This window comes from Caballeronia sp. LZ029 (assembly GCF_031451275.1).
In the GTDB taxonomy this organism is placed as follows: Bacteria; Pseudomonadota; Gammaproteobacteria; order Burkholderiales; family Burkholderiaceae; genus Caballeronia; species Caballeronia jiangsuensis.
The window spans coordinates 1,279,756-1,337,080 of sequence record NZ_JARUXO010000004.1 but is presented as its reverse complement, the minus strand read 5'-3'; the positions used below and the strand labels follow the sequence as shown (position 1 = coordinate 1,337,080).

At 60.6% G+C, this 57,325-nt stretch carries 52 protein-coding genes and 1 pseudogene (1 of these 53 cut by a window edge); 31 read left to right on the top strand and 22 right to left on the bottom strand.

All coding sequences use genetic code 11. The features are described from left to right. Positions 1-237, top strand: partial view of a DUF6723 family protein gene (locus QCE73_RS32130; protein ID WP_309885058.1) — the 3' portion only. It extends 87 nt beyond the left edge of the window; only the last 237 of its 324 coding nucleotides appear in the window; its start codon lies beyond the left edge, outside the window; the stop codon is at positions 235-237. 1,956 nt (positions 238-2,193) lie between these two features. On the opposite strand, the gene QCE73_RS32125 is transcribed toward QCE73_RS32130, so the two are convergent. The 3 genes from QCE73_RS32125 to QCE73_RS32115 all read right to left on the bottom strand — a co-directional run bounded on the left by QCE73_RS32125 (position 2,194) and on the right by QCE73_RS32115 (position 4,141). Next, a complete protein-coding gene (locus tag QCE73_RS32125; RefSeq protein ID WP_035503939.1) occupies positions 2,194-2,706 on the bottom strand; it encodes a low affinity iron permease family protein in 513 nt (170 codons plus the stop codon). Positions 2,707-2,982: 276 nt separating this feature from the next. Then, positions 2,983-3,396, bottom strand: coding sequence for a hypothetical protein (locus QCE73_RS32120; RefSeq protein ID WP_309885057.1), 414 nt, complete (start codon positions 3,394-3,396; stop codon positions 2,983-2,985). Between the two features lie 364 nt (positions 3,397-3,760). Beyond that, positions 3,761-4,141: a hypothetical protein gene (locus tag QCE73_RS32115; RefSeq protein WP_051626952.1), complete on the bottom strand. Its 381-nt coding sequence runs from the start codon at positions 4,139-4,141 to the stop codon at positions 3,761-3,763. A gap of 951 nt (positions 4,142-5,092) precedes the next feature. Between QCE73_RS32115 and QCE73_RS32110 the strand changes: the two genes are divergently transcribed. Then, positions 5,093-5,569, top strand: coding sequence for a GNAT family N-acetyltransferase (locus QCE73_RS32110; RefSeq protein WP_035503943.1), 477 nt, complete (start codon positions 5,093-5,095; stop codon positions 5,567-5,569). 94 nt (positions 5,570-5,663) lie between these two features. Here the strand turns inward: QCE73_RS32110 and QCE73_RS32105 are convergent, their stop codons facing one another. The 5 genes from QCE73_RS32105 to QCE73_RS32085 all read right to left on the bottom strand — a co-directional run bounded on the left by QCE73_RS32105 (position 5,664) and on the right by QCE73_RS32085 (position 8,493). Continuing rightward, complete coding sequence (locus QCE73_RS32105; protein WP_051626953.1) at positions 5,664-6,116, bottom strand: DUF421 domain-containing protein; 453 nt, start codon at positions 6,114-6,116, stop codon at positions 5,664-5,666. 125 nt (positions 6,117-6,241) lie between these two features. Then, positions 6,242-6,835: a ParB-like protein gene (locus tag QCE73_RS32100; protein WP_035503946.1), complete on the bottom strand. Its 594-nt coding sequence runs from the start codon at positions 6,833-6,835 to the stop codon at positions 6,242-6,244. A gap of 724 nt (positions 6,836-7,559) precedes the next feature. Continuing rightward, on the bottom strand, positions 7,560-7,790 hold the full coding sequence (locus tag QCE73_RS32095; protein WP_035503948.1) for a hypothetical protein: 231 nt from the start codon (positions 7,788-7,790) through the stop codon (positions 7,560-7,562). Continuing rightward, positions 7,787-8,128, bottom strand: a complete 342-nt coding sequence (gene hfq, locus QCE73_RS32090; RefSeq protein ID WP_309885056.1) for an RNA chaperone Hfq — start codon at positions 8,126-8,128, stop codon at positions 7,787-7,789. The genes QCE73_RS32095 and hfq overlap by 4 nt, the downstream gene beginning before the upstream one ends. 89 nt (positions 8,129-8,217) lie before the next feature. Beyond that, entirely contained in the window at positions 8,218-8,493 is a 276-nt protein-coding gene (locus QCE73_RS32085; RefSeq protein WP_309885055.1) for a hypothetical protein, read from the bottom strand. 423 nt (positions 8,494-8,916) lie between these two features. Here QCE73_RS32085 and QCE73_RS39470 point away from each other — a divergent pair, with 423 nt between their 5' ends. Continuing rightward, the gene (locus QCE73_RS39470; protein ID WP_075583878.1) at positions 8,917-9,306 is read left to right on the top strand and encodes a DUF2934 domain-containing protein; all 390 of its coding nucleotides are present in this window, start codon (positions 8,917-8,919) and stop codon (positions 9,304-9,306) included. A gap of 342 nt (positions 9,307-9,648) precedes the next feature. Here QCE73_RS39470 and QCE73_RS39465 read toward each other — a convergent pair whose 3' ends face one another. Further along, a complete protein-coding gene (locus tag QCE73_RS39465; protein ID WP_404978679.1) occupies positions 9,649-9,843 on the bottom strand; it encodes a DUF995 domain-containing protein in 195 nt (64 codons plus the stop codon). Positions 9,844-9,989: 146 nt separating this feature from the next. On the opposite strand from QCE73_RS39465, the gene QCE73_RS32080 reads away from it, so the two are divergent. Continuing rightward, positions 9,990-10,268: a hypothetical protein gene (locus QCE73_RS32080; protein ID WP_035503950.1), complete on the top strand. Its 279-nt coding sequence runs from the start codon at positions 9,990-9,992 to the stop codon at positions 10,266-10,268. Positions 10,269-10,331: 63 nt separating this feature from the next. On the opposite strand, the gene QCE73_RS32075 is transcribed toward QCE73_RS32080, so the two are convergent. From QCE73_RS32075 to QCE73_RS32060, 4 genes are all read right to left on the bottom strand, one after another. Further along, positions 10,332-11,141: an H-NS family nucleoid-associated regulatory protein gene (locus QCE73_RS32075; protein WP_309885054.1), complete on the bottom strand. Its 810-nt coding sequence runs from the start codon at positions 11,139-11,141 to the stop codon at positions 10,332-10,334. A 274-nt stretch (positions 11,142-11,415) separates the two neighbouring features. After that, positions 11,416-11,739: a hypothetical protein gene (locus tag QCE73_RS32070; protein ID WP_035503952.1), complete on the bottom strand. Its 324-nt coding sequence runs from the start codon at positions 11,737-11,739 to the stop codon at positions 11,416-11,418. Positions 11,740-12,489: 750 nt separating this feature from the next. Continuing rightward, complete coding sequence (locus tag QCE73_RS32065; protein ID WP_062255571.1) at positions 12,490-12,861, bottom strand: response regulator; 372 nt, start codon at positions 12,859-12,861, stop codon at positions 12,490-12,492. Positions 12,862-13,601: 740 nt separating this feature from the next. Then, a complete protein-coding gene (locus tag QCE73_RS32060) occupies positions 13,602-13,940 on the bottom strand; it encodes a hypothetical protein (protein ID WP_238295079.1) in 339 nt (112 codons plus the stop codon). Between the two features lie 300 nt (positions 13,941-14,240). Between QCE73_RS32060 and QCE73_RS32055 the strand changes: the two genes are divergently transcribed. Continuing rightward, the gene (locus tag QCE73_RS32055) at positions 14,241-14,570 is read left to right on the top strand and encodes a hypothetical protein (RefSeq protein WP_035503955.1); all 330 of its coding nucleotides are present in this window, start codon (positions 14,241-14,243) and stop codon (positions 14,568-14,570) included. A 178-nt stretch (positions 14,571-14,748) separates the two neighbouring features. Further along, entirely contained in the window at positions 14,749-15,000 is a 252-nt protein-coding gene (locus tag QCE73_RS32050) for a hypothetical protein (protein ID WP_051626955.1), read from the top strand. 224 nt (positions 15,001-15,224) lie between these two features. Here QCE73_RS32050 and QCE73_RS32045 read toward each other — a convergent pair whose 3' ends face one another. Further along, positions 15,225-15,638 carry a hypothetical protein gene (locus QCE73_RS32045; protein ID WP_309885053.1) on the bottom strand — a complete coding sequence of 138 codons (414 nt, stop codon included), beginning with the start codon at positions 15,636-15,638 and terminating at the stop codon, positions 15,225-15,227. Positions 15,639-16,045: 407 nt separating this feature from the next. Between QCE73_RS32045 and QCE73_RS32040 the strand changes: the two genes are divergently transcribed. Next, entirely contained in the window at positions 16,046-17,818 is a 1,773-nt protein-coding gene (locus tag QCE73_RS32040) for a DUF6880 family protein (RefSeq protein ID WP_309885052.1), read from the top strand. A 192-nt stretch (positions 17,819-18,010) separates the two neighbouring features. After that, positions 18,011-19,036: an H-NS family nucleoid-associated regulatory protein gene (locus QCE73_RS32035; protein WP_273591798.1), complete on the top strand. Its 1,026-nt coding sequence runs from the start codon at positions 18,011-18,013 to the stop codon at positions 19,034-19,036. A 153-nt stretch (positions 19,037-19,189) separates the two neighbouring features. On the opposite strand, the gene QCE73_RS32030 is transcribed toward QCE73_RS32035, so the two are convergent. After that, a complete protein-coding gene (locus QCE73_RS32030; protein ID WP_309885051.1) occupies positions 19,190-20,971 on the bottom strand; it encodes a phage integrase family protein in 1,782 nt (593 codons plus the stop codon). Positions 20,972-21,312: 341 nt separating this feature from the next. Between QCE73_RS32030 and QCE73_RS32025 the strand changes: the two genes are divergently transcribed. Beyond that, positions 21,313-22,680 (top strand): DnaJ domain-containing protein, encoded by a 1,368-nt coding sequence (locus QCE73_RS32025; RefSeq protein ID WP_309885050.1) that lies wholly within the window; start codon positions 21,313-21,315, stop codon positions 22,678-22,680. Between the two features lie 398 nt (positions 22,681-23,078). Here QCE73_RS32025 and QCE73_RS32020 read toward each other — a convergent pair whose 3' ends face one another. Next, a complete protein-coding gene (locus QCE73_RS32020; protein ID WP_238295075.1) occupies positions 23,079-23,339 on the bottom strand; it encodes a helix-turn-helix domain-containing protein in 261 nt (86 codons plus the stop codon). A gap of 1,126 nt (positions 23,340-24,465) precedes the next feature. Between QCE73_RS32020 and QCE73_RS32015 the strand changes: the two genes are divergently transcribed. Both QCE73_RS32015 and QCE73_RS32010 read left to right on the top strand, forming a co-directional pair. Next, complete coding sequence (locus QCE73_RS32015) at positions 24,466-26,127, top strand: ATP-binding protein (protein WP_238295074.1); 1,662 nt, start codon at positions 24,466-24,468, stop codon at positions 26,125-26,127. Between the two features lie 647 nt (positions 26,128-26,774). After that, positions 26,775-27,728: a hypothetical protein gene (locus QCE73_RS32010; RefSeq protein WP_309885049.1), complete on the top strand. Its 954-nt coding sequence runs from the start codon at positions 26,775-26,777 to the stop codon at positions 27,726-27,728. Here the strand turns inward: QCE73_RS32010 and QCE73_RS32005 are convergent. Both QCE73_RS32005 and QCE73_RS32000 read right to left on the bottom strand, forming a co-directional pair. Continuing rightward, entirely contained in the window at positions 27,717-29,960 is a 2,244-nt protein-coding gene (locus QCE73_RS32005) for a hypothetical protein (protein WP_309885048.1), read from the bottom strand. The genes QCE73_RS32010 and QCE73_RS32005 overlap by 12 nt on opposite strands. A 7-nt stretch (positions 29,961-29,967) precedes the next feature. Continuing rightward, entirely contained in the window at positions 29,968-30,555 is a 588-nt protein-coding gene (locus tag QCE73_RS32000; RefSeq protein ID WP_238295071.1) for a hypothetical protein, read from the bottom strand. Between the two features lie 449 nt (positions 30,556-31,004). Between QCE73_RS32000 and QCE73_RS31995 the strand changes: the two are divergent. The 3 genes and pseudogenes from QCE73_RS31995 to QCE73_RS31985 form a co-directional block, all read left to right on the top strand. Then, positions 31,005-31,625: pseudogene (locus tag QCE73_RS31995) on the top strand (ABC transporter substrate-binding protein); the annotation flags it as partial. Between the two features lie 104 nt (positions 31,626-31,729). Next, the gene (locus QCE73_RS31990) at positions 31,730-32,554 is read left to right on the top strand and encodes an ABC transporter ATP-binding protein (RefSeq protein WP_035510132.1); all 825 of its coding nucleotides are present in this window, start codon (positions 31,730-31,732) and stop codon (positions 32,552-32,554) included. Next, positions 32,551-33,429 carry an ABC transporter permease gene (locus QCE73_RS31985; RefSeq protein WP_309885047.1) on the top strand — a complete coding sequence of 293 codons (879 nt, stop codon included), beginning with the start codon at positions 32,551-32,553 and terminating at the stop codon, positions 33,427-33,429. Before QCE73_RS31990 ends, QCE73_RS31985 begins: the two co-directional genes overlap by 4 nt. Positions 33,430-33,436: 7 nt before the next feature. Here QCE73_RS31985 and QCE73_RS31980 read toward each other — a convergent pair whose 3' ends face one another. Beyond that, positions 33,437-34,330 carry a LysR family transcriptional regulator gene (locus tag QCE73_RS31980; RefSeq protein ID WP_035510136.1) on the bottom strand — a complete coding sequence of 298 codons (894 nt, stop codon included), beginning with the start codon at positions 34,328-34,330 and terminating at the stop codon, positions 33,437-33,439. A gap of 129 nt (positions 34,331-34,459) precedes the next feature. Here QCE73_RS31980 and QCE73_RS31975 point away from each other — a divergent pair, with 129 nt between their 5' ends. Continuing rightward, positions 34,460-35,464: an aldo/keto reductase gene (locus tag QCE73_RS31975; protein WP_309885046.1), complete on the top strand. Its 1,005-nt coding sequence runs from the start codon at positions 34,460-34,462 to the stop codon at positions 35,462-35,464. A gap of 4 nt (positions 35,465-35,468) precedes the next feature. On the opposite strand, the gene QCE73_RS31970 is transcribed toward QCE73_RS31975, so the two are convergent. Next, positions 35,469-36,662 (bottom strand): MFS transporter, encoded by a 1,194-nt coding sequence (locus QCE73_RS31970; RefSeq protein WP_309885045.1) that lies wholly within the window; start codon positions 36,660-36,662, stop codon positions 35,469-35,471. Between the two features lie 114 nt (positions 36,663-36,776). Here QCE73_RS31970 and QCE73_RS31965 point away from each other — a divergent pair, with 114 nt between their 5' ends. Continuing rightward, positions 36,777-37,595, top strand: a complete 819-nt coding sequence (locus QCE73_RS31965) for an exodeoxyribonuclease III (RefSeq protein WP_187605582.1) — start codon at positions 36,777-36,779, stop codon at positions 37,593-37,595. Here QCE73_RS31965 and QCE73_RS31960 read toward each other — a convergent pair. Beyond that, the gene (locus QCE73_RS31960) at positions 37,592-38,416 is read right to left on the bottom strand and encodes an alpha/beta hydrolase (RefSeq protein ID WP_309885044.1); all 825 of its coding nucleotides are present in this window, start codon (positions 38,414-38,416) and stop codon (positions 37,592-37,594) included. The two genes, QCE73_RS31965 and QCE73_RS31960, sit on opposite strands and share 4 nt — an antisense overlap. A 751-nt stretch (positions 38,417-39,167) precedes the next feature. Next, complete coding sequence (locus QCE73_RS31955; RefSeq protein WP_309885043.1) at positions 39,168-40,538, bottom strand: nucleobase:cation symporter-2 family protein; 1,371 nt, start codon at positions 40,536-40,538, stop codon at positions 39,168-39,170. 377 nt (positions 40,539-40,915) lie between these two features. Here QCE73_RS31955 and QCE73_RS31950 point away from each other — a divergent pair, with 377 nt between their 5' ends. From QCE73_RS31950 to QCE73_RS31880, 15 genes are all read left to right on the top strand, one after another. Further along, on the top strand, positions 40,916-41,833 hold the full coding sequence (locus QCE73_RS31950; protein ID WP_187605585.1) for an STAS domain-containing protein: 918 nt from the start codon (positions 40,916-40,918) through the stop codon (positions 41,831-41,833). Positions 41,834-41,895: 62 nt separating this feature from the next. Then, on the top strand, positions 41,896-42,255 hold the full coding sequence (locus QCE73_RS31945; RefSeq protein ID WP_035510605.1) for an STAS domain-containing protein: 360 nt from the start codon (positions 41,896-41,898) through the stop codon (positions 42,253-42,255). Between the two features lie 21 nt (positions 42,256-42,276). Further along, positions 42,277-42,717, top strand: a complete 441-nt coding sequence (locus QCE73_RS31940) for an anti-sigma regulatory factor (RefSeq protein ID WP_035510608.1) — start codon at positions 42,277-42,279, stop codon at positions 42,715-42,717. Then, a complete protein-coding gene (locus QCE73_RS31935) occupies positions 42,702-43,766 on the top strand; it encodes an ATP-binding protein/SpoIIE family protein phosphatase (RefSeq protein ID WP_309885042.1) in 1,065 nt (354 codons plus the stop codon). The genes QCE73_RS31940 and QCE73_RS31935 overlap by 16 nt, the downstream gene beginning before the upstream one ends. Beyond that, positions 43,763-45,487, top strand: coding sequence for an ATP-binding protein (locus QCE73_RS31930; RefSeq protein ID WP_309885041.1), 1,725 nt, complete (start codon positions 43,763-43,765; stop codon positions 45,485-45,487). The genes QCE73_RS31935 and QCE73_RS31930 overlap by 4 nt, the downstream gene beginning before the upstream one ends. Beyond that, complete coding sequence (locus tag QCE73_RS31925) at positions 45,484-47,403, top strand: response regulator (protein WP_309885040.1); 1,920 nt, start codon at positions 45,484-45,486, stop codon at positions 47,401-47,403. Before QCE73_RS31930 ends, QCE73_RS31925 begins: the two co-directional genes overlap by 4 nt. A gap of 181 nt (positions 47,404-47,584) precedes the next feature. Then, on the top strand, positions 47,585-48,298 hold the full coding sequence (locus QCE73_RS31920; RefSeq protein WP_238218335.1) for a GntR family transcriptional regulator: 714 nt from the start codon (positions 47,585-47,587) through the stop codon (positions 48,296-48,298). Positions 48,299-48,334: 36 nt separating this feature from the next. Further along, positions 48,335-49,141 (top strand): SDR family oxidoreductase, encoded by an 807-nt coding sequence (locus QCE73_RS31915; RefSeq protein ID WP_309885039.1) that lies wholly within the window; start codon positions 48,335-48,337, stop codon positions 49,139-49,141. Positions 49,142-49,156: 15 nt separating this feature from the next. Then, positions 49,157-50,089: a 3-keto-5-aminohexanoate cleavage protein gene (locus tag QCE73_RS31910; protein ID WP_187605589.1), complete on the top strand. Its 933-nt coding sequence runs from the start codon at positions 49,157-49,159 to the stop codon at positions 50,087-50,089. Between the two features lie 14 nt (positions 50,090-50,103). Further along, the gene (locus tag QCE73_RS31905; protein ID WP_309885038.1) at positions 50,104-50,874 is read left to right on the top strand and encodes an N-acyl homoserine lactonase family protein; all 771 of its coding nucleotides are present in this window, start codon (positions 50,104-50,106) and stop codon (positions 50,872-50,874) included. Positions 50,875-50,917: 43 nt separating this feature from the next. Further along, complete coding sequence (locus tag QCE73_RS31900) at positions 50,918-52,045, top strand: sugar ABC transporter substrate-binding protein (RefSeq protein ID WP_035510627.1); 1,128 nt, start codon at positions 50,918-50,920, stop codon at positions 52,043-52,045. Positions 52,046-52,066: 21 nt separating this feature from the next. Then, the gene (locus QCE73_RS31895; protein ID WP_309885037.1) at positions 52,067-53,578 is read left to right on the top strand and encodes a sugar ABC transporter ATP-binding protein; all 1,512 of its coding nucleotides are present in this window, start codon (positions 52,067-52,069) and stop codon (positions 53,576-53,578) included. Between the two features lie 10 nt (positions 53,579-53,588). Further along, on the top strand, positions 53,589-55,688 hold the full coding sequence (locus QCE73_RS31890) for an ABC transporter permease (RefSeq protein ID WP_309885036.1): 2,100 nt from the start codon (positions 53,589-53,591) through the stop codon (positions 55,686-55,688). Positions 55,689-55,715: 27 nt separating this feature from the next. Next, positions 55,716-56,660 (top strand): 3-hydroxyacyl-CoA dehydrogenase, encoded by a 945-nt coding sequence (locus QCE73_RS31885; protein ID WP_309885035.1) that lies wholly within the window; start codon positions 55,716-55,718, stop codon positions 56,658-56,660. Positions 56,661-56,675: 15 nt separating this feature from the next. Further along, a partial coding sequence (locus QCE73_RS31880) for an SMP-30/gluconolactonase/LRE family protein (RefSeq protein ID WP_309885034.1) occupies positions 56,676-57,325 on the top strand: 650 nt, incomplete at its 3' end.

Genomic DNA, 57,325 nt, shown 5'->3' with positions numbered 1-57,325 from the left:
GCACCCAAGGCAGGCGCGCACGAGGACGATTACGCGGTTTATGCGTCCTATCGCCCGTCTAGCGGAAGGTTTGTTGGAACGCTCAAGGTTGTGCGATTGACAGATGCGCGGATGCTGTATCCGTTTGATGGCGCCGAGGAAATAGGCCCGTTTGAATCGCAAAATGAGGCAAGAGAAGCAGCAGTAAAGCGTGGTACGGAAATCGTGCGCGCGGACCTCCGGTGCCCGGAACTTTGACCTGACGCGCGGCGTCGCCTCGCGGTATGTGCACAGCGCCCGCGTCCGATGGCCGCTCGCGAGGAGCATTTTTGAGCTCAGTCTGGAAAATGGATTCGAAGCCCTGGTGCTGTGAATAAAGATGCGTAGAGGGGCGTGACGTTACGTAAGGACCCCTGATTTATTGTGGCAATTGCTTGCCGACACTTGCCGGAAACGCGGCTCAGGTGTCGCCCTGATTCACTCTCGCGTGCGGTTCTGCCTTCGCGTTCGACCGGTAGGAGCGCCGGCATTGTTCGATGGAATCGCCCAGTTGCTCAGCGGACCGGCGCGGCCGTCGGAGATAAGAGACTGCAGGTAACGGCACAACGCAAATCTTGCGGCTAACCTCGGCCGTCAATTTGAGTCGAGCAGGTGTCGTAGACGCTCAAGTCGCTCTCGCTGGGCCGGAATCAACCCCGGTGTTGCCAAAGCATGGGCTACCCGTTCGCGCCAGTAATCGAGAGCGAAAACGAAACGACTCCGCGGTCCGCTCAAGACACTTTGCAGATGTTCGATTTCTCGGTCGACGAGCATTATTTGGACGGGCCTGTTGGTCCGCCTCTCCGACCCTGCTTTCCGGCTCGTCATAAGGTCCCCGCGCCCTTTGAGTGGTTTGAATTCTGGGCTTACTCAATCTTTAGGCAGACAGCTTACTTGCTTTTTCTGACCTCGTTGCGTCCTAACGTGTGCAGACCGAACATTGGCGTCGAAACGAGGCTTCACTAGCTGATGCCTTCTGTACCCTCGGGCCGTCAATTCCCGAGCATAGAGGCGCTTTGTCGACCGAGGCGTTTCTCGCAACGTGAGCCTCTTCAACTTCCCAATAGACACCGGTGGCATTCGCCGCTGCTTAAACGTTTGAAGAGTCGTTAACGGATTAGGGTTTCAGCGCGGCTCGATGCGAGCGACGCACATCGAACGAGATAGTTGTGCGTCGTCGACGCCGTTATGTCGTGGCGCCCGAGTCGTCCGCGACCACGGCAACGCTCTGCTAATCGATGAACGGTATGTCATCGACAAACGCATCTTCCCCTCTCTCCTTTTGGCGATATCGATGGACGCGACCGCGCTTAGGTTATTGTGCTTCTTCACTCACATCTTATTAGCGTTACCCAGCAATGCTACGCGCCTGAAGTTCAACAAGGTCCGTAGACTCTCCTCGAGCGCTGTCAATAGGTCTTGAGACCTTGAGGGGTCAATCGCGTGGCCGCTCGTTACGCGTCCGCGTTGCTCATCAATCAGGAGCTTGGTCTCGTTGATATGAGCCTCAAGTTTTACGAGACGCCGCAATTGCTTTTCGTCAGATGTCATGGCCCGGGTTTCACGCTTTGTTGGTTCTTTAATTATGGCCCCTGCGTAGCCTCGGGTTGGCGCCATGTCGCGTACGAAAGGGTGGCTAAAAGAAGTTGAGGGACGTAATAGTGCCGAATTTGTCCATGTCGAAATGATGCCGGGAATATCTCTTACGTCATGTTGGACGTAGGTAGTGAGCACATCGCCAATGCGGTGCGATGCTCACTCGCGGTGCCTTCTTAGGTATGACAGGCACGCTCCGCGCTGGCCGAGAATGCGCTCATCCCAGACAGGGACCCAGACATGCTGAAGGGTCGACGCGACGACGGTCTCCTTCGAGAGCGAGTCCGGCCTTGACAAGGACCGTTCACCGGCGATGGACGGTATCGCCCTGGGCTCTTCGCTGCACGAATACCACAACCGCAGCCTTGACCGTCGCCGGTCGCGAGGCCTTCACATGGAGTTCAGAGCCGCTCAACACTTGACAACGATAACCTCAGCAGCACGTCACAACCGCCCTCGCGAAGACGGATTGCGCCGTTGCAGAGTTGCACCGTGTGAGGCTGGCTGCTCTTTTGCTGCCGCTCATTCCGGGCAACCGTATCCAGGCAGGCGCACAACTCGCGTTGACGTGCGGAATCTTTAGATTTTTCGAGCTTGCGTCTCTGTAATTGGCCGCTCTTCGGACAACGAGGCTGGGGTAGTCTCTGACGGTCTCGTTGATAGTCGAAGATACGCGGCCGCAAGCCGTCGCAGTTCTTCTTCCGAGGCATCCTCTATCCCAATAAGTTGATTGCTTGCGGCGCGATGCGATGACAGCAACTCGTTCAACTTGAGGTGGAGCGCGACACTATCCTTGTTCTGGCTCTGTTGAATCAAGAAAACCATGAGAAAAGTGACGACCGTTGTGCCGGTGTTAATGACAAGTTGCCAGCCATCTGAGTAATGAAACATCGGTCCCGTCACGACCCAAGCGACTACTGTGAGAACGGCGAGACAAAACGCTGCTGGTGAACCCGCCCATCGCGTGACCAAGCTGGCGAATTTGTCGAAGGCGCGAGTTAATGGGTGCTGGCTCGCGTAAGCCGGGCTTGAGGTGTCTGGAACGGTGTCAAGCTCATCAGTAGATGAGCTAGAAACATTGTGCTCCTTCATCGTCAACTCCCGAAATCATTTTCTCACCACGCCGCAACAGACATGCCAGTCGGTATCTCGTAAGCGCATGGGCACCATGGGCCGGCGTCTGTAACGAGAGTGATTCTGATATCTCTTTGCGGCCTGTCCGACTTCTTGCTGCGTCCGTTAGATGGTCCTGGTCGTTCGCACTGAGCGCCTCGGAGAAGCGCAGCAGTTCTCGGCGAAGTCACGCTCGCGAGAGTCGACAAGTTAAGCCGAAAATACTCTGGATAATCTTGCGATAGTTCCGGGAGACTACTGCTCTTTCGGCTGGCTAAGGTGCTTGAAAAGTCGGTTGGCGGTTGCAAGCTGGGCGTCGCGCACAAGGAGGCGAGGCGCACTGCGCAACTGTGCGTCATAGACAACCAGCGCATCGCGCAACGACTCATAATCGGCCCCAGTTGCTTCACAATCGATGTTTGATTTTGCGTCTCCGTCTAGCCGTACCAGCGCAGCGTGCGCCTCTCGAATGGATGCAAGCCGCGCTTTTTGAAATCCCGCGATGCATAGCTCTTCTGATACCAAGAGCTGCTGGCACAACAGGGTGAGTAGAGTACCGGTTCCTCGCCCGCGATACAGCGCGTCCAGCGCAATCCAGCTCTTCAGTGCGAGAAGGTTTGCACTGTTGGCATCTCCTGCTTGAAGAAGTGTGCCGAGCAATGGAGACATTGACCTTCGTACAGGTTTTCGTGAGCTCGATTTATTGCTCATTTTGATAAGGAATAGACGGTAGAACGCGGGAAGAGCGTCAAGCAATGGGATTCGACGTGCCGGCACACAAGCGCCATGCTTATTCAGGGATGATGCGGCACTTGAACGCACACTTCGGAGCGCGGCGGCTCTTAAGCTTACGTGCAGATTGGCCCTGAAGACTTTCGCTTTTCAATCGAAATCTACTTCCGTGCGCTTCATCGAGCAATTCCAGCAGCGCACGGCGGAGACTCGGCGCACCGACATGCGGCTTTTCGGTGAGATAGGAGACGGGACTAGCCTAGAGGTCGTAGCTTAAAGATAACGGTGCACACAACCGTTGCTACTCTGCCTCCAATTTGCATCCGTCGCGGCCGATGCTTGCACAACGATGCGCAAGGTCGATTTCTGTACGCCGCGCGACGAGCCAAGGGATGCCTGCGTACCCCACTAAAGGGCGCTTAACACGGTATTCGAATAGTGCTGGTCCGACTTGCTTGAAGAGCACCGCGTCGGTCGTATGCTGCTCGGCGTAGTCAGCGGTCACCAAGCCCAGCTCTTTCGCGCCGCTCATCGAAAACGAACCGTCGGCAGCCGATTGGAAGCTGATATTCGACAGTGCGCAGTAGCCAATCGAAATAGCGATGACCGGTTTTGCAACCAGGCCGGCGTAGGCGCGAAGCCCACTTGTTCCTCGATTCCAACTCACAGAAGCATCAAGCATCAAAGAGTGCAACCTAAGTATTTACCCTAACAAGAAGATACTATGTCCAGCCATTGTCGACAAGATAAAAGAAGCCCGCGGCGCACTTTTTTTCACGGCTCTGGTAAAAGCGACTTGGCTGAGCGGTGCTGTTGCCGCTGCACTTGCGACTCATAGGAAGCGTCCTGCCTTGACCCGCCTGTGTTTGCGCCGACCGCACATGGCTCGCGCGATGCGGCTGCCCGGCGCTGCGCTGAGCGTGACCGCCGAATCGACTGATGAATGACAGTGACAAACAGCGAAAGCGAGCTGCGCTTGTTGCGTCGCACAAATTTTGCTACTTTCCCGGGATGTCGAATTAAGCGCCGTTCGCTGGTGCAATTGGAGCAAAGCATGCACGACGCAGAAGTCGCTGCGACGCTGCTGAATAGGTGGCAACGAAGCAATCGGTCCGATGGTTCTACTTCGGCCGTCGACCTTCTACGAGAAGGAGGACTCTCCTTCAAACGTTATGCTGGTGTGTGCACGGATACATCAGACGAGTTCATCGACGGCGTCGAGATTGAATGCCTCACTTTCAGCGACGGCTCACGGGCTTTGCGCATGAAGCCCCGGGGGGCAATAGACAGTTCGATAGGATGGGCCTCCGTCGCTCCTTCGCATCACCATGACGACGAGGCTAGGCACGAGACGGACACCGGCGCCTCATTTGCTCTGACCTACAGCGACCCAATGTAATTTCGGAATAAAGCTGCGACCTCACCGAAACAGCGGCGGCGCAGGTTCACCTGCTTACTGCAAAAAATTGCGGACGCTCCGAGACAGGGCGAACCGCGAGTGAGCTAACGAGGCTAGCGCTTGACGCGACGGCAGACGGCCGTGATACGAGTCGGCGCTCGGGAACCCGCAATCGCCAACGAGCCGGCTTGGCCTCCGACTTGCTGTGGTCGAGAGGACTTCAGGGAGAGGCGAATGACTCACTCATCCATTGCGGTAACCATCAAGCGCGAGGACCCGGCGTCGCATGACGGACAAGTCTTGCTTGATGAGCTTAGTGCCATGCTAACGGTGTTTTCGGGCGACGGAGGGCAGTCGCGATTCCACATCGCCGACTTTCGGTCGTCGAACGGCATGTTCTATGTTGCTCGTAGCACGCTTGGAGAACCTCTTGGATGCGGAGCGTTCTGGCATTTCGACACGCGCACAGCAGAGCTTAAAAGAATTTACAGTCGGCCAGGTGCGTCTGGTGTCGGCAAAGCTATTCTCGAGCAGCTAGAGGTCGACGCGGCAGCCTCGGGCTACAGAAGATTGGTGCTGGAGACGCGCGCGGTGAACAAGCGCGCGATTCGATTTTATGAGCGCAATGGGTTCACGCCAATCCAGCGATATGGAGCGTATATGGGGCAGCCTGACGCATGTTGTTTCGAGAAGATGGTTGTCCCGAGGTAGGTCGTCGGTGCAGCTTGCGTCGGTCAACTGACGGCTGACGACGCGCGAGAACTCGTGAGCGAAGCGCGCGTCACGCTTATAAGCCGAACGGTCCTCATGCGCCACTCGGGTTCTTCGACTTGCGTAGGAGGCTCACCTGTCCGTTGCGCTCAAGAATGGCCGCCTCAACGTCCTCGAGTCCGGCTGTATGCAGTTCTTGTCTCGCGGTCTCGAAGACATCGGTCTTCGTGATGAGCGCAGCCGACATTTCGCTATCGTTGAACTTGCCGTTTTTGAAGACCTCCCTCTCTGCGCCGACCAAGAAGCGCTCTAACTTCGGCGAACGCACGCATGCCCATGCAAGCACGCGATGTATCAGCACTATAGCGAGCGAAGCACACACGGTCGGGATGGCAGGCGAAGCGCCGACGATGACACGGCTCAAGGTCGCGCCGAGCAGAATCGCGACAACATAGTCGAAAGGCGAACGCTGTCCAAATGAACGCCGTCCCGCGATGCGGATAAAAATCAGAGCCCCGAAGAAGACTGCAAGCGCGCGTGCCGACATTTGAAGGGCGTCGAGGTCGCGCCCTTCGCCGTAAAGTGATAAGCAGACTCATCCGTTCCTCCCAGTCGACAAGCGCTGGCGGAGCGCACTGTCGAGTATGCCCTTTCATTGCCGTGCAAGCCGAGTCAGCTAACGGGCCCCCGATAGCCTGGAAGCCCTAGAGCGCTTTTGCTCTTCGCCAGGTCCACCGCCTTTTGAATGAGCGAATTGAACTCCTCGTCGCTGTGAGGGAGCGGAAGTTGATGCCGGAAGAAGTCGGCCCATCTGAATTCCTCGAGAGGAACTGAAGTCTTCTCATAGCCTCCGGCGTCGCGCACCGACGCTGATAGACTGCGAAATTCATCGTCTTCAAGGTCCCAAATGTGCTCGGGCATTGCGGAAAAAGTAACGCGCTGTCCAAGGGCGTTGTATGGATAGGTCCAGCGGTTGTTCTCAAGAGTAAGCCAGAACTCCGCCAGCGATAGGCTCGAAAGGTCTTGGACAAGAATGACCGGCGCGCTCTTCACTTTGACCTGCCAGAGCGCGGCGGCAACGTGATGATGGTCGATGACAAAAGGCACTTCATCCGGACCATACACGACAGGAATCGGCTTCTCTGTGATGGCCATGTCCAAGTCATGACCTTTCAACTGCGCGTAAGCTTCGGTTTTTTGGCGAACTTCACGCAGACCATGCGTGAGTTGTGTCGGGCGGAGTCGGTCGATTTTCAGCATTTTCATTTTCTCCTCCAGTCTCTGAGGCGCGGCGATTCGTGACGCCCGTCCAGAACATCACCGTGGTCCTCGAAGGTGTCACGCAAAGTTTGCGCCCAGAGAGAAATAGCCGACGGTCGGACGCCTCATTGGAAAGCCCGCCGTTTCCAACGTGTTTGTTGGGGAGCAATTCAGAGGTTTCGCCAACAACTGCGGCTCGCCAGTTGACGGAACAGAAGCGGGCGTGAAGTTCGCTTTGCAGGAACTCGTGCCGCCATGGGAGATGGGACCGCTGTTTTCCGTGGTTGAAGTTTCGAAGCCGTCGAAAGTCAAGCACGTCAATCTCCCAAGACTTCTTTCAGCATCCACGCCTATCCGCGCGTTGCTGGATTCCCCCCAGCACGCAGTGACGCCACATCCCCGTTACTAACTCGCTAGACGTCAGTATTGGCCGTAGAAAACGAGCAACAGCGATAGGAGGACTTTAAGAAGAGCGTAGCCGGCGAGCCCGAAAACGACCGCGCCTACCAGCGTCAAGACGAGAGCAACGAGTCGGTCGGTCATCGATACCTTCATATTTCTTCCCTCCGCGCCTCTCATCACATTCGAAGGCGCACATGTCCGTCGCTCCCGAGAGTGGTCGCTACTGTATAGCTGGTGCTTGCAAGTCTCTGCGCACCCGAGCGAAAGCCGTCTTCTGTCAGCGCTGAGATTACTGCGGACCAACGACTCAGACCAAGTACTCCGACGGTCATTCGCCGTTCGGCTCTCTCAGGCGCTCGATGCGCAGGTATCGCCTTACGGCTTCGAAGGCGGTGACAGGAGAAGACTGTTCAGCGATTCCAAACTTCAGCGCTGGGTCACGTTTGGTCGCTTTCTCGATTGCGTGTCGAGCAGTGTCTCGCTCGACGTCGGGCGGAAGGACGAGCGCGGCCCCGTTCGGCAGTCGAAGCAGAAGTTCGCAAATTTCGTCTGTGTTCACGGCTGGCCTCCGGGCGAACGCCGTCTCGGTCGGTCCGTGGGAACGCGCGTCGGAGAGACCGGAAGAGCGTGCTGCTCGATGACTGTGGAGACCGCGTTCTTGTACACCATTTGGACGCCCGACGGAGACTGTACGGATAGTACAAACTTGTCGAACCATGCGATAACGCCCGAGAGCTTGATGCCGTTAACGAGGAACACCCAGACTGGCGTTTGGTTGGTCACCAGCGAATTCAGGAAATCGAACTGCACATTTGCTTTTCCTCGTTCCACGCTGGCCTCCTTATTCTCGAAGGCTGATATGAACTTCGCCGCTGCGAGCCGTGCCTTCTGTAGCAAAAGGTCGGGCTCCTATGACCGGAACTTCGCCCAAGACTGCTCCTGGAGTGAGGCCGGCCGGGCTACGCATAGAACGCCACGACCGGATGTCAGAACTCGGAGGAATCCGCATCATCCGCCCATGGACTGTCATTCGGCAGGCCAGGCGGACGAGGCGGTCGAGTAGTGTCTACGCCGGCCATCTGCAAGACTTCATCAATATGACGCAGCTCGTGGCTGAAGTCGAGCGGCCACGTGGAGCAGTTCTCATCGTCGCCGATGACGGTCACCCCGTGATAAATCGTGAGTGCATAGCGCGCGAGAAGCAATGCGTCAACGAACCCGGCTTCTCGTTCAGCCTGTTTGAGGAATGTGTTGGCTTTCATGGAGGCACCTCCGGTCGTCAACATTCTGCAAATGGCGCGCCCGAATCTACTTGCCGTTTCTTGGAGAAGTTGCCGCTCGCAAATCCGCGATAGGGGTTTATACTTAATTCGTCTCCTCCATGTCTCCGATATGGATTCAGCCCGCCAATCAGCGGGCTTCTTTATTGGTCTTTTGTCTGCCCCCGCGAGCCCGGAGCCATCAGGCCTTCCTACTCGCAGCGTGGGGTATTGGGCGGAAAGAGAAGCGCCGCGCTTAGCGCCCGCGTGTCGTCGGGTCGAGCATGAGCGGGGAATCCGAGACGCAGGACTATTCCAAAACGTGCCTGTCCGCTAAGCTCGGTCATTGACGCGCGCCAACCGACTCACGTCTGTTCAGTTCCGCCTTCCCTGGCTCGCCGCCAGTTCATTTTCGAAGGAACGACTATGCATCCAACTCCGGCAGAAGAAAGCATCCGACATCTTGCATACCTCCTCTGGGAAGCAGACGGCCGACCCCACGGCCGCGACGAACATTACTGGCATTTGGCGTCAACTCGTCTTCGACACGAGACAACTCCAGTGACCTCGTCTGTTGCTGCATCGGATGCACCTCCTACCAAGACGGAAAAGGCGCCGAGGAAGAAAGCTGTGCCGAGGGAAGGAACCAGCCAAAGTGCAGTGAAGGCCAGCAAGAAAACGTCGGACGGGAAGACGAAGAACTCGAGAGAAGCGGCTCACAGTCTGGCGTCGAGAAAAGAAGGCGGTGCGAAAGCCCAGGTGCAAGGCAAGAAGTCGCCTGGCGGGGCCGGCTCAGGCAAGCAGCGCGAGGCATAGGCGTCGAAGACCTCCAACGCAGCTCTCGACAGTCGGTTGGCGTTGAGCGTCGCAGCGCGGTTCACTCTTTGGTGGTTTGCTTGACGGCCATGTGTCGAGATGCTCGTTCGAGTCTATAGCGACCGGCGTCGTCGCGCGCGAGTCGACCGTCCTTCCTTTGTCGAGCGCGGGCGCGTCAGGGTGGGCGACCCGGCCCGTGGGTTGGCCCGACAAATCAAGTCGAGTGCACCTGCAACGAGACAATCCCAATAACGCCCGCAGTACAGAAGTTATCAAGTGCGGCGCGGCCCACGCTCTGGTTCACGGGTGCTCTTTGAGCTATCCGCAAGCGCGGCGCCCCGCTCACTGCGATGCATGGAGGCGGTGCAAGTTTCCTTCTGAATCCATGTAGACTAGCGAACACCAATGAGCGGTACCGCCAGCTTTGGAGGTCCAGTCCTCCTCCAAACAGTACTTCCCGTCATCCGTAATGGACCATCTGCCGGTTGCTTTGCTGACAGTCGCAGCCTTCGCGTCGGGGCGCGGATTCCGGAGAATTGCCTGAGCCGTCCGGGATTGTTCACCCAGCGTTGAACGGCGTCATACTGTCGGTTTACTGTAAAGGTGAATTCTGCACTGCAGAGTATTGTAGTTCGGCATCCGTTATCGTGACGGAATGCACACTGAACCGGGGCGAGTTGCCTGTGTCGCAGGAACTGCTGGACCGCCTGCCTCGACTGTCAGACTGGTACAACATCAATGACGACTTCTGGCCTGAGCCGGAACGCAATAACAAATTGGATTGGCCTGCAACGATGCGTGGCTTCGGAACCTCGCAGAAGGGGCAGGGTGAAGACGTCATCGATGAGGTTGCTGTTTGTGTGCTGAAAGTCGGTGTAGCTGACGCCGCAACCGGCGTCCGAGCCGCCATGCTCCCAGAAAGCCGCACGCGCGGCGTCGACGGCGACACCGCGACGCGATAGAAACGCGGCTCAGGTCCACCTATGGCCGGCCCAAATGGCTGACGCCACACATTGACCCTGGTCTCACGCCGAAAAAACGATAGTCGCGGCTTCAGCCGGCGGCGCCGTCGTCGTAGAGGTGACGGTTCGGGAAGTCGACTTGCGAGCAGAAGCCTTCTTTGCAGCGAGGGATGACTTTGCCGGAGCCTTCGTCGCAGCCTTCTTGACGCCTGCTGGCTTTTTCGACGTCGCGACCTTCTTGGCACCAACCTTCTTGCTCGCAGCGCTGGCTTTCGATGTGGCCTTCAACTTGGTCGACTTGCTCGTCGCGGGCGAATCCGACGAGGCGGCAGGAGCACTCTCAATCAGGAACTTGGTCCGGTCCTTGGCAGAGGCCAGCCACGCAGGTGCGGGACCGCGACCGCTCCATGTCAGCCCGGACTTGGGGTCCCGGTATTTTGCAGGCAGCGCACCTTTTGATTGCACTTTGCTAGCGGGAGTCTTTCCGCTGGGCGCACCGACAGGTCTTCCTGTGGACGCGGTACCGACTCCGTCGATGAAGAATTTCGTCCGGTCTTTCACGTCTTTAATCCAAGCGGGCGGTCGAGCATGGCCGCTCCACGTCTCACCGGTTTTTGGATTCAAGTATTTCGCGGGCAACTTTCCTTTGGTGGCGATTGGCGCCTTGGAGCCTCGACCGACTGTAACGCGACCGTTGGCCTTGGCGTCTCTTTTTGCTTTTGCTCTGGCTTCGATGTCTGCGGTAGTAAGCCCGTGTTTGAGCATCAATTCGCGAATTTGGTCGACGGCGGCTTGTGCTTGCTTTGCAAGAATGGTCTCCGCTTGCGCCTGAAGCTTTTTCATACGGGCCTGAATGTTCTCAAGGGTAGTCATGTTCTCCTCCGTGTGGTAGCACAAGGAACTATGACACAGCATTCTTGAAAAGAGTACCGAAACACCTTTGCTTGTATCGGGAGCCCAATCAGTTTATTCCCGGGGGCGAGAGGAGATTTTTGAGGAGCGAGATACGGGAACGGGGGCGGAAGCCACAGAGAAGGGGGCGTCGGTATTCGACTTCCATAAATCGACACACGGCGAAGAAGGCTGGCGAGCTCAAAGCCGGACGCACACGCAACGGCAATCAGACCAGCCTTCTTCGTCTCAAGGATTACTTGCCGGCATCAGCCTCACACTTTTTCATAAACGACGATTTCGCAGCGCCCGCGAGTGGCTTGCCGTCTTTTCCGACCGCTTTGCTCGCACATGCAGCGGAGACATTGCTCTTGTTGCCAGCTTCGCACTTCTTGATGAAGGAGGTCTTAGCAGCGCCGGCCAGCGGTTTTCCGTTCTTATCGATTGCCTGAGCCTCACAACTCGACCCTGCGGCCATGGGCGCGGGTTTGGCGGTCGCGGCGGCAGGTGCGGACGTTTGGGCGCACGCGATTCCGACCGAGAAGCATGTTGCCACAGCGACTGCGATAATCTTGTTCATAGCGATTCTCCGGGAAAAGTAAGGCTGTGCGCCTTGCTTGATTAACGCCCGGAGAGCTGCGACGTTGACGTCAGTCCATAGGAATTGTTGTTGCAGCGCCGTATCGGCCGCTCTCTCGCGGCTCTACTCACAGCCTCAAGTGAAGCGCTGGTCGCAAAGGACAGAGCGGTTGAAAAACGCTCCTAAGGGAGCGAAGCAATGACAGGTAGGGTGTTTCCCTAGCGTCTTCGACGGTCTCTTGAAACTGCATCACAGACGCGGGGATAGAATCGTTCCATGCCCGCTATGGCAGTTTTGGCGTTCAGAAGGTGAGTCGCAACGGGTGTCTACTAAGGATTGGGAGGAGACCATGGCGCCGATGACGGCAAGCCGCTTGGTCGTGTCGATTTGTCTGGCGGCCCTCATGTCTGCGTGTACCGTCGCGCCTGGCGTGGCGACCAAGAAGCCAACCGAGGGAACCGCGAAGGTTCGCGCTGCGATAGAGAGCGCAGTCGCGTCATCAGACTCGGAGCTGACAAAAGACAGTCCGACGTCAAATGGTCGTCGGCAGACAACCATTCAATGCGACACCGTTGGAAGCATGTTCGTTTGCACGCAAGGCGAGGCAATCTGCTGGTGGAATCGTCGTACGGGATACGGCTGCAACTGACGGCAGGTTACTTTTATAAGTATGTCGCGACTAGGCTCCGGGAACGCGATGTTGCGACCCGAATCGATTCGCTGAGGAATCCGTCCCGAGGAAACTCCCTACTAAGAGCGCGGCTGCGTCCGCCCGCTACTCGCGAGCAACGACTCGAAATCGTTAAGCGAAAGAGGCTTCAAAAGTTGACCATCGAAACACGACATGTCAAAGCGTTCGTCGACGTCGTCGTGCGCCGTGAGGGAAAAGATGGACCGGGATGCGTATTTTTCTGACGCACGAAGTCGCATACACAGCTCGTGACCGTTGATGTCCGGGAGCCCGATGTCCAGAAGAATTAGCTCGAACACGCCTTCGCCGCTCGTCGCAACTAGCGCTTCTGAGGCATTGCAAGCAAGCGTGACTTGGTGCCCCCTCGAGCGCGCGATTTCGGCGAGCAAATCGGTCGTAGCGCTGTAATCGTCTACCAAGAGGAGTTTCATCTGAAGTGCTCCCAACACTCGACGCGCGGATTCGTTAAGCACCGTGGCTTGCAGTGTACTCCAGCGTCGACAACCGAATGTGCCACTTGAGCTTTGAGACTGATGTCCAATTGCCTTCCATTTCGGCCGACCTGAGTGCGTATGATGGGCGATATCTTTCAAGGTTCATCGGCACGCGCCGAGTCTCCAAGGAAGGTGCAGCGGTCACATTCCGAACGGCAATACCGTAATGGCAGCCCGGTTTCCCGTGTCTTGTACGGCGACAAAAGAGCTGTGGTCCGGCTCGCTAATGAAGACGTTAAGAACCGAATTGGAGCCAGAACCGCCGAGAAGCACACACCGACTGCGTCTATCATCGCGCGAGTAGCGGTTGGCAAGAGGGAAGACCGTTCCCTTGTCCGGACCTTCACGTGCGGTTTAGTTCAAGACCGGCGCGCGTCCGACCATCTCATTGCAAAATGCGAACTTCTCCACTACGCCGCAGCTCTCTGTCGGCTCTTGCGTTGAGGAGCGCGTCGCAAGCCGATGTTTGCTCATCGCACTTGCGAGGTTCCAAGGTGATGCCGTCGCCACGTTCGACCGTCCCGGGCTCGGCAGCAGAAGTGGGCGGCCATGAGGCCGCGATTGCTGAATGGCAGAGTCGTGTGCGGCGCTTGAATACGTACAAACTGGTCGAACTTGAATAGTGTACCGACCGGCGCGGATAGTCGCCGTTGACATAGCCGGCGACCCGTTACGGCTTACGCCGGAGTAAACACCACCGCGCCGACGTCCGAGATTAGCGTAAAGCTTCGAAAAAAGCGGTAAGTCTGGTCGTCGACCGTTATTCGGTTCAAACCCACATGGGTCCGTTTAAGCAATTCGTCCACTACACCTGCAGAAATTGTTCCGTGGTCAGTCAGTTTGCCGTCTTCGTCGGCGGGGTCACCAACTAGCACAGAACAGAGGTCGGTACCTCGGCGCATCACGACCACGCACTTGCCCTCTTCGAGAGAAATTTCCAGATATGCGGCCAGTGTGCGCAGCGACTCGGGCGTATGCCCGTCGGAGCCGGATGTCGAAGCTAAAGCGTTCCCCATCTTGCCGTCTCCGTCCAAGGATATGGGTTCAGTGCAGAAGCTTACTCCCAAGGCGAACGGATGTCGCTCTCGCCGGCGACGCTCGTCGTCGCAGTGCGTGCGTGCGCCCAGCAAGGCGCCATCTCAACGCGCGTTCGACACGTTGACCAAGGGCTCGTTCCGGCTTAACTCCGCGAAGTCCAGCTACCCCGAAATATTCGGTTTCACAACTCACAGATGCAACGTCAACAAGGCGGACAAGGGGCGCGTTGATGCAATGAACGGCACGAAGCCGTCTCATCGACTCGACGGGAGATAAGCATGAAAACGCTCACTCAGAAGCTCGCAGCAATCGCCGCGCTGTCAATCGCCTTCGCGGGAACCGCATCGGCTGCAACCAATTGGGATGCATCGCATCCGCGTCGCGCTGAGGTCAATCAGCGGCTGGCCAATCAGGACCGCCGAATCCATCAAGAAGTCCGGGAAGGCGAACTGTCACGTGGCGAGGCGATGCGGCTGCATCGCGAAGACCATCAAGTGCGTCATGAGGAACGTCTGATGGCGAGCCAAAACGGCGGCCACATCACCCGTCAAGAAGACCGAGCGCTCAACCAGCGGGAAAATCGGGTAAGTCGGCAAATCGGTCAGTGAATCTGAAAGCCGCAGCGCCGAATGGATGATTTCTCTTCGGCGTTGCGGGCGCGAATGCACCTGCGCGAGCAGCGGTTAGGGCTTACGTAGTTTGTTTAACAAGGAACTGATGTTCTGGGCATAGCCCGCGACACGGGTGTCGGATGTCGCCACACTCGCAACGAAAATGAGTGAATCAATGAAAAACATGTTTTTGGTCCTGTTGGGAAGTGCTCTGCTTGCATCTGCCGGCGCCGCGAGTGCTGAAGGTTGCTTGAAAGGCGCGGTAGTCGGTGGTGTCGCTGGTCACTATGCCGGGCATCACGCGGTAGTCGGCGCCGTCGGTGGCTGTGTCGTCGGGCGGCATCTCGCCAAAGAGAAGCGCAAGCAAGCTGCCGCTGAGGCGCAATCGCAGGAGCACGGGCAGATGCAGCCGACAGTCATGCGCTGAGCGGCGGCGTTGGCACGGTCAGTCTGCGGGCAGCAATCAAATCGGCTCGAGGCTTGAGCATCGGGCGACGGCGTCAACGCAAACCTTGTGCAGCAGCGAACACGCCGGTCAGCGCCTCTTAAAAGCGTCTCTCGGGACGCAGTGCTTTTGGCGTGTGTGTGGGGTGAGTTGCCGGCTCGTTATCGACGCGCTGTGAGCAAAGATTCTTCGGAGTCGGCGGAGCGCTATTGCTTGCGCGGCAGCATGAAGCGCTCAAGAAGCGCGGTCGTTTGCTTCTCGGCATCGTTCTCAAGCGCCGGTGAGTACATATCGGCGACCGTGCGCTTCGCGGCCTTTCCGAAACTTGTAGGTTCGACGTTGGTTGCGTCGCTGATTGCGTCGGCGCAGGCGAACCACGCCTCGACGTCTTTTCCAAGCGAAATTAGGCGGCCGTGGGTTGTTTTCAGACGAATGCCGTACCCTACGACCAGCGTGAAGCCGAGGAACATGCCGGCAGCCATGCACGTGACGAAAGCGGTGCCCCACTGAACGATGTCGATATCGGCAGCCCAAAGCATGGCGGCCGCCCAAAGCCCAACGCCCGTGCCGACGCCGAAGCCCGCGAACGCAAAGCCTACGGCGCGGGTCTCGCGGAGCAACTCTTGGACGATTGTCGCTCCAAATGATTTGTTGTGTGTAGCCGGCCTGGGCACTGGTTGTGACCTTCTGCTTTTGTAGAAATCGTTCCCCAATGGGTTGCAGCGTAGGGGCCTTGGCAAAGGACGTCTGTCCGGTGGAAAACATTCTGTCGTTTCCGGACCGCGCATCGCGGGGAAACGTGCCGAAGACCACTTCGAGGACAATGCGGCCTTCTGCCTCTATCCCAGAGCTGACGTGGCGTGGAAGGGCAACCGTCTGTGTCTTTTGCCGGCGGCTTCGTGGAATCACATCTGTTGGACTGGCTGTGGGGCGCACAACGCGAAGCTCGTGCAGGCGAAGCGCGGCGCCGTGAGAGCGCGATATGGGTTGACTACAATGTGGATTGACGACCCGCCGACGCAAACTCATGACCAGCCAAACTCATTTCCGCGATGTGCTGACATTGGACGAAGTGCAGTCTCTCGCCGACATCAAGACGTTCGCTCGCGGGAAATCGTACTTCCATGAGGGAGCCGTATCACGACTCGACGAGAGCGGCGGAGCCTTGCGTGCAAACGTCAACGGTTCGACCCGTTACAGCGTCGAAATGAAGGTCGGACTCGACGGAGAACTTGCCTACAGTTGCGATTGTCCGGTTGGACAATCAGGGACCATTTGCAAGCATGTCGTGGCTGTTGCGCTCTCCTGGCTCGAAAATTCCGGCGTTGAGGTCTTTCATCCGGATGAGTCAGAGCCGACGAAGACCAGAAAGAAGCGCAAGACCGCCGAAGAGCTTATCGCCGAGTACGTGGCGACGTTGAGCGACGACGCCATGCGCGAACTGCTGCTCGATGCAGTTGAACGCGACATGGTGCTCCGCGACAAGCTGCTTTTTGCGGCCCGAGCAGCCAGTGCTCACGACTTGCCCAGCATGAAGGCCGCTGTGAGGGAGGCGACGAGAATTGGCCGACCGCTTGATTGGCGCGAGGCGGGTGGATACGGGGATGGGCTAATGTCGCTCGCCGATGCGCTTCGCCAACAACTCAGTGGGCCTGCGGCCTCGCACGTGGTAGAACTTGCGGAACTGGCTATTGCCGGCGCCGAAAAGAGTCTCGAGCAGATTGATGATTCGAACGGCGACGTGATGCCGGGGATTCTCGAATTGGCATCAGTCCATCTCGAAGCATGCTGCCAAACCTCGCCTGACCCAATCAAGCTTGCTGAGCGTCTATTTCGCTTCCAAGTCGGAGGCCTATGGGACACTTTCTATGACGTGATACCGGCCTATGTTGAGCCACTCGGCGACGCCGGATTACAGAGATACCGACAACTTGTCGAGGAGCAATGGCGGCAGCTTCCAAGCCTGTCGCCCAGCGATGGACTGCGCCGAACGTTCGAAGGCAATCGAACGCGACTCGAGCATGCGATGCTGGGACTTGCAGAGCACGACAGGGACGTCGACGAGCTGATTGCAATTCGACAGAAGGACCTTTCGGCTCCGTATCGGTATCTGCTGATTGCAGGAACTTATTCTCAGAACGGTCGGTACGATGATGGCCTTGATTGGGCTCGGCAAGGGCTCGCAGCCTTCAAAGACCCAGACAGGCGCCTGCTCGACTTCTGCGTGCAGGAGTACCTACGTCGTGGCGACTCCGTGGACGCGAATATGTATGCTTGGGTGCGCTTCGAGCAGCGTCCCGACGCCGACGGGTTCGCAGCGCTGATGGAAGTGGCCCGAACGACAAATAGCATCGATGTGGCGCGTGAGCGGGCGTTCGGCTTTTTGTGGGCGCTGGTCAGGAAGGAGGAGGCTTCAATTGCCGCCAAGAATGCCGTGTGGCACCCGAGGTCGCGTACGACCATCGTCGAAATCTTACTCGCGGCGAAGGAGCACGATAACGCTTGGGCTGCTTTTGCGGGTGGCCCGGTCGCCACCAATATGTGGGCAACGATGGCGTCAATCAGAGCGAAGACTCATCCCCGCGATGCAATCGCACTCTATCACCGTTTGCTGCCAATCGCCGCCGACCAGGGAACGAGGAAAGCCCGCTACGAGGAGGCTTTCAGCATCGTGCGCAAGATTCGGAGTCTGAGAACAGAACTAGGAGAGCAGATTGAGTTTGCGAAAGAGCTCGAGGTGATTCGGAACGCGTATGGCGCGAAGCGGAATTTCATGAAGTTGCTTGCGACGTTGACGTGATGCATAAACATAAAAGCGCCCGAATGAGGCAAGCTCTTAATTGTATTCAGTCGAGTACTGGCACTATCCTCTAGTCTCCTTTTCCCCAAACTTACTTTCTGCGTGATTAGAGCAATGCTCTAGGCGCTAACGCGCATTTCTTTCTGCGCTCATGGCATAGTGCGTTGATTGCAATTACGAAAGGGGAAAGTAATGGCTACGCTGCAGTCGATTCAGGCGAAGATTGCGAAACTTCAAGCTGAAGCGGAGGCAATCACCAAGAAGAAATCGGCGAGCGTCATTGCCGAGATTCATTCGCTGATGGCAGAGCACGGGATAACGATAGATGACCTCGGCTCCGCGTTTGGTGGCAAGAAGCGTGGCACCAAGATGGCGGATAGGTCAGCTTCGGACAAGACAGCGTCGAATGCAAAGTATCGCGACCCAAAGTCTGGAGCAACTTGGTCGGGCCACGGTCGCGCGCCCGGGTGGATTGCTGGCGCTAAGAACCGCGACAAGTTTTTGATTGATGGCAGTGCGGCAGCGGCACCGACTGCCGGCAAAGCGTCGGCGAAGGATGTCGGTAATTACGTTCGTGGTCCGCAGCCTGCGCTGTATCGTGACCCGAAGTCGGGGGCTACGTGGAGTGGACGTGGCAGAGCTCCGGGCTGGATTGCAGATGCGAAGAATCGCGACCGGTTTCTGATTGATGGCAGTGCGACGACCGCGCCCGCTGTGGATAAAAGCGCGGCAAAGCCTGTTGGCAATTATGTTCGCGGACCTCAGCCTGCCAAATATCGTGACCCCAAGAGCGGCGCAGAGTGGAGCGGTCGCGGGAAGGCGCCGGGTTGGCTCGCCGGTGCGAGGGACCGAACGAAGTTCCTGATTGACGGCGCTGCGGCAGCGTCCGCTGACGACAACGAAAGCGTACCGAAGACGGTCGCGGCGAAGAAAGCAGGGGCTAAGAAGACCACTGCGACGGTGCCCGCCAAGAAGGGCGCAGCAAAGAAAGCTTCGGCCACATCCGCGAAGACCTCAGCCGGCAAGCAATCTACTGCGAAAAAGTCGAAGTCTGTGGCGAAGAAGGGACCACAAGCTGGGAGCAAGAAAACTGCCGCCAAGAAGGTTGTGGCAAAGAAGGCTGGGGGCAAAGCGATGCCAGAGAGTACCGCAGACTCGACGACGCTGCTGCCTGAGACGAGCGGGAGCGAGGTTGACGCTGTTTCTTCGGCCGGTTGAACGCAATCGGCTAGCGCTTACCAACGGCCAACTTCGCTGACATCGGACTGACTCAACTGGGGTTTGAGCGGAAGACTTGCCGGGAGAACTGTTTTCTCCCCCGGCTAGGGCGCGGGTCCGCGACCAAAAGCAACCGGCCTTATTACATGTCTATCACTGCGACTGAGAGGTTTCGGCCTGCGGCGCTTGTGGAACACGGAACGCTTCGCGCACCTGCAGAGCTCGTCGGGTGTCGTCTGCGTGTAAATACCTTGATGTGGTCGAAATTGAGGCGTGCCTGAGATTGTCCCGCACGCACACTAGGTCTACGCCGTCCTCGAGTGCATGCGTCGCATGGGCGTGTCGTAACCAGTGCGGACTAACGCGTCGTAGAGCGTCGGCAAGTACTCCATCTTCGTCGCCGACTGATTTTGCGACTTTGGCGAAAAATCGGCTCATCACTTGTCGCAGTCTGGTCGCCGTGATGCCCGCCGAGTTCTCCGCGGATGTTTCCGCGCTTAACGTTCCGATGAGCTTCACGGAACGCGGCCATCTCGCTTGGGCAACCGGCAAGCCGCGCTCTAAGAGGTGTTTTTCGAGCGCGCGTACGGCAAGCGGCGGCAGCGCGACTTTGGCCTTCTTCTGCCCTTTGCCCACCACATGTAACCAGACGTCGCCATTCTCGTCCTCTCGAACGTCTCCCAGCTTCGACTCGACGAGTTCGTGCGCACGCAGTCCTGTGGCAAAGGCGAAATCGAGGATGAATCTCAAACGCTGCGCGGCTGCAGCGCTCCAGCCATGAACAAGTTCGAGCTGCCCCGCAACAGTCCGCGCAATCTCCCACTGCGACTGCGTGAGACAGTGGTCGGCATCGAAATGTGTGCTTCGTCCTACGCCACGTACTTTGAGGCCGGCAAAGGGATTGGCGAGCACGTAACGCTGCTCGACCAGCCAGCGGAACAGCGCGCGTAATACAGTCAAAGCATATGCAATGGATTCGGACGACAGGCCATGGACGAAGGGGCGCCATTCAACCGATTCTCGCGGCCGCGCCGGACCAACCCACCGTTCGCGCGGCGTTGGGTGACGCAGGAAGGTTCGGTACGCAACCGCGTCGTCGGTCGTCAGCGACGAGAGCGGACGCTGACGCTCGACGATGGCCCACAGCAGCAGTCGCTCCGCCTCTTTTCGGTAGGCGCGCGCGGTTTCCGGTGCCTCGTGCAAGTCGAGCCAGGCGTGGACCGCTTCGTAATCAGTTTCCGCGTTGAGCAGACAGCTTCTGACCGGTGCACGGAATCGACCGTGCGAGCCATCGAGCGATTCCGGAACGTTCAGCGTTTCCCACGGCACCACGTTAAGGTTCGTCGACTGACATACCAGCGCTCGCGCCTGTGCCGTCAGGGCTGGGTGCGCTTCAAAGAAGCCCTCCACTTCGCGGGCGCCGACGCGTCCGAGCTTGGCGATGGCGTGCCACCAGAGGCGGCGGCGCGGTACTCGCACCGTCAAATCCGCGAGTGTACGGATGCAGGCCGCCTGCAGGGCTTGCACTATGCGAGGTGACAGCCATTGGTCCACGTCATCGGTCACCTGCGGCTCTGGCGCGACCGCATGGCGTAACACGTCCAGCGCGCGGACTACGAAGCCCGAGCGCTCGGTCCGCTCCACGGCCGGGTGGTCGAATAGGCACGCTAGCTCGGGTCGCCGGCGAGACCGCGCGAAGGCGATGAGTTGACGGCGAATCCGGCTGAGCAGGGCGCGGGACGACTGACCGTCCGCCCGGACATGGCCGAGGTAGCGATGGACGGCGGCGCGCGCGGTGAGCCCTTCGTACCAGGCGCGCAGAGCCGCGAGCTCATCAAGGTCGGGAAAAGCCAGGGAGGGTGTTGTGGCAGGCGGGGCGTCGGGACGAGATGGGGCGCGGCGCGTGCGCCCAGCGGCAGGCGGCGACGGTTTCATGCTTCCAGTTTAGGTCGTCGGTCGTGCTCTATCGATAAGATAAATTATCGCAATAGCACCGCCCACACATCGACCTTGAATACCTCGCGTACTTCCTTTAATCCTGCCAGACGGCACGCATTCGACGAAGCCGCTTAATGGTGAGTCGGCTTGCATCCTCGCCGAGCACTCAGGCGCTTGGCTGCCCGATGGGAATATGCGCCGGCGGACCAGGGACCGTCGGTGGATGTCTATGAAGACCTTGCGTCGATAGACTTCGTTAATAAATATTACTGATGTCAAGCCTACGGTTTTCTGTCGTTCCGCCGATAACCAGGGATAAACAGATTTGAGCTAAGCACATGGCTTCGACTCACACCCATTACGACAATCTGAGAGTGTCGCGGAACGCGCCCCCGGAGGTCATTCGGGCAGCCTACAAGGCGTTGACGCAGCGCTACCATCCGGACAAAAACCACAGTCCAGACGCGACGCGCATCATGAAAATTCTCAACGAAGCGTATGCGGTTCTGAGCGATGCGGAGGCGCGGCGTCGTTACGACGCGACCATCGGCAGCGATGCATCTCAGGCGCATGCAAATCCGGAACCCCAGGCACATTCACAGGGTGCTGCCGAGCAAGGGCGCGCAGAGCCCTCGTTCAGGGCCGGCCATGACGACAATGCACCTCCGTCGGACGTCTCGCCAGACGGGTCCACACTAAATAGTGGTCATCCCGCTTTGATGCCGATGGCCGGGCGTTGGTCGAGGTTCTTTGCGCGCAGTTTCGACCTCTGGTGGGAAATCGCAGTGGTAGCGTTCATGGGTGGCTACTGGCTCGCGCAGAATTCAGCTTGGTACGTAGAAGTCATGACCGGACCCAGTGCGAACTTCTACGCATCGATACTCTTTCTTCCCCTCGCTCTGGTGCTTGACGCTTTCGTCTATCGGATATTCCGCAACACACCCGGAAAAGCGTTGCTGGGTCTGAGAGTAACTACGATTGATGGTAGCCGTTTGACGTTCGATGGTTACCTGCGGCGCAACTTCGCGTTCTGGATGAGTGGGCTTGCGTTCGGTCTGCCCTTATTCAATTTAGGGACGATGATTCGACAGTCTTCTCGATTGGGTAACGCGGAGCAGGCGAGCTACGACGAGTCCAATGGCAATAGGGTACGTGCAAGCAAAAACGGAATCTTGAAAAAGCTGCTGTTTGCCGTGGCGTACGTGCTTTTAGCTGGCAGCCTGTCCATCGCGAATCAGACCGCTGAGCGCTCAAGTGCGGCCTCTCGGGTCCCAGCCGGTGCGCCGGACGTCGCCTGGACCAATCCGGTAACGGGCAGCAGCACGATGGTTGACCCAACTTGGAAATTCGGTCAACAGACAAGCGACGGGGCTCCTGTTTACTCGTTCATGGAGAAGACACAGCATGCGGCCGTCTACTTCGCTCAAGAGAGTTCCCCACGCACCCAATTGCGCGAGTACGTCAACCTTTATAGACAAGGGGTCATAGGGACGATACGCCTCAACGGAAGCGGCGCCTTTTCCGACGATGAGAATTCCTGGCAGGCAGACGGAGAGTTGGTGAAAGGGGCGCTCCGCCTCCATGTCTCCATCGTGCGGATTGGAGCCAGCTTCTGGCGCATCGTTGAAGTCCAAGACAAACCGTATGCGTTCACCGATGATGCCCTGACGAAGCTTCGCACCGCGCTGTTGGGGACACTGCGCTAGTTATGGCGAGCTCGAAATTTATAACCGCCGGTTCGGCGCGAAACTGAGGGAAAAATGAAGAAAGCGCTGTTTGTCGTTGCAGCCGAGTTAAGAAGGTGAGGGTGCGACGGTCCCGGCCTGCACTTCTGTGCGCGACCTCATGCGCGCGTTCTGACACCGCTCGCACCGGGCGCCAGAAGTCTGCCGAAAGGTCGCAAATTTTTCGGTTCGCCTGCGGTTGACCTTGCTGAAGAGCGAGATTGGACAATCAAATCCGGCCCCGAACTTCTACTAGGCCGTTGGCTCCAAAGAGTGAGTAAATCAGTCAATCGCGGGCACCGCCATAGCGGTCCTGTCACGCTTCGGTGTAGCGGAAAATATGTCCTCGCAAGGCGTGCTGCATCGAAGCCGGCTTTCCTCTAGGTGGAAACCTTGCGATGGGAAGGCGTTGGCGCGAAAAGTTCGCCTATGTCAACGTGCAGTGCCATTGCAAGCTTATCAACCACATCGAGAGTCACGTTTGCGATGACGTGCTCCATTTGATAGACGTAGGTTCGATGAAACGCGCACGCTGTCGCCAAGCTCTCCTGCGACATCCCTCGCTCCAGACGAAGGCGCTTGACGTTGATGGAAAGTCGTCTACGCGCTTCGGAGTTGACGGCACCGACAACCTTATTCATACGCGTCGAGAATCCAGTTTTGTCTAAAATTTGAGCCAGCACTTCCGTCGCCCTGCATCAAATCTAAAATTTGCGTTGGGCAACCTCTATCACATTTTAGACGAGTAGCTAAATTTTAGGTGCGCGACGACAAGGGTATGCCCGTGAGCCACGAGCCGGACGTGCAGCAGAAAATGACGCTTTGCTGAGCCCTTACCGTACTTTGGAGCCTCGTGTGATGAGTTGTCCAGAGACCGTCGCCGGAGTGCTGGATGCATTTGCCTGTGACGGTCTGAGTAGTGCCATCGCGTTCGTGTGGAAAGCCTACTTCGGTCGACAGACCTGGCAAGCGCCCCGTTTTCCCTTCTCTGCAACGTTTTCTTCACAGAAGCCGGACTGGAGGCGTATTTTGTTCACCGGTCAATTTTCTGCCAAGGGAGCGGTCAGAGAGGCCAGCATCCGTGGTGAGCCAAATGTAAGGCGCACCGCATTGCGTTGACCTGTGGTCCTCGGCGCTCAAGGCGACTCATAGCCCAAATACGGCAGCCCAAGCTTCTCTCCCGTCTGGGAAAGACGCAGGTTATGCGGCGCAGCGACTATCGGCCCGCTTCGGCTCGGCCGAGCAGCATCGCGGTCCTGCGCGGCACGCCTCGTCCCTAGAGTGGCCGTGTCCGACGCGGTGCCCGTTCATTGCCCAGCGGGAGCGAATCCAGCAAATCGCGCGAGCTCAAGTCATCAATTCGTCGGGGCGCATGCTCAATCGATGAGCGGCGCCTTTGCGAGACTTCCGGCGCCGTATCAACTGCAACCGGCGCAGCGAGGCTGAACTTTGAAGTGTTCAAGACCTGGCAACTTTCCGCAGATGCGACAGTACCGCGTCCGCCTAATTATGTAAGTGGATAGCCAACGATTCTGCGTTCTTCTCCTCACCGACCGGGCAAGCAGGTGGATACGAGAGGTTGAAGCCATCAAAAGGGTCTATCCTTGAAGATTGACAGTCTACAGAATGTCAATCTGTGCGAATCCGCTCGAAGAACTATGCGGGAGGCCCCGCGTTCTTAGGGCGCCACCCAATCCAGGGTGTTCGCGGTTTGAGAGCATCGAATGCAGCCTTGATTCGAATGCCTGGCTCTGATAGGAGGAGGAAATGTCTCGAAATGTCCCAGAAAAACCCTGGCCTGCGGGAGCGGCACATCCAGCCGTGCGAGCTCAAGGCCTGCGGCTGCTCCGCTCCGCAACAGAACTCGCCCAAAAATACGGTCAGGAAAGGCTCGAGCACGAACTGCTGCGTGCCCTCCCTCCGCCGTTGAAGGACGATGACGTGATTGACGTGCTGTCGCATCAACCTTCACCGCGGCCGCGGAACTTCTTCGCGCTGCCTCTGGAGGTCCGACTGGAATTTCTGTCGGACCTTGACGAGGTGTTTGTTGCCACAAGAATCCAAAGGGAAGCGTTCCAAATCATGTCAAGAGCCATGCGTGAGGCGATGCGATGGCGGAAGCCGAGCAATCCGCACGTGATGGCATATCTGAGGGCCGTGCTGGAAACACAAAAAGAAATACTGCTTCCGCGACAGTCTTGTTCGGGCGGAAATGCGAGAGGAATCTTGCTGGAAGGCCTAACAGGTATCGGCAAGACAAGCTTGGCGGACAGATTTGTGGCACACGTCGGCGCGCAAGGAATCCTCCATGAGTCACTCGGTGGTCTCAAAGCGCTATTCACGCAACTTCCTATCATTCGGATATCGGCTGCGGACACGAAAACGGAAGCCCAACTTGTCTCTGAGATTGCACAAGAGGCCGACGCTAGATTGGCCTCTAACTACCACGACGAATTAAACAAATCGAGGGGTCGAAGTGCGCCATCGGAGATTGCGACGCGAATTATCAGTTCGAATTGGGTCGCTATGCTTATTATAGAGGACATCCAACTATGGTACAGCGAATCCGCGAGGACCCGTGCGGATTTGCTGGAGTTGCTCGCCAAGTTGATGGAAAAAACTGGCGTTCAAGTCGTGTCCATCGCGACGTGCCGCGTCAGTCAAGTCATCGAGACCCACCAGGCGACGGGAAGTAAGCTTATGTCGGGCGGCCACCCGATAATGCACCCAATGCCATACGGAAAAGACTATATTAAACTTTGTACAGTTTTCTATGCATTGCGGCTCAACAAAGGCCCTTTGGAACCGCCGGAATGGTTACCTCGTCGAATCCACAGATACACCGCAGGGGTCAGACGCTTTACCCACGATTACTTTCGAGAGCTACTGACCTTCATGGCTAGGCATAACGTGAGCGTGCCCACGCCGGAGCAATGTGACGCCCTGTTTTTCTCTAAGTTCGCCGTGTACATCGAAAGCATCGAGCTCTTGCATAGAGCTATGCGAAAAGAGTATATCGACCCAGCCGAGCTGTTGAAGTTCGAAGACCTTATCAATCGTACAACGTACATTAACCCGAAGAAAACCTATTCGGACGCGTCAGATTCAAACAGGCCCAAAGTCAACGGTGTGGAACCGGCTGCAAGTGACAAAGAACAGCGCAAAAAGCAAGATACCAAGAGCCGACCGGCCATCAAATCTGCGCCGACACCCCGAAACAGTACTTCCAAATCGGAGGCGAAAGCGAAAAAGCCGGCAACAAAGAGAACAGCCTCGCCGCGCTCCTCCAAAATGCACCCTGTCAAGGTACCTAAAGGAAAGGTATCGTCCGCAAGCGAAACGTCAATAAATGGAGGTGAGGGCCTTGGAGCGGGGCGTCGAAAGGGCGACTCTCAAATGTCATTTTCAAAACGCCTTCGCGGTGCTTAGCTATCGGAGTTGACGTCATGTCGGAATCCTATCCATATAGCATCTATCCGCCGCAGAAGGGACAGACCGTATTGGGAATTGTGATGCAGGCATGCATTCTGAGCGGGAAGCCCTCGCTCAAAGAAGCGGCGCGCTACTTCTTCGGGCGCACAGCAATCCAGCCGCCACTGATTGTGCCATCGAACCTCGAGATGTTCGCGTCTCGCTGTCCCGGAGTATTCGAGGACGCAGCGGCAATAATCGACGATTACACCGTCTGGCCGGCTTGCTCGCCGTTCCTCCGAAGCGATGTGAGGAAAACGGTCACAGAACACATGTTGAGAGGGACGTTGTCCAAGTCTTGCACTTCCTACCTTGGTCTTCAAGGGCAGCGCGCGAACATCCGAATGGGGCAGTTATACTGTGAGGACTGCGTAGCTGAACACATGGTCACGCCTGGTATCCCATACTGGCAACGAATGCACCAGGTACCTGGACTCAGTCGCTGCTGGAAGCATGGTCGAATGCTGACGTCAGGGTGCGGTACATGTGTCTTTTCAGAGCTCAGGTCGCGCCGCGTCAGGCTGCCAGGCCTGGTTTGCGCATGTGGCAAGCCAAATGTGCCTTTCTACCCGGCGTCAGCGCGGCAAGCCCAAGCGGCAGAAAAAGTGGTCTCTTCAATAATCGATGAGCTTTTGGTCGTGCCTATTCCGCCGGACTTTACCGCAGAGCAGATTATAAAAGCCAACCTTTGGCGAATTGGCGACCTCGGATACTGCGCGAACGGAAAGGTAGACATTGCGTCAGTGCGCAGAGACTTGCTAAAAAAATTCGGCGAAGAATTTTTAGTTCAGGTCGGAGCACCAGTTGACGAGCTTAGCAAATGGGTGCACCGAGCACTGGTTCGGGGAGAGTCTGTAGCCAGCGTTAGTCGGAACGCGATACTCATTGCGTTTCTTTTCGACTCGGTCTCCGTGCTCAAGGAATGCCTCTTCGGCAGAGAGGTCGGCGAGTACGAGCACCCCCGGCGCGGGGTGTATGTCAAGTATGCAGTGACGACCAGTCCGGATAGGGAGAAGGAGCTTACGTACAAGCGCCTGGCAAAGACTTACTTCTCTGACAACCCCAACGCTAGCAGGACCGAATGCGAGCTTGAGATGCCCGGAATGGTCCGCTGGCTCAGGTTGCACTGCCGGGCATGGTATGAAAGAAATTTCCCGAAGTCGCGCTTAACCTTGAAGAGAGAACGGGACAGCACCGAATACCACCGCGAACTCGATAGGTCACTCTGCGAGCATCTCACTCGCCGCCACGCAGAACTCACCAAGGCAGGCTTACGGCCGCGTCGCCATACCGAAAGGCTCCTGCTCAGCGGACACGCACGAGGAAATGAATACGCCTCCTTGAAGGCGTACCTGCCAACGTCGAGGCAGTTGCTTGAACGTCTGACCGAATCCCAAGAACAGTACAAGGAGCGGTTAGCGATTTGGGCCATACGGTACTCTGAGCCTTCTGACGAGAATCAACTGGACTACGCTCATCGGTTAACGGGATTACCCTATTACAAGTTAGCCGAAATTGTCAGCGTTGACTCTAGAATAAAGTCCGCGTCAAGAACGTGACTTGCCCTTTCGCGCCCTTGCGTGAGGTGGAGAGAGGATTTGGTCAAAGTTGCGCCGAAACCTTTCGTCGGAAAGACGCGCTTCCTCCGCATCACCCGCTTCCATCTCCTCATCGTCGAGGTCAGCTTGCCCGTCCTCAGGCGAGATAGGCGGAACTAATCGCGCAGGCGTCGGGCGACGATTGAACGTCTCCATGAAGTTCGTTAGATGTTTTCGCCCCTCATCCCTGTTGGCGTTGGCCTCGGCTTTGGATTCGCTGTATCGATTGGCTCGAATGGAATCGCGAGAACTTGGGGACAAAACGTTGCGCGCAATCTCGCCGATTGCTTGCTTGGCGCTCTTTCGCACGCTTGCTTCGACTCGACGCCGCCTTGTCTCACTTCTTATATGCTCCTTTCTGGCCTCAGCGGCAAGATGGCCGAGTGCGTCAACTTCCTCGGGTAGGTAACCTTCCCATCGCCCTTCTTTCCCTTTCCTCCAAACGCGAATTAAATCGCCATTTAGGCCCTCGAAATAGAGAACATCTGGGTCAAAACTGTCCCTGTAAGGGGTTATGCTTGGGTCTTTCTTTCTCGTCCCGTACTGCGCCGCCACGCGCGCGTCTCGTTCTTCGCGGTAGGCGTGAGACGAATAGACCGCTCTCGGGCCATAATGGATTCCGTCTATGCGCATCTTGCGTGTCGGGAGTTTATCAAGTAGGTCTCGGTAAAGCTCATCGCGATTGACTTGATGTTTTTGCCCTGCTCTACGTAGCTGAAGGCCCCACCGCATGATTCCTTCCGGTGTCTGCTCAACCTTGGGCTCAGCCTCGTGCATCTTAGACGTATACAGATGCGCTACGCTCGCTGTCTTATTCCACGTTTCGGCGAAGCAAATAGCCTGAATCCAATACTCCCTTAAAGAGAAGCGTGCGTTCCGCCGTGCTCGCTTCGCCCTCTGAACTTCCCTTGGCTTCCTGGAACGAGTAGACCCTCCGGGGAAAACCGACAGAGCTCTATGAATTGCGTTATTTATACTTTCACCAATCGCTCGAGCCCTGGGCTGACCGGGGGGGCAGGGCAGGTGGTGAATATTGAGACGCTCGCACAGAGCGTGTTGTGCTTGTAAGGAGTTTGCCGGTCCCCGGTCGACACTTAACGCGCGACACTTCGCGAAATGGCAGAGGGTGTCTTCGGGAAGGCCGAGCGCCTTCATCATCTCACCTTTTGAGGTGAATGCCATCAAAAGGGCCTTCTTGTAGGCGGCCCAGCTCTCGGTCAGCAACGTCGCAAAGACAGCGACTATATATTCGCTTGCCTCGTCAATCACCAAAATGAGAAGTGGCTTTCCGATTCGCTTCCTGCGGTTGCTCGCACTGACTAGCTGAAACTTTCCAGGGGAGCCGTCGGCGGTGAACCGGTCCCCGGGAAGTAGGCGGTCTGGAACTTCACTAGACATGTACGTTTGAACATGGTCCCGAAAAAACTCACTTCCAACAACCTCGGAAATTGACCGCCGTCTCTGTATCTCAGACCGGACCTGCTTATAAAAAGTGCTTTGGCTTGGAGCGTTGCTCTCATCGGGAAACGTTTGCAGCCACGCTGCATTGTACGTTACACCTTCTTTTGCCATCAACGTTGCGGCGTCTTCAATTTTCGACTGGCTTTCGCTGGTTCGTATGTGTCCTTTTAGATTCGAGTTCGGATTGTCTTGCGCGAAGGCATTAGGCCTGCCCATCTTTTGGTCACCGTCGAGACGGAGCTTGCCGGCACCCCCACCTCGACGGGGAAGCAGGGCATCGGAACCCATGCCATTGCGCAGGAACCAGAACAGGAGAGGGTAGAGGTCTGTGTGCGACACCCCGACTTCGGCAGCTCGCTTTTGAAGAAGTTTGCCCCGTTCCTCCTTGTTGAGAATCGACGGCCTAACGTCCTCATCGACTAACCAGCCAAGAAGTTGCTTCCTCTGCTGCAGGACCTCATTGTCAAGGTTGCTTAGCGCGGAGGTCTCAACGGCCTGATGTATGCAGTCAGGCACCAGTCTCAGTTCACCGCCGATTTTGGCCTCGAGGGTGCCGGGATGGTGGCTACTCAGGTCTCGTGCACCGCTGGGATGTTCTTTGTAGACGCGAAGCAACCACGTTGACATCGGATTGCTTTCAACGAAGTGCCCGACCACACGAAAAAGAGATTCCTCCTCTCCGTTTAGAGCGCCGGCGAGAATGTTCGGAACATCGAAAGAGAAAGGGTTCATCGCCATCTCATTCGGTCGATGCCAACTTTAAGGGCCACAGAGGTCCGCAACGGGCAGTCAAGTCCAGCGACAGAAACCCGAGACAAACGGATGCTGCGAACATCGCGTAGGAAGAGTTCAAATCACATGGAACAACCTTCGACACCGAGTCGAGCAGTCGGTCAAGTGGTTGTTGCCGGTTCTTCGTTTCTATCAACTCCGCTACAACGCGTGCTTGCTCGTGGACATCATTCAGAGCGACTCCCTCAATCAGGGAAATAAGGTAGGACGCTGTGGAAACTTCGAACTCCCATCGTTCTCCCCGTGAAAGAACGCAGTAGCCCCATCCCATCTCTCGTGCCTCATCTTGTTCCCATTGCAGATGTTCTTGAACGCCGTCGCGACGCTGATGGTTCTCCATCTTGTGAGAGACGATGACATGTCTGAAGAAGTCTGGTCGGTCCGTCCTCATAGTGACGACGAAGTCCATGCAGGGAACATCCTTCCACGTGATGTCAATGTTGGGATTCGCGTATATGGCCTCAAGTAGGTCTATCGACAGCCATGGATAGTCTTCGCGGAAGTCGAGTACCGTGGGGTCCACGGTCAGTAGCATGGAGATTCCGTATGCGCCGGTCCCGAGGCAATGCACTGGACGGCCAACCTTAGGGCAAGCCCAGATGGCATCCCTGCTTGCGTGTGAGTCCCAACCCGCCCGCAAGATGGGCTTGTAGTAGGGCCCATGCGGCACCCCGCGCTCATCGGGGTCGCACAAAAAAGGGAACGATGGGGGAAGATTCAGTGGTGCCACATTCGTCATGTCGCGTGCAGTTTGACGGCCGCGGCGTATGGGCCGTGGCGCCTTGCAGGTCTCTTGTAGACTGTTAATCTACAGACTAGCAGTCCGGTCCCGCAAATCAAGCTCTGCTGGGACGCTGACGCTGCGTACTCATACTTCGCCGCGAATATGCCTAGACGCGGGCCGGAAGAAGTCGGCAGACGGGGCCTCTTTGCGAATTATTGGCTTGTACGGAGGAATTATGGGGAAGAGTTGCAGACTGCGGCATCGCCGATTTCACCGACAAGGACCGCATCGCGGTGCCGGCGGTCGGCGTGTCGGTGCAGTCGCGCATCCTGCAATACGCGGCGGCGAAGCAATGGGGCGACAAGCAATTCGATCGCCTCGACAAGCTCACGCAGGCCGTGCCGCATCCCGATGCGACCGCGGCGGTCATCGCAGGCGGCACGGAGATCAACGCGCACTTCGGCAATCCGCCGTTTCAGCAGCAGGAACTCGCGGGCAATCCGAAAGCGCATATCGTGCTCAATTCATACGATGTGCTCGGCGGCCCGAGTTCCGCGACCGTGCTCTACGCGACCGAAAAATTCCGCAACGAGAATCCGAAGACGTATCGTGCGTTCGTCGCCGGTCTCGCCGATGCCGCGCGCTACATCACGCAGCATCCGGAACAGGCCGCCGATATCTATCTGCGCGTGAACAACGCGAAGATCGACCGCGATCTGCTCATCAAGGTGATCAAGGATCCGTCGGTGCAGTTCAAGGTCGCGCCGCAAAACACGTTCGCGCTCGCGCAGTTCATGCATCGCGTCGGCGCCATCAGGAACGAGCCGAAGTCGTGGCAGGACTACTTCTTCAGCGATCCGGCCACGAAGGACGGAAGCTGAACGAACGCGCTTATCGGCGAGCGCGAATTCGATATGCGCATTGATTGGTTCGCGTGAGAAGCGCGCGCCGGTATCGTGTTCGTTTGCAATCCAGCAGACAGATCATGGCCGCCAATCCCCAGGCGCTTTACTCACACGAAGCCGATCGTCAGGCTTCGACGAGCGGCAAGCTTCTCAGCGCGAAGAACGTGACGCTCGAATACCGTACGCCCGAACGGCTCGTGCGCGCGACGCACGATGTCAGCTTCGACGTGTACGGCGCGGATCGCTTCGTGCTGCTCGGACCATCGGGCTGCGGTAAATCGACCTTGCTCAAGGCCGTCGCCGGTTTCATCGAGCCGGTCGCGGGCAGCATCGAAATCGGCGGCGAGCGTGTGCGCGGACCGGGCGCGGATCGCATCGTCGTGTTCCAGGAATTCGATCAGTTGCCGCCGTGGAAGACGGTCCTGCAAAACGTGGCCTTTCCGTTGCGTGTCGCGCGCAAGCTCGGACGCGCCGAAGCACGTGAGCGCGCGCTCCATTATCTCGACAAGGTCGGCCTCGCCAAATTCGCCGATGCCTATCCGCACACGCTGTCGGGCGGCATGAAGCAGCGCGTCGCGATTGCACGCGCGCTCGCGATGCAGCCGCGCGTGCTCCTGATGGACGAGCCCTTCGCCGCGCTCGACGCACTCACGCGCCGACGCATGCAGGAAGAGCTTTTGCGCTTGTGGAGCGACGAGCGCTTCACCTTGTTGTTCGTCACGCATTCGATCGAAGAAGCGCTTATCGTCGGCAATCGCATTCTGCTGCTGAGCCCGCATCCGGGCCGCGTGCGCGCCGAGCTGAACAGTCATCAATACACGCAGGAAAGCATGGGCCGCGGAGAGTTTCAACAGAGCGTCGCGCGCATTCATCGTCTGCTGTTCGAAGAGGAGGCAGCGCTTTGAGTACGCCGCATCTGATCGCGCCGCCCGTGCGGCCCGAATACGAAGTCACGCCCGCCGCGCCCGCCGGTATCGATCATGAAGCGCCGCTGCCGCTTTCCAAGCGCCTTGCGGATCGCACGTGGCTGCGCAAGTCGATCATCGCGCTCGTGTTGATCGCGCTATGGGAAATCGCCGCGCGCGCCGTCGATAACGATCTCCTGCTGCCGACTTTCAGCGCGACCTTCGTCGCGTTCGTGCAAGGCATCGCATCGGGCGAGCTGATCGAGAAGGTCGGCATTTCGATGTCGGTATTGCTGCGCGGCTATGCGCTCGGCGCGGCGCTCGCGTTTCTGCTGACATCGCTTGCGGTATCGACGCGCATCGGCCGCGACATCCTTTCGATGCTCACCGCGATGTTCAATCCGCTGCCGTCCATCGCGCTATTGCCGCTCGCGTTGCTGTGGTTCGGCCTAGGGACGGGCAGCCTGCTCTTCGTGCTCGTGCATTCGGTGTTGTGGCCGCTCGCGCTCAACACCTATGCCGGTTTTCAGGCGGTGCCTTCGACCTTGCGCATGACGGGCCGCAACTATGGCCTCACTGGCATGCGTCATGTGATGCTGATTCTCGTGCCCGCCGCGATGCCGTCGATTCTCGCGGGACTGCGTGTCGGCTGGGCATTCGCGTGGCGCACGCTGATCGCGGCGGAACTCGTGTTCGGCGCGAGTTCGGGCAAGGGCGGTCTCGGCTGGTACATCTTCCAGAATCGCAACGAGCTCTATACGGATCGCGTGTTCGCCGGGCTCGCCGCGGTCATCGTGATCGGGCTCGCGGTCGAGCATCTCGTGTTCGATACCGTCGAGCGCGTGACGGTGCGCCGCTGGGGCGTGCAGCAATAAGCTTCGATCAATCTTCGTCGCGAATGAAGTCGATGAACGCGCGCAGCGGCCCCGGCATGTGCGCGCGGCTCGGATAGTAAAGGCGCGGGCCGGTGAAGCTCTGCCACCACGGCTTGAGCACCGGCACGAGCGCGCCGCTGTCGATGGCTTCGCGCACGAACTCGTCGAACGTATAGACGAGACCCAGTCCGGCGATGGCCGCGCTTCTACTGATCTCGATCGACGACGTCACGAGCGGACCGTCCGGCGCGATGCGTATCACTTCCTTGCCGCGCACGAATTCCCATACCGCAAGCACGCCGCTGTCGAAGCGATGCCCGATGCACGCGTGATTCACCAGATCGCGCGGATGCTTCGGCTCGCCGTGCGCGGCGAGATAGGACGGCGCGGCAACCGCGACGAAGCGCTGCGTGCGCGGCCCGATAGGCACCGCGATCATGTCGCGCTCGATACGCTCGTCGTAGCGAATGCCCGCATCGAAACCGGCGGCGAGTACGTCGATGAACATATCGATTGCGCTGATTTCCAGCTTGATGCTCGGATGCGCCGTCAGAAAACGCGCGACGATGGGCGGCAGGATTTCGCGCGAGACGATCCTCGGCACGTTCAGGCGCAGCGTGCCGGTCGGGCTGTCGCGAAAGCCGTTGACGGCATCGAGCGCGCCCGCGATTTCCGCGAAGGCGGGCGCAAGCCGTTCGATCAGCCGCTCGCCTGCTTCGGTCGGTGTGACGCTGCGCGTCGTGCGATTCAGAAGGCGCACGCCCAGCCGCGTTTCGAGCCTGCGGATCGCCTCGCTCAGCGACGACGCCGACACGCCGCGCAACAGCGCCGCCTGCCGGAAGCCGCGCGAGCGAGCGACGGCCAGAAACGCGTGAAGGTCCGAGAGATCAGGTTCGCTCATGATTCGCTCATTGTTCGCCAGGGCGCACAGCCCATTCGCATTGAGGCGGATTATCGCACGCGTGATTTGCTCCCATAATCCTCTCCATCGCCCGCATTCGCGGCGCACGTCCTTCAGGAGAGAACGAACATGGAACAACGCAGACTCGGCAAGACCGGACCGCAATCGTCGGCCATCGGGCTCGGATGCATGGGCATGTCGGGCATGTACGGACCATCGGATCGCGCGGAGAGCATCGCGACGATTCACGCGGCGCTCGAAGCGGGCGTGACGCTGCTCGATACCGGCGATTTCTACGGCATGGGCCACAACGAGATGCTGATCGGAGAGGCGTTGAAGAGCGCGCCGCCTTCGCGCCGTGATTCGGCGATTCTCAGCGTCAAGTTCGGCGGCATGCGCGACCCGGCGGGCAATTTCATCGCGTTCGACGGACGTCCCGTCGCCGTGAAGAATTCACTCGCCTACACGTTGCAGCGGCTCAATGTCGAGCATATCGACATCTACCGTCCCGCGCGGCTCGATGCGAACGTGCCGGTCGAAGACACCGTTGGCGCCATCGCCGACATGATCAAGGCGGGCTATGTGCGTCACGTCGGGCTGTCGGAAGTGGGCGCGGAAACGATCCGCAAGGCGGCGGCCGTGCATCCGGTCTGCGACTTGCAGATCGAATATTCGCTGATCTCGCGCGGCGTCGAAGACGCGATCCTTCCGGCGTGCAGGGAACTCGGCATCTCCGTCACGGCGTATGGCGTGCTGTCGCGCGGTCTCATCAGCGGACACTGGAACAAGGACGCCGCGCAATCGGGCGACTGGCGCGCGAACAGTCCGCGCTTTCAGCAAGGCAATGTCGAACGCAATCTCGCGCTCGTCGATGCGTTGCGCACGATCGCCGATGCGAAGGGCGTGAGCGTCGCGCAGATCGCGATTGCGTGGGTGCTGGCGCAGGGCGATGACATCGTGCCCGTGATCGGCGCGCGCCGCCGCGATCGTCTGACGGAAACGCTCGGCGCGCTCGACGTGACGCTCACGAAGGACGAATTCGCCGCGATCGAAGCGGCAGTGCCGAAGGGCGCGGCGGCCGGCGATCGTTACGAGGCCGTGCAGATGGCGCATCTCGACAGCGAGAAGAAATAGGCGCTCATCGCGCGCGCAGAAACGTCCACGCATTGAACGCCGCGCCCGCGAACATCAGCACGCTCGTCATCGCGAAGACGGAGTGCATGCCCGAATGCGCGGCGATGAAGCCGCCCGCGAGCGGTCCCGTCACCTGCCCGATGTATTGCGCCGACGTCGCGTAGCCGAGGATGTATCCGGCGGCGTGATCGGGTACGTTGTGACGCACGACGCTCGTGATCGCGGGCAAAAGGCCGCCCAATGCGAGGCCCATCAGGAAACGCAGCACGACGAGCTGCGTGCCGTCGGTGACGAACATCTGCGGAATCAGCAGCACGCCGCAGAAAGCGAGACACGCGACGATCACCTTCGGCGCGCCGATGCGATCCGCAAGCCGTCCGACGCGCGGCGCCGCGAGCACGCTGCCGAGTGCTGCGGCGGACATCACGACGCCTGCGACGAGCGTGACCTGCTTCGGGTCTTTCACGAGCTGCGACACGTACACCGTGATGATCGGCTCGATCGACATGTTCGCGAACATGAGCAGCATCGCGCTCACGAGCATCGCGATGACGGGCGTGAGGACCGGCACGTCGCGCCAGCCGCCGCGCGGCCTTGTTTTCGCGTGATCCGGCGCGTGGCGCTCTTCCTTGACGAGCAACGTCGTCATGATGAACGAGCAGAAGATGAGGCCGCCCGCGAGAAAGAACGTCGCGCGTATGCCGATCAGTCCCGGCAGCAGCCCGCCGACGAGCGGCCCGACCAGATTGCCCGCCATCATGCCCGCCGCGTGCGTGCCGAGCGCCCATGCGGTGCGGTGCTTGGGCGTCTGCGTCGCGATCATCACGATGGCGCCGCTCGCATAGCCGCCGACGAGCCCCGCGAGAAAGCGCATCGCCACGAGTTGCCAGACCGTCTGCACGACGCCGAGGAGAGACATCGTGATCGCCATGCCGAGGCTCGCGCGGATCAGGATCGGCTTGCGCCCGTAGCGGTCGGCGAGACGTCCCCATAGCGGCGCGACGAGCCCCGCCGCGAGAAAGGTCGCGCCGAACGCGATGCCCGACCATTGCACCGCCGCCTCCACCGACGACGCCCCGAGTTGCTGCACGTAGAGCGGCAGGAAGGGCAGGAGCAGCGTCATCGCCATGATGGTGGTGAACGAGCCGAATACGCAGACGTAGAGATTGCGTTGCCAGTGAACGGAGCCTTCGGACATGGATGCGAGGAGGGTGGCGGAGTCTGCGTGACTTTGGCAGATTTTCCGCCGATGCGCTCGCCCACGCCGCGGCACGCAAACTGCGACGCGTGTACGATCGATTCCGGTCCACCGATGGAGAGACGCCGAGTGAAAATCGCGACCTTCAACATCAACGGCATCCGTCCGCGTCTCGACGCCTTGTTGAAATGGCTCGAACGCGAATCGCCCGATATCGTCTGTCTGCAGGAACTGAAGGCGACGGATGCGCAGTTTCCCGCCGATGCGATCGCAAACGCGGGTTATGGCGCGTTATGGCACGGACAGCAATCGTGGAACGGCGTGGCGATTCTCGCGAAGGATGCCGAGCCGGTGCTGAGCCGGCGCGGTCTGCCCGGTTTCGAAGACGATACGCACAGCCGTTATATCGAAGCGGCCGTGGGCGGTCTGCTGATCGGTTGTCTGTATCTTCCGAACGGCAATCCGCAGCCGGGCCCGAAGTTCGATTACAAGCTCGCGTGGTTCGAGCGTTTCAATGCGCATGCTAAGGCGTTGTTCGATAGCGGCCATCCTGTCGTGCTCGCGGGCGATTACAACGTCGTGCCCACCGACGAGGATATCTACAACACGCGGTCGTGGCTGAAGGACGCGCTCCTGCAGCCCGAAAGCCGAGCGGCCTATGCGGACCTTCTTGCGCAAGGCTGGACGGATGCGTTGCGCAAGACCTTTCCCGATGAGCGCATCTATACGTTCTGGGATTACTTTCGCAATCACTGGCAGACGAACTCGGGCTTGCGCATCGATCATCTTTTGCTCAGCAAGGATCTCGCGAAGAAGCTGGAGAGCGCGGGCGTCGATAAATGGGTGCGCGGCGAGCCGCATGCGAGCGATCATGCGCCGACGTGGGTCACGCTCAAGCTCGGGCGCACGCGAAAGAAAGCGGCGGGCGCTTAGGCCTGGAGCGTGTCGCGTGCGGGTTGCAGCGAGGCGAGGAATTGCATGACGTGTTCGCGGCCGCCCATCGTCCAGACATTGAGGTGATCGGCGTCTTCGATGAGCGCGAGGCGCTTGTCGCCGCGAGCGGCATCGAAAAGGCGCTGGAAGTGCGCGGGCGGGATGACGCCGTCTTTCGTGCCGCCATAGATGAGGAGCGGCGCGCGCACCGATGCGATCTTCGAAAGGCTTTCGTAGCGGTCGCGTGCGAGCAGACGGACGGGAAAGAGCCAGAAGCGCCTGGCGGCCACATCGACGATGCTCGTGAACGGGGCTTCGAGCATCAGCGCATTGATCTTCACTTCGCTGGCGAGTTGCACGGCGACGCCCGAGCCGAGCGAATAGCCATGCAGCACGATGTTCGATGATCGCGCGGATGCGTAGGCGTGGGCGGCGCGGGCATCGGCGTAGAGGCCGGCTTCGTGCGGCGTGCCGGGGTTGCCGCCGTAGCCGCGATATTCGGCGAGCAGCACGCCGTAGCCGGCTTCGATCATTTCGAGCGCGATATGGCCGCGTTGGGTGAGGTCTTCGCCATTGCCGTGGAAGAGGATGACCGTTGCGTCGGTCTTGTGCTTTGGTGCTTTGTAGCGGATGGTCAGGGTGAGGTCGTCTTCGGTTTTTATGCTGATGGCTTCTGTATGTGCTTCCAGTTCCGCGTTTTTGAAGGCTTCGATCTGTTCCAGCGGATAGACGAGGCGGCCTTGCAGCCAATAGAGCCCCGTCAGAGCGATAGCGTAGATCAGCACGATCGCTGTCAGAAGGATCCAGAGGACTTCGCGCATGGGTTCACGGAGCGGGTTTGCAGGCTCCTATATGTTAGTGGGTTTGGTTTTTTTCGTTTGTTCGCTGGATTGCTGTTGGGGTTTGGTTTGGTTTTGGTTTCGTTTCGCCGGATCCCGTATTCGTGTCGGTCTATTAGCACTGCCCCTGTGCGGGGCGGCAGTCACTTTCTTTGCTGCTGCAAAGAAAGTAACCAAAGAAACAGCTATCCCCAGCCTAAGCACTTCACACCGGCCGCGGCACAGACGATTGGCTGAATGGCCCGGCACTAGCGAGTGCCCCCGCAAGCAGACAAAGACTTGGACCGCGCACGGTCCGACCCATCGCACCACATAACAGACTGGTTCAGCACCAAATAGCTCCGGCCCGCTACGCGGCCGACCGGTCAATCGGGTGCGCGCGCGCTTCCTCTTCGGTTTCCCTCGCATACCCAACGGCAGCGCGTAGCGCTGTGCCGAAGCTCTTTGGTGCTGAACCAGCGCCCTAAAACTTCTAGCTTGTCAGACCGTGCGCGAGCCAAGCCCGATTGGGCCTGTGAGGGCGACACTTAGGCGAGTGCCACGGGCGGCTGGCAAGCGTGACCAAACTGCGTGTGACCGCGGGCGGTGAGAAGCTGCTTTCTTTGGTTACTTTCTTTGCAGCAGCAAAGAAAGTGACCCCCGCCCCGGGGAGGGGCAGTGCTAATAGACCGACGCGAATACGGGATCCGGCGAACCAAACCCAACCCCGAACCCAACCCCAAACCCAACAAACTCACTCCCGAACATCCCCATCCCCCTGCCGTAAACTCATCGGCATCTCCGCGGCGATTTCCCTCTCGATATCCCCCGAATCGCGCTCGCGATTAAAAAGCGCATTGAGCAGAATCGCAAACACGGCAGCAAGCGTAATCCCGCTATGCGTAAGCGGCCCCGCCCACCCCGGCATGTGCGCAAAAAACGTCGGCGCGACGAGCGGAATCACCCCCACGCCGAGACTGATCGCAATGATGAGCAAGTTGTTCTTGCTATCGAAATCGACCTTGCTGAGGATCTTCACGCCGGTCGCCGCGACCATCCCGAACATCGCGATCCCCGCGCCGCCCAGCACGACAACCGGTATCGAAGCGATCAGATTGGAAAGCTTCGGCAACAGCCCCAGCAAAATCAAAATCACCCCCGACACCGCGACGACCCAGCGGCTCTTCACACCCGTAATCCCGACAAGCCCGATATTCTGCGAAAACGACGAATGCGGAAACGTATTGAAGATCCCGCCGATCACCGTGCCGAGACCATCGGTGCGCAGCCCGCGCGTCGCATCGATGCGAGAAACAGGCCGCATCGCAAGATCGCCGAGCGCGAGAAACATGCCGAGCGATTCCACCATGATGACGACCATCACGAGACACAGCGACGCAATCGCCGCGAGATCGAAAGTCGGCATGCCGAACGCGAACGGCCGCACCGGTGCGAACCACGCGGCCTGACCGACACCCGCGAAATCGACGAAGCCGAGCGGCAGCGCAATCACGAAGCCGATCGCCATGCCAAGCAACACCGAAATATTCGCGATGAAGCCCTTCAGATACTTGTTGATCAGCAGAATCGCGAGCAGCACCACAGCCGCGATCATCAGGTTCTTCGGCTCGCCGAAATTCGCCGCGCCGCGTCCGCCGCCCGCCCAGTTGATCGCCACCGGAAAGAGCGTCATGCCGATTGTCAGAATGATCGTGCCCGTGACGATCGGCGGAAAGAAGCGCATCAGCCGGCCGAAGAACGGCGCAATGAGAATCGCGAACACGCCCGCCGCGATCGTCGCGCCGAAGATCGTCGTGAGCCCCGCGCCGGATGACGCCATCGCGACCATCGGCCCGACCGGCGCGAAGCTCACGCCCATGATCACCGGCAAGCGGATGCCGAACTTCCATACGCCGATGCACTGCACCAGCGTGACGAGCCCGCACGCGAAAAGGTCCGAGCTGATGAGGAACGCGATCTGATCCTTCGGCAGCTTCAACGCCGCGCCGATGATGAGCGGCACAGCGATTGCGCCCGCATACATCACGAGCACGTGCTGGATGCCGACCGCGAGCATCTGACCGATGGGCAGCACTTCGTCGACGGGATGAATCGTTTGGGCCATGTGCGCTCCGGCAGGTCAGGGACGTTTGAGTCGGTCGCCCGAGTATTGCATCGGGCCATAGCGGAAAAAATATTCGCGCTGCTATACACGGCATCGCATGTCGGACCTTCGTATCGCTCTATGGACGCGCACGCCGCCGCAGGATATTTGACCGCCCTTCGTCCACCCGGCCGCGAACGACCGGAAGCAATTGCCGATTGAACCCGGTGCCGTCGAATCCTTCGCGCTACAAGGCTTTCCGGACTGTCGAATTTTGAGATGACGTGCTACATTCCGAGCGCCTTGCGCCGCGTTTATTGCGATCATGTTCGCCGCGACGCAACAACCAACGCCCGGGGCTAGGCGCCCAAATAACATCAATCGCACAGGATCTCGGCATGGAAATGGTCGGCGGAACGCGGCTTGCCCAATTGTTCACCAGCAATCAGGAGCAACTGCTCACGGAGTGGTTCGCGCAACAGCACGCCATCGCTTCGCGGCGCGGACTCGTCGGGGAAGCCGAGTTGCGCAATCAGTTCACGCAGTTCGTCTCGCTGCTGATGGCGGCGCTCGCTTCATCCGAGCGCGTCGATTTCAGGACGACCGCGTGGCAGGAAGTGCGCGCGTTTCTCACGGAGATGTCCGCTCAGCGCGCGCGTCAGGGCTTCACGCCGGTCGAGACCGCGATGTTCGTGTTCTCGCTCAAGCAGCCGCTCTTCGCGCGTCTGCGCGATTCGCTCGGCAACGATGCCGCGACGCTCGCCGATCTCACCTGGACCATCAGCACGCTCTTCGACGAACTCGGTCTCTTCACGACCGAAGTCTTTCAGACGAGCCGCGAGCAGGTCATCGTGCGTCAGCAGCAGGAACTGCTCGAACTGTCCACGCCCGTCGTGCAGTTGTGGGACGGCATTCTCGCGCTGCCGCTCATCGGCACGCTCGATTCCGCGCGCACGCAGGTCGTGATGGAGAATCTGCTGCAGAAGATCGTCGAGACGGGCGCGGCAATCGCGATCATCGACATCACCGGCGTGCCGACCGTCGATACGCTCGTCGCGCAGCACTTGCTCAAGACCGTCGCGGCGGCGCGGCTGATGGGCGCGGACTGCATCATCAGCGGCATTCGTCCGCAGATCGCGCAGACCATCGTGCATCTGGGCGTGAACCTTTCGAACGTCACGACCAAGGCGACGCTCGCGGCGGCCTTCATCGTCGCGCTGCAGCGCACCGGCAAGTCGGTGACGGGGGCGTACGCACAGGACGCCGGGCGCGCGGTCCGCTCGGGCGACGGCCTCGATTCGCTGCAACCGGAATGACGCCGCGTCTCGCCATTCGAAGCACGCATCGAACGCAACGCGACTGAACGGGGTCCCAAGCGATGGAACGCATTCCGATTCTCAGGATGGGCAAGCTCTTGCTCGTCACCATTCAGGTGGACATGCACGACCGGCTCGCGCTCACGCTGCAGGACGATCTGACGAGCCGCATCGTGAAGGACGGCGCGCGCGGCGTGCTGATCGACATTTCCTCGCTCGACGTGGTCGATTCGTTTATCGGACGCATGATCGGCAATACGGCCGCGATGGCGCGCGTGCTCGATGCGGAGACGGTCGTCGTCGGCATGCAGCCGTCGGTTGCGATCACGCTGGTCGAGCTCGGGCTCACGCTGTCGGGCGTGCGCACCGCGCTCGACGTGGAGAAGGGCATGGCGCTCCTTGCAAGGAATGGCACGGTCTGACGGCCGCATGCGAACGACGCCATGACGATCTACAACTCCACAGCCGCGCCGATCTCCACTTCGCCGCCCGACACGCTGCCGATCCGGTCTGACGAACAGATCGTGCGGCTGCGCCAGTTCGTGCGGGAAAAGGCGGTCGCGCAAGGCCTGTCTCTCATCGATCAGACCAAATTCGTGACGGCGGCGAGCGAGCTGGCACGCAACACGCTCATCTATGGCGGCGGCGGGGACGTGCATTGCTATTTAGTCGAGCGCAACGGCCGCCGCGGCCTCACACTCGAATTCGTCGACAACGGCCCGGGCATTCCGGATATCCAGCGCGCGCTGTCCGATGGCTTCACGTCGGGCAGCGGCCTGGGCCTCGGTCTCGGCGGCGCGAAACGCCTGTGCGACGAATTCGACATCCGCTCGGCACCAGGCGAGGGCACGCACGTCTCGATCACCAAATGGAAACCGTTCTGAAGGAATCGATGGCCGCGCAGCAGCGCTTCGAGATCGCCGAGGCGAGCCAGATCGCCTATGCGCGGCGCTCGATCGGTGAACTCGCGCGCGGCCTCGCCTTCGACGAGACCACCGCGGGCGAGCTCGCGATCGTCGTCACCGAATGCGGCACGAATCTGCTGAAGCACGCAGAGCGCGGCGAGCTGCTCATGCGGCCGCTCGTCGATGCAGGCGCGGGCGCGCCCCAGCGCTACGGCATCGAAGTGCTGTGCATCGACAGCGGGCCGGGCATCCACGATCTGCATCGCTGTTTCGAGGACGGCTACACGACCGCCGGCAGCCCCGGCACCGGCATGGGCGCAATCGAGCGCCTGTCCGACGAGCTCGACATCTGGAGCGCGCCGGGACGCGGCACCGTGCTGCGCGTCGTGTTCTGGAATGCACCGGGCGCGGTGAATGCGCCTGCCGCGCAACTGACCTATGGCGTCGTGAATCTGCCGCTGCAAACGGAAACCGTCAGCGGCGATGCGTGGGCATGCCATGCGAATCAGGGCGAGTTCACCGTGCTCGTCGCCGATGGTCTCGGTCACGGTCCGCTCGCCAATGTCGCGGCGATCGAAGCGGCGAAAGCGCTCGCCGCAAACGGCGATCAGCCGCTCGACCGCATCATGGAGGTCGCCAACGGCGCGCTGCGTCCGACGCGCGGCGCGGCGGTCGGCATCGCGCGCATGCCGGCGCTCGCGTCGATGGCGGGCATGCCGGTTTCATTCGCGGGCATCGGCAATATCTCGGCGAGCGTGTGGACGGAAAGCTCGCACAGGCATCTCGTGTCGCACAGCGGCATCGTCGGCCATGCGGCGCGGCGCGCGCAGTTGTTCGACGTGCCGTATCCGCCGGACGCGCTCGTCGTGCTGCACTCGGACGGACTCGCGTCGCGCTGGGATCTCGCGCGCTATCCGGGTCTCGCCATGCGGCATCCGGCGCTCGTCGCGGCGGTGCTGTATCGCGATTTCTCGCGCGGCAGCGACGATGTCACCGTGTTCGTCGCCCGCGTGAACGGAGGCGCATGATGACGCAGCCGCTCTACGCGATGCATATCGAAGACGAGCGCGACATGGTCGCGGCCCGCGTGAAGGCGCGCGATGCGAGCGCGGCGCTCGGCTTCTCGCCGCAGGACCAGACGCGCATCTCGACCTCCGTGCTCGAAGCGGCGCGCACGGTGCTGACCGCGGGGCAGCCGGCGCGCGCCGAATTCCTTATCGATCACGCCACGCGCCCGCGCCGCTTCGTGGTGCGTTTTCTGGCGGGCGCCGGCGCGGGCGAGCGTCTGCGCGCGATGCGCAGCGACGACTCGCAAGCCGCGCTCGGCCTGCTCGCGGCGCAGCGTCTGATGGATCAATGCGCGATCGCCGACGAAGCGGACGGCGTCACGTCGATCTCGCTCGCGAAGGCCTTGCCCGACGGCGTGGCGTGCGACATGCAGGCGGTCGGCCAGGCGCTCTCGCGTCATTCGGGCGCGGACACGGCGGCGGAATTGCAGCGCCAGAATCGCGAGCTGATCGCCGCGCTCGCCGATCTGCGCGAGCGTCAGGAAGAATTGACGCGTCTCACGCGCGAACTCGAAGACACCAATCGCGGCGTCGTCGCGCTCTATGCGGAACTCGATGCGCGCGCGGATCATCTGCGGCGCGCGGACGAATCGAAGTCGCGCTTCCTCTCGAACATGAGCCACGAGTTCCGCACGCCGCTCTCGTCGATCCGCGCGCTGTCGAAGCTCCTGCTCGACCGTATCGACGGCGAACTGACGGAAGAGCAGGAAAAGCAGGTGCGCTTCATCCGCAAGGCCGCGGAAGATCTGTCGGAGACGGTCGACGACCTGCTCGATCTCGCGAAGATCGAGGCGGGCAAGATCGAAGTGCGCCCGGCCGAGTTCGAAGTCGATACCCTGTTTTCGGCGCTGCGCGGGATGTTGCGGCCGCTGTCGCCCGGCGGCGCGGTCGAGCTCGTGTTCGAATCGTGCGAAGGCCTGCCGCCCATCCGCACCGACGAAGCCAAGGTCGCGCAGGTGGTGCGCAACTTCGTGTCGAACGCGCTCAAGTTCACCGAGCGCGGCGAAGTGCGCGTCGCCGCGAGTTACGACGAGGCGCGCCGCCTCATCACGTTTGCCGTCAGCGATACGGGCATCGGCATCGCGCCGGAGCATCAGCAAGTGGTGTTCGAGGAGTTCGGCCAGGTCGAGAACCGGCTTCAGCAATACGTGAAAGGCACGGGGCTCGGCCTGCCGCTGTGCCGCAAGCTCTGCAAGCTGCTCGGCGGCGACGTTTCGCTCGAGAGCGAAGTCGGGCGCGGCTCGACCTTCAGCGCGACGATTCCCGCTCACTACGGCGCGGATTTCGACGCCGCGCATCATGCGGCAAGCGATACGCGGCCCGCCGTGCTGATCGTCGCGAGCAATCCGGTCGAGCGCCTCGACTGCGAGGCCGCGCTGCGCGATTCGTCGTATCGTGCGATGAGCGCCGCGACGCTCGACGAAGCCGGCCGCCTGCTCGCGCGCACGCAGCCCGCCGCGCTCCTGCTTGCCGTGCGCCCCGCGCCATCGGAAGCGTGGATCTGGCTCGCCGCGCTGCGCGCGCAGGCCGCGACGCGCAGCATTCCGATCCTCGTGCTCGGCGATGCCAACGATCGCGATGAAGCGCAGGCGCTCGGCGCGACCGTGTTCATCGAAAAGCCGGTCGGCGGCCGAGCGCTGCCGGGCGTGCTGGACGCGGTGACGGGCAAGGGACCATCATGAGAAGCGACTGGAGCGAGGTGCTGATCCTCAACGTCGATGACAACGACGGCGCCCGCTATGCGAAAACGCGCATCCTGTCGCGCGCGGGCTTTCACGTGATCGAAGCGGCGACGGGCACCGCCGCGCTGGAACGCGTGCGCGCCGACGCGCCCGATCTCGTGCTGCTCGACGTGAAGCTGCCCGACATCAACGGGCTCGAAGTCTGCCGGCAGATCAAGGCGTCGGCGGATACCGCGAGCACGCTCGTGTTGCAGACATCGGCGGCGGCGGTGCATAGCCTCGATCGCATTCGCGGTCTCGAAGGCGGCGCGGACAGCTATCTGACCGAACCCGTGGAACCGGCCGAACTGATCGCGCACGTGCGCGCCTTGTTGCGCGCGCGGCTCGCGGAAAACGCGCTGCGTGAAAGCGAAGAGCGCTTTCGTCAGCTTGCCGAAAATATCGACGATGTGTTCTGGATGCTCGATCCCGCATCCGGCGAACTGCTGTACGTGAGCCCCGCCTACACGCATCTTTTCGACACGGGCGGCGGCGCGCCCGCGCCCGTGCCGGGACCGGATCACTGGTCGGGCGATATTCTTCCGCTGGACCGCGATCATGTCGCCGATGCGTATCGGCAACTGCTCGCGAACGGCACGCCGTACCAGGTCGAATATCGCATCGTGCGCGCGAGCGGCGGACCGCGCTGGGTGGCGGAGCGCGCGTTTCAGGTGCGCGGCGCGGCGGGGCATCCGGCGCGGCCGTATCGCATCGCGGGCATCGTCAACGATATCTCCGAGCGCAAGGCCGCCGAACTGCTGCTGCGCGAAGCGGACCGCCGCAAGGACGAATTTCTCGCGATGCTCGCGCACGAACTGCGCAATCCGCTCGCGCCAATCCGCAATGCGGTGGACTTGCTCGATCCGCATCGCGAGCCGTCCGTGCAGCACTTCGCGACCGTGCGCGCGATCATCGACAGGCAGGTGCGGCATCTGAGCCGTCTCGTCGACGATCTGCTCGACGTCGCGCGCATCACGCAGGGCAAGATCACGCTGCGTCAGGAAGCGGTCGATCTCGCGGTGGCGATCGCGGCGGCCATCGAGACCGTGCAGCCCGCGCTCGAACGCAAGCGCCACACGCTGACCGTGAAGCAGCCGGATGCGCCGCTCTATATCCTAGGCGATAACGTGCGGCTCTCGCAGGTGTTCGCCAATCTGCTGTCGAATGCGTCGAAGTACAGTCCCGAAGAGGGCGAGATCGCGATCGAGACCGAGCAGTTCGGCGATGAGGTGCGCATCGTCGTACGCGACAAGGGCATCGGCATCGCGCCCGACATGCTGCCGCATATCTTCGATCTCTTCGTGCAGTCGGAGACGTCGCTCGAACGGTCGGAAGGCGGGCTCGGCATCGGCCTGCCGTTGGCGGAGACGCTCGTCGAATTGCAGGGCGGGCGCATTGAGGCGTTCTCGGCGGGACCGCAGACGGGCAGCGAGTTCGTCGTGTGGCTGCCGCTCGCGCTGGATGCGCAAGTGGCCGTGCAGGGCGTAAGCGATGCGCCGGTGAGCGTGGCGAGCGGCAAGCGCGTGCTGCTCGTCGACGACAGCGTGGACGCCGCCACCGCGATGGCGCTGCTGCTCGAAGCGGACGGTTTCGATGTGCGCACGGCCCACGATGCGATCGAGGCGCTCGCGCTCTCCGATGTCTTCGTGCCGCAGATCGTGCTGCTCGACATCGGCTTGCCGGGGATGGACGGCTACAGCCTCGCGGCCGAGATGCGCATGCGCCCCGCAACCGCCGACGCCTTGCTGATCGCGGTGACGGGATACGGCCAGGCGCACGATCGTCAGCGCTCGAAGGAAGCGGGCTTCGATCACCACCTCGTGAAGCCGGTCGCGTTCGCGGAGATTCAGCGCGCGGTGTCCGCGAAGTTCGCATAATCAGGATATCGAAGTATCTTGCACCGCCGCATCGCGCTGCCGATTCCGGCATCAGCGTTTTCACCTAGCAATTCTAGGTTGACTCACGCGGTCGCGCGTCCGAAACTTTAGCCATACCGGTGTGATCACAGGTCACACGAACCGAATCCTTGCGGCAGCCGAACGAAAGTACGGAGGCAAGATGGTGGCGACACGCTCGACGACGGATTTACCCGCGCTCGAATTGGTTGCACGCGAAACGATGGCCGGCCGCGTCTATGCGCAACTGAGGCAGGCGATCATGACGGGCCGCTTCGCGCCCGGACAGTTGCTGAGCCTGCGCAGCGTCGCGGAAGCGGTCGGCTCGTCCACCATGCCGGTGCGCGCCGCGCTCACGCGTTTGCAGGCCGAAGGCGCGTTGATCGACGGCCCCGGCCGCGCGCTGATGGTCCCGCCGATGACGCTCGAACTGCTCGACGAATTGCGCGACGTGCGCATCGCGCTGGAAGGGGCGGTCGCGAAGCGCGCGGCGTCGCGCATGACGCGCGCGCATCTCGAAGCCTTGCAGGCGATCTTCGACACGATGGATGCGCATGTCGAAGCCGGCGACGTGCCCGCGTATCTGCGCAGCAACTTCGAATTTCATATCGCCATATACACGCACGGCGCGAGCGATCTCACGCTTGCGACGATCCAGAACCTCTGGATGCGCATCGGTCCGTTCCTGAATCTCGTCGCACCCGACATTCCTCACATGCGCCGTTCGATGGCCGCGCATCGCCATATCGTCGAAGCGCTCTGGAAAGGCGACGGCGAAGGCGCGCGCGCGGGCATCGAGGAAGACATCGGCGATGCCGCCGCCGATTTGCAGGAACGCCTGCAAGGCGGCGACATGTCGAACGAAGCAAGCGCCTGATCTGCACGGCAACGACAACAAGAAAAGGAGACATGCATGACGGTTCTTCAGATGCTGAAACCGCACGCGGGCCTGCGCGTGCTCATCACGGGCGGCGCATCGGGCATCGGCCTCGTGATCGCGCGCGCGTTCATCGATGCGGGCGCGCGCGTGCACGTCTGTGATGCGAGCCCCGACGCGATCGATGCGCTGACGAAAGCCGAAGCGAGCGCGGAGTGCAACGCGATCACGTCGACGCTCGCGGATGTATCGGACAAGGAGGCCGTCGAGCGCGTGTTCGCCGATGTGCAGAGCGGACTCGGCGGGCTCGACGTGCTCGTGAACAACGCGGGCATCGCGGGGCCGACGGGCGGCATCGAAGAACTCGATGTGGACGAGTGGGAAGAGACCATCGACGTGAATCTGAACGCGCAGTTCTACTTCGCGCGCCGCGCGGTGCCGATGCTGCGCGACGCACATGGCGGCGGCACGATCATCGCGCTGTCGTCTGTCGCGGGACGGCTCGGCTACGCATTCCGCACGCCTTATGCCGCGACGAAGTGGGCGGTCGTCGGCATGACCAAGAGCCTTGCGATCGAACTGGGGCCGTCGAACATCCGCGTCAATGCGATACAGCCGGGCATCGTGAAAGGACCGCGCATCGAGCGCGTGATCGCCGCACGCGCGAAGCAATTGAACCTGCCGTATGAAGAGATGGAGAAGCAGTATCTCGCGAAGATTTCGCTGCGCCGCATGACCACGCCCGAGGAAATCGCGGCCACCGCGCTCTTTCTGTGCTCGCCCGCGGGCAGCGGCATCTCGGGGCAGGCGATCTCGGTGTGCGGCAACGTGGAAGTCCTTTAAAACAACGAGGATCACATGGCAACGAAACGCAAGGTCATCATCACGTGCGCACCGACGGGCGCGATCCATACGCCTTCGATGTCGCCGCATCTTCCGGTCACGCCGCAACAGATCGGCGATGCGGCGCTCGCGGCCGCGAAGGAAGGCGCCGCGATCCTGCATCTGCACGCACGCGATCCGAACGACGGTCATCCGACGCAAGACCCCGCCGTGTTTCAGGAGTTCCTGCCGCGCATCAAGGCGAATACCGATGCCGTCATCAACATCACGACGGGCGGCAGTCCGCACATGACCGTCGCGGAGAGACTGAAGCCCGCGCATCACTTCAAACCGGAAGTGGCGTCGCTGAACATGGGCTCGATGAACTTCGGCCTCTATCCGATGCTGGAGCGCTTCAAGGACCTCAAGCACGAGTGGGAGCGCAAGCATCTGGAGAACAGCCGCGATCTCGTGTTCAAGAACACCTTCGCGGATATCGAGTACATCCTGACGTCGTGCAGCGCGAACGGCACGCGCTTCGAGTACGAGTGCTACGACATCTCGCATCTCTACAACCTCGCGCACTTCGTCGATCGCGGGCTCGCGAAGCCGCCGTTCTTCGTGCAGAGCGTGTTCGGCCTGCTCGGCGGCATCGGGCCGCATCCCGAAGACCTCGCGCATATGAGACGCACCGCGGATCGGCTCTTCGGCAAGGACTACGTGTGGTCGATTCTCGGCGCGGGCCGCAACCAGATTCCGCTCGGTTCGATCGGCGTGGCGCAGGGATCGAACGTGCGTGTCGGCCTCGAAGACTCGCTATGGATCGAGCCGGGCAAGCTCGCCGAATCGAGCGCGGCCCAGGTGAAGAAGATTCGCCAGGTGATCGAAGGGTTGTCGCTCGATATCGCGACACCCGCCGAAGCGCGCGAGATGCTCAAGCTGAAAGGCGCGAGCGACACCAACTTCTGACGACGGAGGGCATCGTGAACGCGAGGCTGAAAGTAGTCGCGATGCCGACGGGCTGGCTCACCGTCGATCGCTCGTCGCAGGTGTATGGCCGCTACTTCGGCCAGCAGATTAAGGTGCCCGTGTGGTCGACGGCGATCGTCGGCGCGCAGAAGAAGATCGTCGTCGATACCGGCATTCACGATCCGGGCTGGGTCTCGAACTTCGTGTGCCCATGCGATCAGGCGCCGGAAGAGAAGCTCGAACGCGCGTTGAAGGAGTATGTCGGCTGGAGCGCGGACGACGTCGATATCGTCATCAACACGCATCTGCATTACGACCATTCCGGCGGCAATACGCTCTTCAAGAATGCGCGCTTCATCGTGCAGGCGGCGGAGTGGGAATACGCGGGCCATCCGCTGCCGACGCAGGCCACGTACTACCAGGAGTTCCTGATCGGCCGCGAGCCGCTCGCGTATTTTCGCTGGCAGTTCGTGAACGGCGTGACCGATATCGTGCCCGGCGTGCGCGTCGTGCCGACGCCGGGACACACGCCGGGACATCAGTCCGTCGCGGTCGATACGGAAGACGGCGTCGTGCTGATCGCGGGCGATTGCGCGAACTGCATGGAGAACATCGTCGATCTCGTGCCGGTGGGCATCGTGCATGAAACGCTCGCGGAGATCGGCTCGCTTTTGCGCATTCGCCAGATCGCCGATTTCGTCATACCCGGACACGACCCGAACGTCGTGCCCGGCAGTGCAGGCATTGCCTTGCCCGCGAGCGCTCGTCTGCCGCACGTCCGTTGATGGAAGCGCCCGCTTCATAACCATACGAAGACCGGAGGAAGACATGAAAGCATTGACGCAGTCGATTCGTCATGCGGGACGGGCCGCGCTCGGCCTCGCGTTCGCGGCGGCGCTCGCCGTCTCGGGCCAGGCGCACGCGGCCGGCAAGTACAAGATCTTCTTGTCGATGAGCTATGTCGGCAACGACTGGCAGACGGAAGCCGCGAACATGGTCAAGGCGATGGCCAATACGCCCGCCCTCAAGGACAAGGTCGATCTCGAAGTGCAGGTCGCGGGCACCGATGCGCAAAAGCAGATCCAGCAGATCAACTCGATGGTGCAGGCCGGTGCGAAGGCCATCGTCATCTATCCGATCTCGCCGACGGCGCTCAATCGCGCGATCAAGAATGCGTGTTCGAAGGGCGTCGTCGTCGCGGCGTATGACGGCGAAGTGACCGAGCCGTGCGCGCACAACGTGACGATCGATCAGCATCAGGCCGGCACCGTTACCGCCGAATGGCTCGCCAAGACGCTCAACGGCAAAGGCAACGTCGTGATGATCACGGGCGTGCCGGGCACGTCCGTGGACCGCGCGCGCACCGAAGCGGCGAAGGCCGTGTTCGCGAAGTTCCCCGGCATCAAGATCGTCGCGGAAGGCACGGGCATGTGGAGCCAGGCGACCGCGAAGACCGAGCTCTCGAAGATTCTCGCGACGAATAGCTGGGACAAGATCGATGGCCTGTGGATGCAGGTGGGCTGCTTCACGGCGGCGTCGATGCAGCTCGAAGCCGGTATCGCCGACGACAAGATCAAGCCGTGCGCGGGCGAATCGTCGAACGGGCATCGCGTGCAGATGCTGCCGCCGGGTGAGGTGAAGGGACAGGGCGGCTATCGCTCGATCGGCTATCGCTCGATCTCTTACGGCGCGCCGCCGTACTCCGGCGCGATGGCGCTCAAGATGGCCGTGAAGAAGCTCGACGGCGGCGACTTTCCGGCGCGCGTGACGCTGAAGCTGCCGCTCGTGCTGACCTCGGAGTCGAAGCTTTGCAAGACCGGCAGCATCGACGAACTGAAGGCGGGCTGCACCGCGTTCCCGCCGGATAAAGTGCCGCCGGGCTGGTTCGCGGACATCTACTCGGAAGACACGAAGGAAGTGGGCTTCAACGCGGCGCTGACGGGTAATCAGGACTGAGACCGGGATCGAGGCATGACGATGAACGACGCATCATTGGCGATCGATCTGTCGAAGGTGACGAAGCGCTTCGGCGCGACCGTCGCGCTCGATGGCGCGTCGTTCTCGGTGAAACGCGGCGCGGTGCATGCGCTGCTCGGCGAGAACGGCGCGGGCAAGTCCACTACGGTCAAGCTGTTGTCGGGGTTGATGCAGCCCGATGCGGGCAGCATCCGCGTGATGGGCAACGATGTAACGATGAAGAGCCCGAAGGACGCGCATCGCGCTGGCGTGCAGACGGCGTTTCAGGAGATGACGCTCGTGCGCGATCTCACGGTCGCGCAAAACCTGTTGATGTCGTATGAGCCGACAGGCTTTCTCGGGCGCATCAAACAGCGCGATGCGCAGCGGCAGGCGGCGGAATGGCTCGACAGGCTCGAACTGCCGGATGTGCGTCCGGGCGCGTATATCCGCGATCTTTCCTTGCCGGTGCGGCAGAAGATCGAGATCGCGAAGGCGATCGTGCGCCGCCCGAAAGTGCTGCTGCTCGACGAGCCGACTTCGGCGCTGTCGGGCCGCGATGTCGCGTGGCTTTCGAGGCGCATCGACGAACTGAAGGCGAGCGACGTGACCTTCGTGTTCATCTCGCATCGCATGCAGGAAGTGCGCGAGTTCTGCGACAGCCTCACGGTGTATCGCAATGGCCGCGACGTGGGCGCATTCGACGCCGCCGATATCTCCGATGACGAAGTGATCCGTCTCGTCATCGGCCGCTCGATGGAGGCGAAGTATCCGCCGAAGGTCGCATCCGCGATAAGCGACGCGACGCCGGCGATCGAGACGCGCAATGTTCGCGTCGATGGTGTGGTGACCGATTTCGATCTCGCCGTAAAGCCCGGCGAAGTGCACGGCATCGCGGCACTGCAGGGCATGGGGCAGCGCGAATTGTTCGAGGCGCTTTTCGGCGCGACCTATATCGACGATGGCGAAATACGCATCGACGGCAAGCCGGTCACGCTCACCTGCACGGCGGATTCGCTGAAGGCCGGCGTATCGACGAGCTTCCTGCCGGAGGATCGCAAGACCGAAGGGTTGTTTCTGCGTCTGCCCGGCGGCGAGAACGTGTCGCTGCCGGTGATCGGCCGCTATTCGCGCTTCGGCCTCATCGATCGGAAGCGCGAGCAGGCCGCGATACGCCGCTCGCTCGCGCAGATGGAGGTGAATCCGCGCGCGCTCTACAAGCCGTGCCTGTCGTTCTCGGGCGGCAATCAGCAGAAGATCGCGATGGCGAAGTGGCTGCTCACGCAAAGCCGCGTGTGGCTCATGTTCGATCCGACGCGCGGCATCGACGTCGGCACCAAGCATCAGATCTTCGTGTTGATGCGCGCGTTCGCGGCAGCGGGCGGCTCCGTGCTGTTCTATTCGACCGATGTGCCCGAACTCGTCAACGTATGCGACCGCGTCTCGGTGATGTATCGCGGCCGCAATGTCGGCGAGCTGACCGGCGACGCGCTCACCGAAGAGAACGTGATGCGCAAGATGCTTTCCAGTTGAGAGGTTGCTCATGAAGATAGCCGTTGCGTCGCCCGATAGCGAGGTCGTGCGGCCGGGCGCGCGCGTGGGTTGGGGCGCGCGCATCGATCATCATCGCGGGCTCATCATCGCGATCAGCGCGTTGCTCGCGATGCTCGCCGGATGGGTCGCGCTGTCCGCGACGCCCGTCGGGCTCTACGACATCGGCTCGGTGATTTCGAGCGCGACCACGCTCGCGCTCGCGGCGATCGGTCAGACGATCGTCGTGTTGTCGGGCGGTTTCGATCTGTCGGCGTCGGCGGTCGTGTCGCTCGCCAACGTGCTCGCGGTGCGCTTCGTGCAGGGATCGCCCGTCGAACAATGGGCGGGCGCCGCGCTGATTCTCGCGATAGGCGGCGGCATCGGCCTCGTGAACGGCGCGCTGATCGCATGGTTTCGCCTGCAATCGATCGTCGTCACGCTCGCGACGATGTTCATGGTGCAGGGCCTCACGCTGCTGATCCAGAACAAGCCCGGCGGCAGCGTCGGCGACCAGTTCGGCGCGGTGCTCACGGCCGATCTGATCCCCGACAAGATGCCGATGTCCGCGGCCCTGCTGATTCTCGCGTTGCTGATCTGGTCGTTCATCAAGCGCACGCGCTTCGGCGTGGGCCTCTATGCGCTCGGCAGCGATCCGGACGGCGCATTCGCGAACGGCATGCCGGTCACGCGCTATCGCATCTCTACCTATGCGCTCGCGGGCATGTTCTACGCGGCGGCGGGGCTGTATGTATCGGCGCAGACGGGTTCCGCCGATCCGCTCGTCGGCCGTCCCTTGCTGCTGTCGATGTTCACCGCCGTCGTGCTCGGCGGCACGCTGCTCGGCGGCGGGCGCGGCGGCTGCGTCGGCACCGTGTTCGCCGCGATGACGCTGATGATCACCGTGAACATTCTGCTCGTGCTGAACGTGTCGGCGTTCTTCACGACGATCGCGGAAGCCGTGATCCTGATGCTCGCGGTGCTCGGTTCGTCGATCGGCAAGCAATCGGCGGCGAACGAATGCGCGCGTCACGCCGCGCAGTGGTTCAAGGCGATACGAACAGGAACACGCGCGCGCGACGACACTCACGCGCGACGCGTCACGTTCGAGGTCGACGATTTCCGTCCGGTCGAGAACACGGAGTTGAAGGGCCGCCCGATCGCGGACTGGATCGAACGCAATCGCGAATGGGTCAAGTATGTCGTTCCGGCGTATCTGCTGTTCTTCGCGGTCGTGATCATCACGGGCTTCGTCTACGGTCCCGGCGTGCTCGTCAGCGCGAACTTCTATACGAGCCTGCTCACGCTGACCTTGTTTCTCGCGATTCTCGGCTTGGGGCAGGGCGCGGTGATTCTGACGGGCGGACTCGATCTCTCGATGCCCTGGCTCATCACGCTATCCGGCGTGCTGTTGACAGGGCTCACGCACGGCATGAACGGCGCGGCCGCGTGGGCGGTGCCGGTGGTGCTGCTCGTCGGCCTGCTCGTCGGCGTGTTCAACGGCGTGGGCGTCGTGATGCTGGGCTTGCCGCCCATCGTCGTCACGCTTGCCGCGAACGGCTTGTTGCAGGGCCTCACGCTGATCTATTGCAACGGTTCGCCGCAAGGATGGTCGCCCTCGGCGATCAGCGAATTCACCAACGGACGAGTGGGGCCGCTGTCGCTCGCGGCGTGGAGCGTGCCGGTGTTTCTCGTCATCGCGCTGGTGCTGCTGCATCGCACGCCGTTCGGGCGTCGCGTGTATGCGGTCGGCAATTCGCCTGTCGCGGCGAAGCTCTCGGGCGTGCGCGTGGGCACGACGTTGATCGCGGTGTATTGCCTCTCCGGTCTTTGCTCGGCGATCGTCGGCCTGCTGCTCGCGGGGTTCAGCTCGCAGGCGTTTCTCGGCATGGGCGACCCGTATCTGTTGCCGTCGATTGCCGTGGTCGTGGTCGGCGGCGCGCTCATCACGGGCGGTCGCGGGCACTATCTCGGCGTGTTCGGCGGCGCGCTGCTGCTCACGGCGCTCGGAACCTTGCTCGCGGGCACCACCGTGCCGCCCGCGGTGCGGGACATCATCAACGGGCTCGTCGTGCTGGCCGCTGTCATCACGTTGCGGGACAAGAAAGGCTGAACCAACTCGAATGAGGATCACACACAGATGCAAGCGAAGAACATTGCGGTGATCGGCTCGGGCCGCATCGGCCGCGCGTGGGCGATCGTGTTCGCGAAGAGCGGCTTCGACGTGAAGATTCACGATGCATCGAAGGAGATGCTCGGCGGTGCGATTCCGTCGATCCGCGAGAGCCTGGACGATCTCGCGTCCTTCGATCTGATCGATGAACCCGTCGATGCGATCGTCGCGCGCATCACCACATGCGAAAGCCTCGCCGATGCCGTCGCCGATGCGGATCTCGTGCAGGAGAACATCGCGGAAGTGGTGGAGGCGAAGCGCGCGTTGTTCATCGAACTGGACCGCCTGACGAAGCCCGATGCGCTACTTGCGAGTTCGACCTCGGGCTTGCCGGCATCGACCTTCACGGAAGGTATCGAAGGCCGCGCGCGCTGCCTCGTCGCGCATCCGGTCAATCCGCCGTCGCTCGTGCCGCTCGTCGAGTTGTGCGGTGCGCCGTGGACTTCGCATGACGCGGTGGAACGCGCCCGCGCCATCTACGAACGAGCGGGACAAAAGCCCGTGACCGTCAACCGGGAGATTTCGGGGTTTCTGCTCAATCGACTGCAAGGCGCGCTGCTCGACGAAGCGTTGAGTCTATACGAGCAAGGCTATGCGAGCGCCGCCGATCTCGACACCGTGATCCGCGACGGGCTCGCGATGCGCTGGTCGTTCATGGGTCCGTTCGAAACCATCGACCTGAATGCGCCCGGCGGCGTGGCCGATTACGCGGCGCGTTACGGCGGCACATATCGCGCGATCGCATCGGGACGCAAGCCGTTCGACTGGCCCGCGGACACGCTCGATAAGCTCGATACGGAGCGCCGCGCCGTGTTGCCGCGCGAGCGTATCGAGGAACGCAGCCGCTGGCGCGATCGCCGTTTGATGGCGTTGCTCGCGCATCGGCGCGATATCAAGGACGGTGAAGCCTAACCCAAGGAGACGACGATGCCCGAAGTACGCTTGCTGGTCGATGCGAACAATCATCTCGGAGAAGGGCCGCTTTGGGACGTCAAAGAGGAGCGGTTGTACTGGATCGACAGCACGGCGGCGGAGATCTATAGCTGCCGTGCCGACGGCAGCGACGTGAAGCGCTATTTCGTGCCGCGTCATATCGGCTCGATGGCCTTGCGCGAGCGAGGCGGCGCGGTGGTCGCGCTCGCCAACGGCCTGCATTTCTACGACTTCGACGCGCAGACCGTGCAGTTCATCGCCGACCCGGAAAGCGACGACCCCGAGACGCGCTTCAACGACGGCAAGGTGGATCGGCGTGGCCGCTTCGTCGCGGGCACGATGTCCTACGACTTCGATCGCTACGATGCCGATCGCGGCCAGCGCTCGACGCGCAGCGGCGGACTCTACCGGCTCGATACGGATGGCAAGGTCGCGCGCCTCGACAGCGGCATCAGTTGTTCGAACGGCCCATGCTGGAGCCCCGACAACAAGACGTTCTACTTCACCGACACATACAGCAAGGAGATGTACGCGTACGACTACGACATCGAAACCGGCGCGGGGGCGCACAACCGGGTGTTTGGGGCCCCGCCCCCCCAGGGCCGCCCCCGCGGGGGGGCGGCGGGTGGAGGGGGGGGGTTGGG

Coding starts and splice junctions, on each gene's coding strand:
- QCE73_RS32055 (WP_035503955.1), top strand. CDS start 14,241: ATGAAAACGCTCACTCAGAAGCTCGCAGCAATCGCCGCGCTGTCAATC.
- QCE73_RS31940 (WP_035510608.1), top strand. CDS start 42,277: ATGACGATCTACAACTCCACAGCCGCGCCGATCTCCACTTCGCCGCCC.
- QCE73_RS32110 (WP_035503943.1), top strand. CDS start 5,093: ATGACTCACTCATCCATTGCGGTAACCATCAAGCGCGAGGACCCGGCG.
- QCE73_RS39470 (WP_075583878.1), top strand. CDS start 8,917: ATGCATCCAACTCCGGCAGAAGAAAGCATCCGACATCTTGCATACCTC.
- QCE73_RS31900 (WP_035510627.1), top strand. CDS start 50,918: ATGAAAGCATTGACGCAGTCGATTCGTCATGCGGGACGGGCCGCGCTC.
- QCE73_RS32025 (WP_309885050.1), top strand. CDS start 21,313: ATGGCTTCGACTCACACCCATTACGACAATCTGAGAGTGTCGCGGAAC.
- QCE73_RS32040 (WP_309885052.1), top strand. CDS start 16,046: ATGACCAGCCAAACTCATTTCCGCGATGTGCTGACATTGGACGAAGTG.
- QCE73_RS32065 (WP_062255571.1), bottom strand. CDS start 12,861: ATGAAACTCCTCTTGGTAGACGATTACAGCGCTACGACCGATTTGCTC.
- QCE73_RS32035 (WP_273591798.1), top strand. CDS start 18,011: ATGGCTACGCTGCAGTCGATTCAGGCGAAGATTGCGAAACTTCAAGCT.
- QCE73_RS31950 (WP_187605585.1), top strand. CDS start 40,916: ATGGAAATGGTCGGCGGAACGCGGCTTGCCCAATTGTTCACCAGCAAT.
- QCE73_RS31935 (WP_309885042.1), top strand. CDS start 42,702: ATGGAAACCGTTCTGAAGGAATCGATGGCCGCGCAGCAGCGCTTCGAG.
- QCE73_RS32015 (WP_238295074.1), top strand. CDS start 24,466: ATGTCTCGAAATGTCCCAGAAAAACCCTGGCCTGCGGGAGCGGCACAT.
- QCE73_RS31980 (WP_035510136.1), bottom strand. CDS start 34,330: ATGAGCGAACCTGATCTCTCGGACCTTCACGCGTTTCTGGCCGTCGCT.
- QCE73_RS31925 (WP_309885040.1), top strand. CDS start 45,484: ATGAGAAGCGACTGGAGCGAGGTGCTGATCCTCAACGTCGATGACAAC.
- QCE73_RS31885 (WP_309885035.1), top strand. CDS start 55,716: ATGCAAGCGAAGAACATTGCGGTGATCGGCTCGGGCCGCATCGGCCGC.
- QCE73_RS31970 (WP_309885045.1), bottom strand. CDS start 36,662: ATGTCCGAAGGCTCCGTTCACTGGCAACGCAATCTCTACGTCTGCGTA.
- QCE73_RS31890 (WP_309885036.1), top strand. CDS start 53,589: ATGAAGATAGCCGTTGCGTCGCCCGATAGCGAGGTCGTGCGGCCGGGC.
- QCE73_RS31915 (WP_309885039.1), top strand. CDS start 48,335: ATGACGGTTCTTCAGATGCTGAAACCGCACGCGGGCCTGCGCGTGCTC.
- QCE73_RS31960 (WP_309885044.1), bottom strand. CDS start 38,416: ATGCGCGAAGTCCTCTGGATCCTTCTGACAGCGATCGTGCTGATCTAC.
- QCE73_RS31965 (WP_187605582.1), top strand. CDS start 36,777: ATGGAGAGACGCCGAGTGAAAATCGCGACCTTCAACATCAACGGCATC.
- QCE73_RS31955 (WP_309885043.1), bottom strand. CDS start 40,538: ATGGCCCAAACGATTCATCCCGTCGACGAAGTGCTGCCCATCGGTCAG.
- QCE73_RS32030 (WP_309885051.1), bottom strand. CDS start 20,971: ATGAAACCGTCGCCGCCTGCCGCTGGGCGCACGCGCCGCGCCCCATCT.
- QCE73_RS31990 (WP_035510132.1), top strand. CDS start 31,730: ATGGCCGCCAATCCCCAGGCGCTTTACTCACACGAAGCCGATCGTCAG.
- QCE73_RS31895 (WP_309885037.1), top strand. CDS start 52,067: ATGAACGACGCATCATTGGCGATCGATCTGTCGAAGGTGACGAAGCGC.
- QCE73_RS32100 (WP_035503946.1), bottom strand. CDS start 6,835: ATGAAAATGCTGAAAATCGACCGACTCCGCCCGACACAACTCACGCAT.
- QCE73_RS32085 (WP_309885055.1), bottom strand. CDS start 8,493: ATGAAAGCCAACACATTCCTCAAACAGGCTGAACGAGAAGCCGGGTTC.
- QCE73_RS32005 (WP_309885048.1), bottom strand. CDS start 29,960: ATGAACCCTTTCTCTTTCGATGTTCCGAACATTCTCGCCGGCGCTCTA.
- QCE73_RS31930 (WP_309885041.1), top strand. CDS start 43,763: ATGATGACGCAGCCGCTCTACGCGATGCATATCGAAGACGAGCGCGAC.
- QCE73_RS31975 (WP_309885046.1), top strand. CDS start 34,460: ATGGAACAACGCAGACTCGGCAAGACCGGACCGCAATCGTCGGCCATC.
- QCE73_RS32060 (WP_238295079.1), bottom strand. CDS start 13,940: ATGGGGAACGCTTTAGCTTCGACATCCGGCTCCGACGGGCATACGCCC.
- QCE73_RS32070 (WP_035503952.1), bottom strand. CDS start 11,739: ATGAACAAGATTATCGCAGTCGCTGTGGCAACATGCTTCTCGGTCGGA.
- QCE73_RS32020 (WP_238295075.1), bottom strand. CDS start 23,339: ATGAATAAGGTTGTCGGTGCCGTCAACTCCGAAGCGCGTAGACGACTT.
- QCE73_RS32125 (WP_035503939.1), bottom strand. CDS start 2,706: ATGAAGGAGCACAATGTTTCTAGCTCATCTACTGATGAGCTTGACACC.
- QCE73_RS32120 (WP_309885057.1), bottom strand. CDS start 3,396: ATGTCTCCATTGCTCGGCACACTTCTTCAAGCAGGAGATGCCAACAGT.
- QCE73_RS31920 (WP_238218335.1), top strand. CDS start 47,585: ATGGTGGCGACACGCTCGACGACGGATTTACCCGCGCTCGAATTGGTT.
- QCE73_RS32050 (WP_051626955.1), top strand. CDS start 14,749: ATGAAAAACATGTTTTTGGTCCTGTTGGGAAGTGCTCTGCTTGCATCT.
- QCE73_RS31945 (WP_035510605.1), top strand. CDS start 41,896: ATGGAACGCATTCCGATTCTCAGGATGGGCAAGCTCTTGCTCGTCACC.
- QCE73_RS32075 (WP_309885054.1), bottom strand. CDS start 11,141: ATGACTACCCTTGAGAACATTCAGGCCCGTATGAAAAAGCTTCAGGCG.
- QCE73_RS32105 (WP_051626953.1), bottom strand. CDS start 6,116: ATGTCGGCACGCGCGCTTGCAGTCTTCTTCGGGGCTCTGATTTTTATC.
- QCE73_RS32115 (WP_051626952.1), bottom strand. CDS start 4,141: ATGCTTGATGCTTCTGTGAGTTGGAATCGAGGAACAAGTGGGCTTCGC.
- QCE73_RS32000 (WP_238295071.1), bottom strand. CDS start 30,555: ATGCTACTGACCGTGGACCCCACGGTACTCGACTTCCGCGAAGACTAT.
- QCE73_RS31910 (WP_187605589.1), top strand. CDS start 49,157: ATGGCAACGAAACGCAAGGTCATCATCACGTGCGCACCGACGGGCGCG.